This is a genomic window from Paraburkholderia xenovorans (assembly GCF_046030735.1).
GTDB lineage: Bacteria > Pseudomonadota > Gammaproteobacteria > Burkholderiales > Burkholderiaceae > Paraburkholderia > Paraburkholderia xenovorans_A.
In genome coordinates, this window is record NZ_JAQQBV010000023.1 from 1 (window position 1) to 56,462 (window position 56,462).

The window sequence follows — 56,462 nt, forward strand, 5'->3', positions numbered from 1 at the left end:
GTCTTATCAACGCATCGGCGCTGCTTCTCGCTCGCAAGCCCGTCGACTGTAGGTCGGTTCGAGTGACCTGCGTAATTTGCCTTCCAGACATGTTCGCGAGCGAGGTATGCGTCTACCTGGACGAGGACTACTTCAGAGCCCACGTTGCCGAGGGTACAAATATTTTTGGTGAAAGAAAATTCATACGGAACCGGAACCTATCCAGTGAATGGGCGTTGCACGTGCCGACAGGCATGTCCGAGTTGGGTATTGCTGTTAAGGCCCTTGACGACGACGGTCGCCCGTTCAGCTATGAATGTTGGTACTTTGGTGAAGTGGTTTGATGAAGCGCAAGTGCTAACCGGACGCATACTATGCTACCCGATGAGTGCCCCTTGAAAGCAAGACTGATGAGCCGCTTCGGGTCCTCCTAAGCCGACCACCTTCGGGCTCTGGACGGCCATGATGAGACGTTCGACGTCGTCGCTCAGATCGCCGACAATTGATCCTAGCTAACGCCCCGGAACTGTCGGCGGCCATCGAGTTCCAAGTTTCGAGCGAAAAGGAAAGCAGATGCCTCTCGTATGTGGCCCCAAAAATTCGCGCTATACATATACCGGAAACCCGTGTCCACATACCGACCTGGCGCTTAAGGTCGATGCTCTGACGCTCGGCGATGCACTCGCTCAATACGAGTCTCACTTTGGCGTTCGGATCTCGGTTCACGTTGACGCTGAGGATGCTGAAGAGAAGTTCGGTGACAAGTATTTTCGCTACGTCGACGAGGTTAGCGGCGAAAACAAGTTGGTCGACATCCACGTGATCCGGGGGAATGCAGAACTGTGCCCAAAACAAAATCTCGATTTCACCCTTGAAAGCGCAGACATCGTTGAACTAGGTCCGCTCCTCTGCTGAACTTCTGAGCGATGCGCCGGCCGCGGCGGGTCCTGAGGCGCAGTGCGGCCACAAACGGTCGTCCGAGTTCTATCGTCGAACGCCGGATGTTGAGTGACGAACGGCCGTTCAACAATGGTCGCGATTAATGAGTTACTCGTCCAACGTTGCCGTCACTTTTCCAAAGATTGCAGGAGCCGAGTCAGGTTTTGCGGTTGGACATGGATAATTCCGCCGCGAGGGCTATCAATGTCAGCTATGAGCGCAAGCGACAACGCAATCGTCACGGGCAATATGGTCATAAGCAATGCTGTTCGGCGTTTACCTTTCGCGCCGTAGCCCTGCATCGCGCAACCAAAAACAGCAATCAATATCATGAGCACCCAGACCCCGAGCGGCACATGATTTATCCTTGCCGCTTCGGAATAGTCTTGCGAATTCAGCACGTCGTTCATTCCTGTCACGACCAGCGATCCTATTGGGGTCGGCTGGGTCCTGGCAACCAGCGTCGCCTGGTCCCACAGTTTCGATTGAAGCGCCGAAATTTCTTCATCCAGACGTTTCCGCTCGTCGGGGTTGCGAGTCTGAAACTCGCTCTGCCTCAAGCGGGTGTACTGAACCAATGCCAGCTTCATCGGGTCGCGGATCTGAGGGGCCGCCAAGTCAGCTCTCGCATACTGGGTGCCGATCGAATTGGCTTCCGCCTCTTCAAGGTTTTTTCGCTGGTCGTAGCGGTTCACCGCCATTGATATGCTAAAACCGATCAATAAAGCCAACAGCGTCAGCGTCGCGCCTTGAATAGCATTAAAGTCGTCTCGTTCGTCCTCACGCAATGGAGCAACGCGCCGCAGCACGAATACCCCAAACGCGACCGCGGTAATCAACAAGACGAGGAGCACAAAAAAAAGAATCGCCGGGTGGTCTACGAACGCTGCCATTGAGATCTCCCTGTTAGGATCGTCCACAGCCAAAGCTTTTTGATGCGACGTGCTAGCGGCTCTCCCCGGGCGGTTCACACAAGTTCGTTCATCCGGGCCGTTTAGGCATCGGCCCGAAGAAAATCGCGCTCAGCGTTTTTCGGCCGATCACCCGCGCAAGTTCAGCGATGAAGCAATACATAAAGATCAGCGTTGCGAGCACGATCTGGACGGCCCAGAAGCGGGGCCAACTGACATCGGCCCAGAGTTGCGCATTGGCCGCGATTAGACCATGCGCTTCTTTCCAGTAGTCATAGAGCCGCTCAAGGTAATGAACGATGAGGGCGACGGTCGCATACATCAGCGTCTTCCAGCCGACGTTCCATACAAGCGGCTAGTCGGGAAAGCGATTGATGAACGGCAACATGTCTGCAACCAGAACGGATTTGCCCAATATCAACGACGCGATGAGCACCGACGTCGACGTAGGCAACGAGATGCCCGAACCTCGGATCATGAGCGCCCTGACAATCGCAACGATGTGAAGAATGATGAAAAAGAAGATCGTCGGCGGAAGTGCTTTCATGAATTCATGCTTGATCCTGTCCGTCAGCGTACCCATGATGCGCTCCCTGGCTGGCCGCCCTGATCGACCCGCACGCACAAGATACGTCAGCAATCGCCGGTGACGGTCGACTGCACACTCGCGAGCATTTGCAATAGCGACTCGGTCGAACGTGCAGACATGTCGATCATGAACAGCGATTCGCGCAAAGCCAGCTCAATATCGAAGCGTTGGTCCAACCACGCTCGCAGGCCGGCCTCGGACACGATGAGGATATTGCTGCGTTTCGCTTCATCGGTGGCCATCACGTTAGGCATTTCTGGGACAACGTCCGGGTCGAAGCCATTCGTGGTCGCATGAAAGAACCCCCACGTGTCATTCTCGATAAGCAGCACATAAAAGTCCGGGATCGCCAGGAGCGCGTCTTCACTGTGAGTCCCTTCGATACGTGCCTGAAGCAGGTTCAACGCTTCGACGGCGGACATGCGCATTCGTGCCGAAGAGAGCGCGCCTTCCGTGGCATCAATCGGCTCGACAAGTCCGGAATCAATCGCCTTTCGGGTCGCTACCGCGACTGTCAGCGCAAGGGGATGGCCAACGCCGAAATCAATCTTGAAGTTGCAGATGGCACACATGGTTCGACCTCAAGGAGTGACAATGTTGAACCAGAAATCGAAGTTGTCGAGCCAGGACACAAACTCGCCAAGCTTCTGGCTATTGCCGTCGATTTTGGCACTGCCCGCCATCACCAGCTTCTGCATGTTGGTTCGTCCCATCATGATGCTGTTGAGGTCCGCGCGGGTCATGGTGACCGTCGCGTCCGATGACTTTGAGGTTCTGTCCTTCGAATAGTGCAACGCGCTGTTTTCGACGCCCAGCACGCAGCTTTCCTTTGTATCGGTCAGCACGAGATTGAACGACGCCGTTTTTCCGTTCGCGCGGTCAGCGTTAAGCCTGATACCCAGGTAGTCGAGGAACATGTCGAGCGGCATGGCCTGAATGGTATCCGGGCTCTGTGGCGCAGGTGCCTGTCCCTTCCTGACGCCGTTGCGCAGTTCCATGGCTCCCGTGAGATAGAAGTTGCGCCATGGCGCAGACTCCGACTGGTAGCCTAGCTGTTCATAAGCGTCCGCCAGCAGTTGCTTAGCGGCTGTGTTTTGCGGGTCCGCGAATACCACATGGTTTACGACTTCCGCCACCCATCGGTAGTCACCCTGGTTATACGAATCGTGTGCTCTTCGCAGAACGGCAGCCGCCCCACCCATGTACTCGACATACCGTTTGCCGCTGTCGGTTGGCTGCAAGCGGTGCAGATTAGCGGGGACGCCGTCAAAGAACCCAAGGCGCAGGTTGTACTGCGCGACGGCGTCGTGGTAGACCGTGCCATAGTAGCTCCGGCAATACCAGTGCTTCGCAAGGCTGTCCGGCAAACGGATGGCCTCACCGATTTCGAGCGGCGTCTGGCCGAGGTTGGCCATGCGCATGACCTGGTCGTGCAGATAGCGATACATGTCACGCTGGGCTCGCAGGAATGCATTGATTCGGTCGTTGCCCCAGGTGGGCCAGTAATGCGACGCAAAGATGACCTGCATATCGTCGCCATGCAGATCGAGCGCCGTTTGCAGGTACTTGGACCAGAGCAGCGCGTCACGAACCTTTGCGCCTCGTAACGTGTAGAGATTGTGCAGCGTATGCGTGGCGTCTTCCGCCGCGCAGAATGCCTTGAACTTCGGCAGATAAAACATGAACTCTGAAGGCGCCTCCGATTCCGGCGCCATCAGAACCTGAATGTCTACGCCGTCGAGCGTCAGTTTCTGGCCGGTTTTCTCGGCAAAGATGGAGGGGACGGCCAGCGTGATGGTACCGACCGAAGTCGTCTTCCCCAGACCGCCATCGACAATGCCTGTGGGGCTTCGCGGTAGCAGTGAGCCATACATGTAGCTGGCGCGACGTCCCATCGCATTGCCGGCGATGATGTTCTCGCCGACGGCAGCTTCAGTAAAACCGACGGGCGCCACAATCTGCACCTTGCCCGACTTCAGATCGTCGTCACTGACGAGACCTCGCACACCGCCATAGTGGTCGACATGGCTGTGAGTATAGATGACGTGAGTAATCGGCTTGTCGCCAAGGTGAGGGATGACCAGCTGCTTCCACACCGTCGAGGCAACTTCGGTCGTAATGAAAGGATCGACGACGATATAGCCGTGATCTCCACGAATAATGCTCATCACGGAGAGGTCGTAGCCGCGCACCTGCCAGATGCCGTCTACTACGGCGTAAAGACCGTGATTCATGTTCAGTTTGGCGTTACGCCAAAGGCTCGGATTCACTGTCGAGGGAGCGTTGTTTTCCGGGCCGCCGCTTACGAACGCGAACTGCTGAAGGTCCCACGCAGGAAATTCGCCTTGCCCCTTGATGATGACCGGCTCCGGGAGTGTGGCAATCAGGCCGCGCTTCGCGTCTTCGAAATCCTGAGCGTCAGCGAACGAAAGAAAGTCCGCGTATTGCTTGTTAAATGCAATGGTTGAGGGCGACGCGGGCTTTGAGGCCGGACCGGTTGAGTTTGTCGAGCCGGTTTGCGCGAGCGTTTCGCCAACTGAGCCGGAAAATCCGCTCGCTACGCTGACAACTGCGACGTTTTTCAGGAATGCCCGACGTGCTCCAGCCTTTGCCGCATCATCCGATTGGGACATGCACACCTCCGAAATTAGAAGAGCTGACGCTCGATGGCCTGTGAGAGTGGCTCACCGGAATCCCGCGGCTTTAACGCCGTATTGACCGAACGATCATGTTGCCGCGCCTCAAAAAGTAAAAATGACCGGCAAAACAAGGTGTTTAAAACACCTTCCAAACGCTCACAGTTTGTAAACATAGGACAGTTTTTTCGTTGCCTGCATCTTTTTCTAGGAGATTGTCCCGGGTGGCGATTCGCAATGTCAGAAGTCGGAATTGGGGCGCGAACCGGCGCAGCTTGGTTCACGGCGTGCTTTTTTCCGCGACCGGCCGGTGTTGGACCCAACGTTTTGGCTGAAGCGCCATCTCTTCGACACACCCTCCTGCAGCGACCGCTTTTGAGCATGATGTGACGTTGGACGAAAACGCACGAAGGGCAGCGGTGGGTCGACTTCGGTCCTTCACGTTTTCAGAGACCTCCCCAACCATTTCCTCTCCGACGGTGTCTAGCAATCGGGGCGGAATAGAAATCCGGACATGCTCGCTGTCGACCGAGAATATTTCGGCTCTGCCCTCGAATAGATCAAGGCTGCGCTCAACATCGCTCAGGGATATATCACGAGTTATAAGTTGAAGGCTCATGATCGCTTCACCCGAATCCTGGAGATGTCGCCGAGCGCCTGCTCCAGGTGCCTCTCCAGATCGTCCTCAACTTTTTGTCCACGCACGTCGTAGTGCTCCACAAACTCTGGAGTGAACATGATATTTTCGATCCGAGCCGCGCACCACCGATCGACGACAGGCAGTGTTTGATTACAGCGGCACGTCGACCGACCGGTCACAACAAACCGGAAAATCTCAGATGGCGCTATTTAAGGGTTACCCGTAAAATACGTCATCCAAGGATTCTCGGTTAGCTACTCCGTCATGCATCGAATTGGATTCTTTGTTTGCCGTGGCCACGACGCGCTTGATCTTGCCGGCCCGCTTTCGGCTTTTAATCAGGTGGCCACAGCCGCCGGCCACACCCCCTATGATCTTCACGTCATCTCGCAGCCCGGAGGACCGATTCCCGGCAATGCGGGTCTGCCGATCGAGACAAAGGCGAGCGCAAGGCGCGCGTTTGACACTGTCATATTCATAGGCGGTGATATCGAGCCAATGCAGACAGCGGAGAACATCGCCGCTGCCAGGAAAGTGGCCTCCAAAGCCTCACGAGTGGCTAGCGTGTGCACCGGAGCATTTCTGCTCGCGGAAACCGGCTTGCTGGACGGCTTGAGAGCAACCACGCACTGGCGGTACGCAGCTCAATTGCAGTCGGGCTTCCCTCACATCAAGGTCGAGGGCGATAGTATCTATATCGAGGAAGGCTGCATTTGGACGTCGGCTGGCATCGCCGCCGGAATAGACCTGGCACTCGCGATGATTGAAAGAGATATGGGCGCAGAAATTGCGCGCTCCGTCGCAAGATATCTGGTCGTTCCGTATCGCCGGCCTGGAGGTCAGTCCCAATTCTCCGCTATGTCGCAAATGGAGCCGGAGTCGGATCGTATCCGCATCGCGCTGAATTTTGCCAGAGAGCATCTGACTGAAGCGCTGCCTGTCGAGCGACTCGCCGATGCCGCAAGCTTAAGCCTGCGACAATTCGGCCGCGCATTTCGCCGCGAAACGGGTGAAACGCCTGCTAAGGCGGTCGAGCGCTTGCGGGTTGAAGCTGCGCGGCTGCGTCTACAGGATGGGAGCGAACCAATCGAACAAATTGCTCTGGCTGTGGGATTCACCGATCCGGAGCGGATGCGGAGGGCTTTCGTCAAACTGCACGGACATCCTCCGCAATCGATCCGGCGCGAGAGCAGATTGAACGGCGAGCGCTGATTACTGCTTTCAGCCCCGCCGCCCAGGAGACTTTCGCCGGATACCTAACGAGTGTCAGATTTCAGGGGGCGTAACTATTCCAGATGTCGCGATGAAGCTTCCAGGCGCCGCCCTGCTTCAGGAAGATGAGGATCTGTTTGGCGCGAACTTTTAGCTGTCCACTTTGATCACGGATCTCTGCATCCGAAACTTCGGTCACGATCTGATCATTACCGTAGAACTCGTAATTGCTGAAGGATACGGTGTCAGGTTTAGATCCTGAATAAGCTTTGGAGAAGTATTCCACGATCGCGCTGGGTCCGGTGACCCGCTCGCCCCCAGGCGGTAAAAGTGCGCCGTCTTTCGTATAGAGGCGACCTATCGCTTCATAATCACCTCGCGCGAAGGCTTCCGACCATCGAGCGTTTTCGGCTTTGATTGCCGCTTCGGGCGGACGCTGGGGGCCGCTTGCATTGGCAGTTGCAGATGCCGTAAAAGCGAAAATAGAGAGGCAGGCTGCAAGAGCAGCAGCACAAAGACGAGTTTGTCGCATTGAATGAGTTCCGATTTTGATTTGAATTGGAGAGCGCGCGCCGATTGGGTTGGTGGCGCGGAGAATGTCGGTTGCGGCCTTCATCGAGGCTAGCGGTGTGGCCTCGCGCACATCGCCTGCACGTATTTCAGCGAACGCCAGGGATTCGGGCGAGCCCCTTGGATGCGCCGGGCAGTTCCTTGTCGACCATCGCGACGACTTCAGGCCGCGCGTCTCTGGGATGACCTGAATGGAATGGCGGCGCGGGATCATATTCGATCGCGAGTTGCGTGAATTCGGCGGCCTGTTGACCGCGCAGCTTCGCGGCAACGCGCAGTGCGAAATCGATGCCCGCCGTCACGCCACCGCCGCTCATGAACCGGCCGTTGTCGTCTTCTACGAAACGATCTGGAACAGGGATGGCGCCATATTCAGACAGCTTGTTGACGAAGGCCCAATGGCAGGCGCTTCGCTTACCCTTGAGAACGCCCGTTGCGGCGAGCACGAGCGATCCGTTGCAAACCGACGTAACGTGTTTGGCGCTATCGGCTAGACGCCGGATCTGCGCTTGATACTCCGGGCGCATCGGCGCCGACAAATCCGACCCGCCGGGGACCAGAATCAGATCTGTCTTCTCAATATCGGCCAGTCGTTCAGTCTTGCCATACACGACTCCAAATTCGAGGGTCACGCTACCCCCATTGAGGCTCGCATAGCGAACGTTCGTATTCGGCAGCCGGTGAAAAATCTCGCTGGGGCCGGCGAAATCGAGAAGCGTCCCGCCGTCGTAATTGACGATCAAAATATTGAGCGGATCATTCGGAGCCAGTTCCGGCGCGCTGCCTGCCTGCGCAAGAACAGGAGTGGCGCGGCCAAGCAGGCCTGCACCTCCCAGGATGGCGCCGAGCGCAGTGACGCTTCCAAACTTGAGAAGATCGCGGCGGGACTGGCGCGCGCTGATCAGTCGCTCGCCGGAGGCGTTGTTTTCGCTGTTGTCGGTCAAGATAATATTTCCTTGTACTTCGGCGCCCCTCTGCGAGCGCATCCAGGGTAGGCCGGATTGAAGAACCGCCACCACGAAAAGCGTGGCGGGTGAGTGATCAGGATGGGGATGAGCCGGAGACGTGTGGGTCTTCGAAATCGGGAACCGAAGCCTTAAAGTTGCGAGGCGCCGCCATCGACGACCAGTTCGGTGCCGACGACGTAAGAGGATTCGTCGCTAGCGAGATAGAGCGCCGCGTAGGCAATGTCCTCGGCGTGGCCCATGTGACCCACTGGAATAGCCTGGGCGAATTCGGCCTTGCGGTCGCGAACCCACTCGGCGGACATGCCCCACTTGCTGATCAAGGGCGTGTCGATCGCGCCGGGTGCGATCGCGTTAAAGCGGATTTTGCGGTCGAGAAATTCGTAGGACCAACTGCGGGCCAGTGATCGCACCGCTGCCTTTGCTGCCGCGGTCAACGAGATGCCATGCTTGCCGGTCTGCGCAACGAACGATGTATTGAGAATGACTGAAGCGCCCTCTCGCAAGTCAGGCAGCACAGCTTGAAGCGTGAGCACCACGCCCTTGACGTTGATGTCCATGATCTCGTTGTAGAGATCTTCGTCGATGTCGTTGAGTGGGGATGGGAAAGCTCGACCTGCGTTGGCGAACACGATATCCAAACCGCCGAACTTCTCTTTCACTTCGGTGGCAATCGCCTGCATGTCCTTGATTGAACGGACGTCGCCTTTGAGAACAAGCGCGTTCTCTCCTAGCTCCGCCTGCACTCGCTCAAATGCGGTGACGTCGCGGCCGGTGACTGCTACTCGAGCGCCTTCTGCGATGAAGAGCTTCGCGGTTGCGAGACCGATGCCACTCGTGCCGCCTGTGATTAAAGCTGACTTGTTTTTTAGCCTCATCTTCTGTTCCTTTCCTTTGCTTTGTGATTGATCAAGACGGAAGTTCAATGCGCGATTGGGTTTGCGCTTGTGGCTCGGTTTGATTTCGTGGGCAAATTATGGAACTTGGGATGGATGGCGCAAAGGTCGTATAACCCTTAAAAAACGTCATCCTTTTGTAGGCTTGTGGGTCGTGTAGTGAGCCTGAATTTCAGGCGTTGGCGTAAGGCGCAAGTTCATCGTCCTGGGACTGGGCTCCTCGCGTGCCTGGTGACGGTGCCGGCGGTATGTGCTTATTTCGGATGGACGTGAGGAGGCAACCGGCTTCAATCAGATAGGTGCGCCTTCCACCACAGATACACTGCGGCCGTGCCCAGCAGCACGACAGTCGCCGTATAGAAGACCCATGGTTTTCTCAGCACATCAAGCCGATCAGGCGGCACCGTGCTTTCGTTATCCAGGTCGTGAAAATTGATCCCACGGTCTCTCCCCAACAGGCTTACGAGCATCACAGAGCCCGAGGCAATGAAGAGCACGACCAGAACAATCAGCAACGGTGTTGTCATTCCTTCCCCCTATTTCGTCATCCAGCGCATGAACTCATCAAGTTCTTCCTGATAGACATCGCTTACGACGCCTCCGGCCATCCCGCCGAGATTGCTACCGATTAGGACGAGAGCGACGGCACAAAAAGGCTCGACCGGCCCACAGACGAATGACACGCCAAAGCATGCAAAACCTCCTTTCAACATGCCACCCGTTATCGGCTCACCCAGTCACTGCGCTCGCATGGCGAGCTTCGGCATGACGCGTAACGAGAGCGATCCCGTTCTTACATGTTGAGCATTAGGCCGGCATCGGCCATTATCCGTAAGTCGCGCCAGTCGGGTAAATTGTCGACATTTGCGACCCGGGAGCTGAATGCATGGACAACAGGCTAATACCTCTTGAACCGCTGTCGCAGGTCGTATTCATTCACGACTATTTTCAACTTGTTTTCCAGGAAGAGCGACTCACCGTCTATAACCGGGCCGCAGTTGCAAATGGCGAAAGTCTCACTCGGCAGGGGACAACAGAGTTCTGTGACAAGCTAGTCGGATTAATTGGTCAGGGCGTGGTCGCTGTGACACGGACAGATGCGCACGTCCTTTGTCTTCATTTTTCTAATGGCGCAGCATTCTACATAGAGGCAGACCATGAGCCCTCATGGCCAGAAGCGTTTGATTTTATCGGTCGAAATCTCTTTTGGTACCACGAGCTCAACGGCTAGACCGTCAAATTGAACGCCCGCTCGGGGACTAGCCGAAGGTTCGCTTCGGGTCTGGGGCTGGCGAATCCCAGGACGTCACAGTGTAGTAGGTCGATAGCGCGGCACATGAGCGCGGTGGTCGGCCGTTATGGGACATTCGGCCTAAGATCGCAGATCGTCAACAATCGGCGCGTCTTAGGGAAACATGTCCGCAAGATTCGCTGGGGCAGCTATTGCTCGCCTTTGCATTGATCAATGAATTCAGCGATCACGTTTGTCACTTCCTCCGGCCGTTCAAGGCTTGGCAGGTGAGCGGTATCTGACACTTCGTAGAATGTCCCACGCGATAAGTTAGCCGCGAGGTAACGGCTGCGCTCCTGAATACCCGGAAGGTCGAGATTCCCGCACATCACCAACGTCGGGACAGATATTTCTCTCAACCGCCGATATGCGATCGGTGGATCCGTGTTCGCGCCAACTGGCGGCAAACCGAGAGCGGCGGAATTCATTTCATAAAACAGCTTGCGAACTCCTCCGATCACGCGCCCCTCAGATTGAAGCGGTCCATCAAGCCAGAGAGTCGTTCGTATCTCGATGGCCTTTTCAATATCATTGCTCGACTCCGCCTGCGCCAAGCAGGCGACCAGGTCTGCAATCGGCGCGGGGTGAGTTATCTTCGGAGCACCCGTCACATTCGGCGCGATAAGAACGAGACCGCGAACGAATGACGGATATCGAAGAGCTGCATCCAGTGCTATCCCCCCGCCCTGAGAGCAGGCCACGAGTATTGCGGGGCGTTCCTCTGCCACCGACGCCAAAACGGTGATCAGGTCGTCGACTGACGAATGATCCTCCGCTCGCGCGCGAGTTTCCCCAAATCCGCGTCGATCATAGGCTATCGCCTGGTGGGTCGCACCTATCGTGCGGATCGGGTGGTCCCACATGCGGCGGTCCGCGACACGCGCGTGCAAAAAAACTATCGGCTCTCCACGTCCAACGATTTCCCCTGCCAGCGTCGCTCGCCCCGAAGGGACCTGAAAGCTTTTTCTCATGAACCACCTCCGTGCCTGAGAATGGCCATAGTACACGTCGGGTCGGAGGCTCGGTGCGGCCAAATTCGGTCGTTCGAATGTGCGGCCTGCTAGTCATTTGAACGTCGGCTTTAACTACGGACGCGGCCGGTCACCCAGTTCGAAGTGAACGGCCGCGTCCGCAACCTCTGCTTCTCTATTGCGCAATGCGCTTAAGGTCGTCGGGCTTCCAGGTCTTCTTGAAGAACGCCTCCTTGGGACTATACAGACGCAGAATGATGAAATAGCCCTTGCCCGGAACCGTCCTCACCCAGTTGAGCTCCTTACCGGCCGGTGCGCTCGGGCCAAAGTAAAGATCGTACGTGCCATCGGCGTTTTGTACCGGTTTGTCCATCGAATTCAAGGAAGGTAGCGGTTGGCCGTTCTGCAGTCCCGAAGCGGTGATCGAATCATAGACCGTGACCGACCAGAAATTGGCAGCAGGAATATCGCGTGGCAAGTGAAGTTGATAGCTGCTACCGCCCTCCAGAAAGTTACCGTCGGCATCGCGCCAGGTCGACGGATATTTCGCGCCCTTTTCGACGAGGTCTACGACCATTCCGGGACTCGTCGCGTAGGCAGTCGTGAAGTACGCATCTCGCTGAGCCAGATTGGTGAATGATCCGCTTGCCTGAAACAACGGGTTCTGGCCGGCGAAGACGTTGACCCATTGCCGGTCTGGATAGTATTTGGCCTCGGGCTGGTCCACCAGTCCGTTATAGATTTCGACCTTGCTCATTCCGAACGCGGTTTTCGCCGCCTTGTCCAGCAACTCGCGCTGCCGGGGTGTGGGCTGGAACGGCTTGCCTTTCTCGATACCGATCGCCGCCATCATGCCGCGCCAGTCCATATCCGCTGGGTCGACTGTTTCCTGATCGACGAAACGGGCGAGCATATCGAAATAGCTGCCGTCATGCGGGAATAGCATATTGGCCGGCGTGGCCGATCCATCGGGAAACCGCATCGGCTCGGCAGAATCCTTTTTGCCGTAGGGATAAATGCGTGTGCCAGCGATCAGGGCGTTAGCGGGTTTGAGATCTTTGGGGTCGGTAAAAAAACCGCGGTAAAACACGAATACATTGTTGGTTCGGGAACGGTAAAGGTAATAGCCTTTCGGTGCGGCTCCTTTGTAGTTCCACGGGACGATCAGGTACTTGCCGCCCTTGCCGCCGTCAGGCCCGGCAAATCCAAAGTCGCCCGTATAGGTTTTCCCGCCTATCGTCGGGCCCGAGAGCGGCCGCTGATAGAAGTCGTCCAGGATGCCCTGATTCTGAGGAGGCACTTCGACTACGATCGGCCCGTCTTTCGCCAGGTTGACGTACGCCATCGCGTAAAGACAATCGGAGTTCGGTGTGGTGACTTGTGTCTGTGCATTAAGGCGTTCTTTCCAGACCGGCAACACGTTGTATCCGGCCCCGTAGATTTTCTCCGAACCTTCCTTCATTGCGAACATATTGATGGCAGGCAGCGCCCATAAATAGACCTGTACCGCGCGCTGAAAATATAGTTCGTCCCGAAGCAGTTCGGCCGATTCATGGGTGGGAAAGTCTCCGGAAAACGGCGCGTTCGCCAGCGCGTCGTGGCTTGCGGCAAGAGCTTGATTCGGTGTTGGCTGCTGGGATTGAGGGAATGCCTGAGCGCAATAACCCGCAACGGCAAGCGCGACCAGCGCGCCCGCAAAATTCCTGGTAACGACGGATTGCGATGTATTCACGGCTGTACTCCTTTGACTTTGGCAAAATCGTAAAGTGCAGTCTTGCTGTGGCGTGGAAGGGTCCGACCTCCGGCATGACCGGCTATCAGTGTCGACGCTCTTCGCAATACGTTCGCGACGAAGGTCTGGCCCATTCCGGATGCGTCAGACAGGTTGGAAGTCGGGCAGTTTGAACGTTTTGTTGTTCAGCGCTTCGGTTGGACCGTAAAGACGCATGGCAGGTAACGGACGCCTCCCCGCGGTCGGTATCCAGTTGGCCGCGAGTCCCTCGGGGGCCTGTGGGCCGACATAGAGCGTGACGCTGCCGTCCGCATTCTTCTTCATGGAGTCGAGATCATATGAAGAGAGCGTTGTGCGGTTCGAATCGCTATAGATAAATGCGTTGGTGGCCCGATCGTAAACCGTCAACGCCCAGAACTGCTTGACCGGCATCTGCGCCGGCACGTCGAGCTTGTAGAGTTTGCCCGCCTCGAGCAGATTGCCGTTGTTGTCCGCCAGCGCCATCAGATACTGCGTGGCGGGATCGTCGGTCAGAACCCGCGGCATGTAGGTGCACCAGAAATATTCGGCCGCGCGGTTGATCAGATCGATCCTGTCGTCGTAAACGAAGGTGAACCGCTTGTTCGAATCCGCCTGAAGCAGTGACGCATAGTGCCGATCCGACCAGAACAGTTTTTCCCGCGGGAAATGGTCGTACCAGTACTGCAAATAAAACCACGCATCGATCGCCGCCTGGCGCATGGCCTTCTTCGTCTTATCATCCGGCGCGAATGGTTTGCCTTTCTCGATCCCGAGCGACGTGAGCATGCCCATCATGACCTTGTCGTAAGGGTTCACGGGCTCGACGCTCATGATCTCGTACATGTCGTCGAAATGACGTTCGTCGAAAAACGGTAGCGTGGGGTAGCGCTCGTCGATGGGATCGAGAAAACGCTGCTTCGGCGGATTGGTGGCTTCCGACAGGTAATACATCCGCAACCGTCGGGCATAGTGATAAGCATCGGTCGCGGTCTTGCCGGGTGCGCGAACGGAACGGAATGCGAGCGCAATCCGGAAGTTCGGCGACGCGACGTGGAGATAGCCCTTCGGAACGGTGCCCTTATAGCCCGGCGCCGTGAAGAGAAACTTCGCGCCTTTGCCTTTGTCGAGTCCCGAAGGCCCGACATCGGCGATCGTAAATTGCCAGGCGTCGACGACCTGCCCGTATACGCTGCCTTCGGAACTGGCGGCCGGCACTTCCAGTACCACCGGACCTTTGCGAAGATCCGTAAATGCCGTGATGTACGGCGTCGTGCTATTTGCCGTGATTGCTTCGAGCCTGGGCGTGGCCGGCGCTGAATAGGAGATGATGTCGTTGTCCCTGACGCCCAGATTGTCGAAGGCGGCCCGGCGAAAACTGTAGATGGCGATGGCGGGCATGTTCCACAGAACCGCTTCGAACGCCCGCTGATACTTGATCTGATACTCGAAATCTTTAACCGATGGAGCCGAGCCGGCAGGTGGCTGCCCACCGAGCGGTTGCATCCCGCTACCGGCCCTGGTGGCGACAGGCGTTGGCGATTCTTCGGCTACCACCTCGGAGACTTTACCGGTGGCAACGATCCCGGCCACCATGACCATGCTCGTGCGGTGAAAATCTCTACGTGAAAATGTCATCGATATGCCCTCTCAGTAACGTCTAAATCTTCCCTGCATGCTCAGTGGATATTCTCGCGTTGCTAACTTCGTAGAGGATCAAGCTTTTCCGAGAAATTGGCTATCGGGATAAAGGGCAACGGTTTCGACCGCTTAGGCAAGCAGCAAGATAGAACGCGGTTACCTCTTGATAATGTCACAAGGATAGCCGCGCGGCGGCGCCCGCGTCCAGACAGCGCATTCGCGAAGGGCAATGACGGCCCGACTTCGGTCGTCCGGTCCCAAGTTTGCCGAAAGTCCGCTCGGGGTCGACTTCGGTCCTTCACGTTTTCAGAGAGTGACCACTTGCGAAACAGCGATCTAAGTCAACATCAAAGATCACAGCGGCCCATCAGTTGCGATTCAATTTGCGTCTGAGATCGGCAAATGTCGCCCAACCGTCCTCCCGCCAGATTCGCCCCTATCCCTTCAGCTCCCCGAAACATTTATCCCCAAAGACTAAATCCGAGACAGCCCCTCCCTTATAATTACCAAGTCGTCGGGAAACACCCAGCGACCAGGTTTAGCAGCCTGCACGTCGAAACCCGCACGCCTGCCGAGGCAGGTCGTGCGTCTGCCTCTGCACGTCTATATTTCTATGGGCGGGCTGTGGTGGGGGAGCCGCAAGGCTCGCCGGTTTTGGTTTCGACGCCGGTCTGCTAACCCCGTCACGTGCCCGCTCACCCCTCCCCCAAAGGCGCGAGTCCGGGCGATCCAAAGCATCCCCAGGGAGATCGCATCATGCCCAAGTCCGTCAAAATTCAACCGGCATCGCGTCCGCCAGTCGACGCACTCCAGTATGAAAAACTAGCCCTCTCCGCGTTCGATTTATGCGACCGGCAGGTGAGTCAACTGGACACATTGATCACGCTTGCGTCATCGATAGTTAGAAATCCTGCGCTTACGCGTGACGAGAGAAAGCGGCACCAGACGCTACTCGAACTACTGGTGGACACGGCCGATCAGTATCAGCAGGAACTCGAATGCGACCGCGAGTTATTCCAGGTGATTGCACTGGACGCGAAGGGCGTCCCGCGCAGCCGCATCACCGCGCAGCATGCGGCGAATTTGCTGGCTGAGGCATCGCAGAAATCAAAAGCCTCCGCCGAAAAAGCCAATGCTTCGCTCCGCAAAAAGCCGTCCACGAAAAGCACGCTGACATTGACCCAGGCCGCCATGCAGCAACAGCCCACTGCACCGCACTAAGCAATCAAATCAGATAGCAGGCAACAGAAAGCCCAAATAAAAACGGCCGCAGCATCCGCTGCGGCCATCGCCTACCCATTTCAAAACCTAGAACAGTACGCCCAAAACCTCAAACAATATTCATAGCCAACGCGCTTTCCCGATAATGCTGACTAGCCTTATCGCTATCCCCAAGCTGCTCATGCAAGCGCGCCAGCGCGCGATGCGAGCGAATCTTCAGCGTCTCGTTATCGGCCAGCTTCAAAGCACGCTCAAGGAACGACTGCGCCTTCCCCCACAACTGCTGATGCAGGCACAACCGCCCCAACGCAAACATCAAATCCGCATCTTCCGGCCGATCCTTCTGCCAGGCCTCGGCCTTCTGAATCAACGGCAGCGCATCGCCCGCAGTCGTATCCGGATACCGCCGCAACAACCGCGCATCCCAATTCTGCGCCAGCGCTTCCTCGACGATCTTCCGCGCATCCTGCGGCCGATTCAGCGCCACTAACAACTCAGCAGCAAGATCGGCAAGCCGTGGCGAATGCCGCTCGGTCGCCGACAGCGAATTCCACAACTCAAGCAACGCATCGGCGTTATGCCGACGATCGCGCAACAAGTTCTCAGCCGCGAGTTGACGCAACCGCACCGCCACCGCCGGATGAATCGCCTCCCGCTTCTCAAGCGTCTTAACAAGCTTGAGCACTTCACCCCAGTTCTTCAACTGCTGTTGCGCGCGCAACGTGATCTGCTGCGCGTGAATCCGTCTCGCGCCCTGCGACTGCATTTCGGTCAGCGCGGCAAGCGCCCCATCCGCGTCGCGCCCATCGGCACGCATATCCGCAGTAGCCATCAACCGGGCATCCTGCCAGTCGGCCTCATTGATCTGCGCGAGCCATTCATCGCGCCGCGCATACTCATGCATGCGATGCGCAGCCGTCGCCGCAATCAACCCAGCCGCGCCCTTGTTATCCCCATTCGCCAGTGCATCCTTCGCGGCCTTCTCCGCCCGCGAAAACCGCCCCGCGTACAGATTGCCGATCGCATCACGCAAAGCAGCATGCGCCTTCGCCACGCGCGAGCGCGCCCGATAAGCCGCGACACGCTGCGGCATACGCCAGATATTCCGCACGATGCGCAACACCGCATACAGCAGGATAAACAGCACCACCAGCCCAACGACAAACAGATTCAACGAAATATCGACGCGATACGGCGGATAGATCAGCAGCACCTGCCCCATATCGAAGCGCCCGACCACCGCCAGCACCACCGCGATTGCGAACAGCAACGCGAGCCATAGAAGTCCCCGGATCGCCATGATTAGCCTCGGCTCCGGTATTGACTGACGGCTTGCAGGCTGGTGTTCAGATTCGGCACGTCGACCGCGGCCGAGCCGGCGTCCACCTGCTTGACCAGATCGATCACCGTCTGCGTCTTCTTCGACGTATTGTCGAAGTACCGCGTGAGCGCCGCATCCGCTGCATGCAGATCCGACTTCAGCGTGGTCTGATTACGCGACAGCAGCGCAAGCCGCGCCGACAGCAAACGCATCTTCAGGTTCTCGCGCACGAAGTAACCTTGATCCGGCGTGACCAGCATGGCGTCGGCGTTATCGATACGACGCACCTGCACGAGGCTCGTCAACTGCTGTCCGATACCCGTGGACACCTCACGCCACCACACCTTCCAGCGCGGCTCGCCGGTCGCCGCGGCGACCTTCGCCGTGTCTTCCCAGTTCGCGGCCTTCGGCGTCGCGTGAGCAATCGGCGCCTCACCGGAAAGCGGCAAGCTGTCGATCTGATCGATCGCGTTATCGAGCTTGATCGCCATGCCGGTCAGATCCGTCGACGGCGCGGCCTTCAACTTATCGATGTCCTGCGCGATCGCCTTGCGCACCACCATCACTTGCGAACTATCCGACGCGGCAAGACGCGTGTCCGCACTTTGCAGCGCAAACAGCGCGAGCTGCGTATTGCCGGTCAGTTGCAACTGCTGGCTCGCGGCGGACAACATCTGACCGACCTCAGCAAGCGTCCAGTCGTCGCGATTGCGCGCGAGATCCGCATACTGTTGCTGCAACGCCTGCTGCGCGGTTTGCGAATCAGCAAGCTTGCCTTCGAGTTGCGCAACCTGCGAGTCGGATTGATGCACCGTCGCAAGCGCCTGCTCGGTCTTGATCCGCAGTTCGTTGGTTTGCGCGTCGTTGGCTTGCTGGCGTTGCGCGAGCTGCTGCTCGGTGCGCTCCAGCTTGCGGTTGAGCGCATAACCGCCCACACCGGCCGCACAAGCGATCACCACGACGACAAACCACAGCAGCGGTCCGCTCGCGCTGCGGCGCTTTTGCTGCGCTTCGTAGGGCGTGAAGGGTTGATTCGGCGGCAACGCAGAGGTCGCGGCCGGCTGGGGTGAAGCGTTCGTGGATGCGTTCGTTTCAGTCATGCGTGATTTAGCCGGTGAAGGAGCCGGGTTGGACGATACCGGTTGAACTACGGTCGGGACGGCGGCAAGCAGCGCGCGGGCAATGCGTTCGTCGCCCGCGCCGGACACCGTCATGCTATCAAAACCCAATGCCCGCGCGGTCTGCGCGATACGCGGATGCGGCGTGACGAGCGCGGCGTGCTTCAGTTGCGCGATTTCGTCGGCGGTCAGATGGTCGTGCGCGAGTTCGTGCAGATTGCGCACGCCTTCGGAGCTGGTGAGCAACCAGGCGTGCGGCACGCCCGCAAGCAATTCGTGGACGCGCGCCCAGCCGCCGATCGACGGATCCGGCACGAGCCGCCGGTAAGCCGCGACGGTTTCGACTTCGGCGCCCGCTTCGCGCAGGCGCTCGGCGAGCCATTCGCGGCCGCCGTCGCCGCGCACGATCAGCACGCGTTTGCCTTCGAGCGATGTCGCGTCGAGCGCGGTGTCGAGCGCCGCGAACAGGCCTTCGGAATCGAAGCGTGCGGTGTCGTCGTCGGGTATGGAAGGCGGGCTGATCACGTTGTACGCCGGCGCCGTGACGCCGTGGCGCACCAGCGCCTGCACACTGCCCGGCCCGACCACGCCGATCGGCAACGCATGCGGCCAGATCGCGTCGCTCTTGGCAAACGCCTGATCGATCGCATTCGGCGAAACGAACACGACGAGCGCGTAGCGTTCCAGCGCGGCGAGCGCGGCGCGCAACGGCGCGTCGTCGATAACCGGCGCAATGTCGATCAGCGGGAATTCGAGCGTAGCAATGCCGGCCGCGCTGAGTTGCGCGATCAACTCTTTCGACTGACCGGCCGGTCGCGTAATCACGGCGGTGAACGCCGCGCGGCCAGCGGATGACGACGTGCTGCCGGAGATATCGGCCGCCATCAGTCGCCGGACGCCGCGCTGTCCGCGCCGCCGGACGCGTGAGGGGCCGATCCGGCCGCGGGCCCGCTCGCGGTGCTGAGCGCGCGCACGATGTCCATCGCGCCCTGCCGTTCGAGCTCGCTCGCCACCTGCTTGCCGAGCGCGATCGCGCGTTCGACATCCGGCGCGGGCGCCGAGGCCTGCGCGCTCAACACGCGTTGACCATCGGGCGTCGCAACGATGCCGCGCAGATGCAGCGCGCCGTCATGCCACGTCGCATACGCGGCGAGCGGCACTTCGCAACTGCCGCCGAGCGCACGCGACACCATCCGCTCGGCTTCGACGGCCGCTGCCGTATGTTCGTGATGCAACGGCGCGAGCCACGCTGCGAGATCCTCGCGATCGGCGCGAATCTCGATGCCGAGCGCGCCCTGCCCCGCGGCGGGCAAGCTGTCTTCGGGATCGAGCAACGCGCGGATGCGCTCGCCCAAACCCAACCGCTTCAAGCCGGCAGCGGCCAGAATGATCGCCGCATAGTCGCCGCGATCGAGCTTCGACAAGCGCGTGTCCAGATTGCCGCGCAACGGCCGCACCACCAGATGCGGATAGCGCATGCGCACCATCGCTTCGCGGCGCAGACTCGAAGTGCCGACCACCGCGCCTGGCGGCAGGGCAGAAAGCGATTCGTAATCCTGCGAAACGAACGCGTCGCGCGGATCTTCGCGCTCCATGATGGTGGACAGCGCGAAGCCGTCGGGCAATTGCATCGGCACGTCTTTCAGCGAATGCACGGCGAGGTCGGCGCGGCCCTCGGCAAGCGCGGCCTCCAGTTCCTTGACGAAGAGCCCCTTACCACCCACCTTCGACAAAGTGCGATCGAGAATTTGATCGCCACGTGTCGTGATTCCGAGGATTTTTACGTCACAAGATGGATATAATTTGTGCAGCGCACATCGCACATGCTCCGCCTGCCACATCGCCAGGCGGCTTTCTCGCGACGCAATCACAAGCGTGTGGGGTGGCGCAAAAGACTTCTCGGTGTTCATCAGCGGGTTGATTGAAGATGGGAATGTCATAACAAACAATGTTAGCACGCGCCCTCGTGTCCACAGGCACGCCGGAGCGCCGTGCTGGCGCGGTATCGACGGAGGAGACAGGCCTCGCACAGCGCGCGTGCATGCAACGCATGCCGTGATGCATCGCAGCCATTCCCCCTCCGGCGCGTCGAGCGCTTCGGCCATCCGGCCTATCCGCCAACGGCGCATACCGTTTCGAGCAGTTCACGTTGCAGTTCCAGTGCAGTTCCGCAGTAGCAGTTCATCACTCAACAGACCCTGGCTTCCCTGAGGAAACCCATCGTGACGTCTTCCGGATCGGCGCGCCCTGCCCGCCGCAACACTGCATCGCTCAACGCTCAAGCGGCCGACGCCGCTGCGGCGCCCGCCGTCTCAGCCGCTTCCGACACGGCCGCTCCGTCCACGCCGGCCAAACGCGCCGGCAAACCGTCTACCACGGCCCAGGCCGCGAACGTCGCCAAGGCGGGTAAATCGGCCAAGGCCTCCGCGCCGGCCAGGCAGGAAAAAACCGCGAAGGCGGTGAAGACAGCCAAGACCAGCAAGGCGGCGCAGGCCGCGAACGCCGCTCAGGCAGCGAAACCGGTCGGCACGAAAGCGCAGAAGGTGAAGGCGCCCGCCGGCAAGGTCAAGGCAGATGCCAGTGCTGGTGCAAGTGCAGCAGGTGCCGCACACGCGCCGCAAACCGCACAAACGCCGAAGCTGCAAGCCGTGTCGCACAACACCCCGGCGCCGAAAACCAACGGCCGCACGCGCGAAGACAAGGACCATCCGCTGTTCCAGGACATCCGCTATCTGGGACGCCTGCTCGGCGACGTGCTGCGCGAGCAGGAAGGCGACGCGGTATTCGACGTCGTCGAGACGATCCGGCAAACCGCCGTGCGTTTTCGCCGTGAAGACGACAGCGCGGCCGCGCAAACCCTCGACAAGAAACTGCGCTCGCTGAGCCCCGAACAAACCGTCAGCGTGGTGCGCGCGTTCAGCTACTTCTCGCATCTCGCGAATATCGCCGAAGACCGCCACCGCAATCGCCGTCACCGTATCCATGCGCTGGCCGGCTCGACGTCGCAGCCCGGTACGATCGCGCACGCGCTGGAGCGGCTCGTCGAAGCAGGCGCCGCCGCGACGCCGGTGTTGCAGCAGTTCTTCAACGACGCGTTGATCGTGCCCGTGCTGACCGCGCACCCGACCGAAGTGCAGCGCAAGAGCATTCTCGACGCGCAACACGACGTCGCGCGTCTGCTCGCGGAACGCGACCAGCAATTGACCGACCGCGAACGCTCGCATAACGAAGCCATGCTGCGCGCGCGCGTCACGTCGCTGTGGCAAACGCGGATGCTGCGCGATTCGCGCCTTACCGTGGCCGATGAAATCGAAAACGCGCTGTCGTATTACCGCGCCACGTTCCTCGAAGAAATCCCCGCGCTGTACGCCGATATCGAAGACGCGCTCACCGAACACGGCCTCGCCGCGCGCCTGCCGCCGTTCTTCCAGATGGGTAGCTGGATCGGCGGCGACCGCGACGGCAATCCGAACGTCACGGCTGAAACGCTCGAACACGCGATCACGCGCCAGGCCGAGGTGATCTTCGAACACTACATGGAAGAGGTGCACAAGCTCGGCGCCGAACTGTCGGTATCGAACCTGCTGGCAGGCGCGAGCGACGCGTTGAAGGCACTCGCGGAAGCGTCGCCCGACCAGTCGCCGCATCGCACCGACGAGCCGTATCGCCGCGCGTTGATCGGCGTGTACACGCGGCTCGCCGCGAGCGCGCGCGTGCGTCTGGGCGAAGGCAGCGTGCCGGTGCGCAGCGCGGGCCGCGGCGCCGCGCCGATCCGCGCGACCCCGTATGCCGACTCCGCCGAATTCGTGCGCGACCTGCACGTGCTGATCGATTCGCTCGCCGAGCATCACGGTGCGCCGCTGGCAGCGCCGCGTCTGTCGCCGCTCGCGCGCGCGGCCGAAGTGTTCGGCTTCCATCTCGCGAGCATCGACTTGCGTCAGAGTTCGGACATCCACGAAGCGGTGATCGCCGAGTTGCTGAAACGCGCGGGCGTCGAAAGCGACTACGCGGCACTCTCCGAAGAAGACAAACTCAAGGTGCTGCTCGCCGAACTGGCGCAGCCGCGTCCGCTGCGTCTGCCGTACGCGGAATACTCGGACCTCGTGAAGAGCGAGCTCGGCGTACTCGAAGAAGCCCGCGTCACGCGTGAGAAGTTCGGCGCGCGCGCGGTGCGCAACTACATCATTTCGCACACGGAAACCGTCAGTGATCTGGTCGAAGTGATGTTGCTGCAAAAGGAAACCGGCCTGCTGCGCGGGCGTCTCGGCGACGCGAACGATCCGGCTCAGGCGAGCCTGATGGTCATCCCGCTGTTCGAGACGATCCCCGACTTGCGCAACGCGCCGCACATCATGCGCGATCTGATCGCGCTGCCGGGCGTCGACGCGCTGATCGAACATCAGGGCAACGAGCAGGAAGTGATGCTCGGCTATTCGGACAGCAACAAGGACGGCGGTTTCCTCACGTCGAACTGGGAGCTGTATCGTGCGGAGCTCGCGCTGGTGTCGCTGTTCAACCAGCGCGGCGTGACGCTGCGGCTGTTCCACGGCCGCGGAGGCACGGTCGGCCGTGGCGGCGGTCCGACCTATCAGGCGATTCTGTCGCAGCCGCCGGGCACCGTCGACGGACAAATCCGTTTGACCGAGCAAGGCGAAGTGATCGCCAGCAAATTCGGCAATCCGGACATCGGCCGACGCAATCTGGAAACCGTGGTCGCGGCGACGCTCGAAGCGTCGCTGCTGCCGCAACGCATCGCGCCCGCGCAACTGCCCGCGTTCGAGGAAACGATGCAGCAGTTGTCCGATGCGGCGATGGCGTCGTATCGCGCGCTGGTCTACGAAACGCCGGGTTTCAAGGAGTATTTCTTCGAATCGACGCCGATTGCGGAAATCGCCGAACTGAACATCGGCAGCCGTCCGGCTTCGCGCAAACTGCAGGATCCGAAACAACGCAAGATCGAAGACCTGCGCGCGATTCCGTGGGGCTTCTCGTGGGGCCAATGCCGTCTGCTGTTGACCGGCTGGTACGGTTTCGGCAGCGCAGTGGCCGCGCATCTGGACAGCGCGCCGTCCGACGCGGAACGCACGCGCCGTCTCGCGCTGCTCAAGAAGATGCACAAGACGTGGCCGTTCTTCTCGAACCTGCTGTCGAACATGGACATGGTGCTCGCGAAAACCGATCTCGCGGTGGCGTCACGCTATGCGGCGCTGGTGTCGGACAAGAAGCTGCGCAAGCACGTGTTCGAGCGGATCGTCGCGGAATGGGAGCGCACGTCGAAGGTGTTGTCGGAGATCACCGGCAAGAGCGAACGGCTCGCGGAAAATCCGCTGCTCGCGCGTTCGATCAAGAACCGCTTCCCGTATCTCGATCCGTTGAATCACTTGCAGGTGGAATTGCTCAAGCGTCACCGCGCGGGCGACACCAATGCGCGGGTGCGTCGCGGGATTCATTTGAGCATCAACGGGATCGCGGCAGGATTGCGCAATACGGGTTGATGTCGTGAGGTGAATGACGCAAAACGGCGGGATGTCGGAGTCGACATCCCGCCGTTTTTTTTATGCGCGTTTTGCAGCGCGTTTTTTTAGCCCGTTATTGCGCCTCGACCATCAACGCGTCGAGCTTGAACGAGCCGTCGTGCTGCACGTCGTAATACTGGCGCACTTCATCCGGCGCGCTGCTCCACAGCGAACGGATCGCCACCACACGCGGCTCCGGCGTGCGCATGCGCGCGACCCACGACGTGAACTCGATATCGATGCGCCAACGTTCGTATATCGACGCGTTGAAACCCGCCGCTTCGAAAAATGCGACCCATTCGTCGGCGCGGTAATTGCGGATATGCGAACCGTCGCGCAACACTTCGACCGCCTGCAAATGCGTATCGACGAGCGGATGATCGGCGCCCGCAATATCGATGAACAACACTTTGCCGCCCGGCTTCAGCACGCGACGCACTTCGGCCAGCGCGAGCGGCACGTCGTGCCAGTGATGCGCGCTCATCCGGCTGATCACCCAATCGAACGAAGCGTCGGCGAACGGCAGTTTTTCGGCCGCGCCCTGCTGCGTGCGAATGTTCGCAAGGCCGCGCTCCTTCGCCGCGCCCTCCACCGTGGCGAGCATTGGCGGCGCGATGTCGTACGCGACCACTTCTCGCGCATGCGGCGCCACCGCGAAACTCGCGTGGCCCGCGCCGCAGCCCATGTCGAGCACGGTCGCGCCCGGCGTCGCCGCGATCGCTTCGGCCAGCGTGCGCAGATCGGCGCCGGTGGCATGCGTCTGACTGGTCAAATAGGCGGCGGCGGTCGAGCCGAACGCGTCGGCGACTTGATCGTGGTGCTTCATGGAAGGCTCCGGTTAGGTATGTGGGGTCGGGCTGGAACGCCGTGCGCCGTCCCAGCCGTTACAATAGAACCCGCCGGGTACCAGTACAAGTTAAGCAATTATTCTGGTATCGAAACCACCCCCTGACACTACGCTTCACGCAACGGACCTGCATGACCACGCCGTCCCCCGCTGACCACCCGCCGCCGCTCGACGCCACGCCTGCCCACGCGCTGGGCGACTTTATCCGCGCGCATCGCGAACGGCTCTCGCCGCAAGCGGTCGGGCTGCCGCCCGGTCCGCGCCGCCGCACGCCCGGCTTGCGGCGCGAGGAAGTCGCGCAACTGTGCGGGGTGAGCCCGACCTGGTACACGTGGATCGAACAGGGGCGCCCGGTGTCCGCTTCCGCCGACGCGCTCGCGCGCATCGCCGTCGCGTTGCAGTTGTCGCGTGCCGAGCGGGCCTATCTGTTCGAACTGGCCGCGCAGCGCGATCCGGCGGAGCCCGATCCGGCCGCCGCCGATGCGCCCGCCACGCTGCTCGAAACCGTTCAGTTGGTGAATGCGCCGGCCTATGTGCTCGACCGTCAATGGAATGCGCTCGCGTGGAACGGGCGCGCCGCCGACCTGTTCGTCGGCTGGCTCGACGGCACGCACGACCGCAATCTGCTGCGCTACACATTCACCGAGCCCGCCGCGCGCGAGTTGATCGTCGACTGGGAAACGCGTGCGCGGCGGCTCGCCGCCGAATTCCGCGCCGACTCGATCCGCCATCTGAACGACGCGCCCACTCGCGCGCTGATCGATTCGCTCACGGCCGCGAGCGACGAATTCGCGCGCTTCTGGGCGTCGCAGGACGTCGGCGGCCGGGAAGGCGGCCGGCGCGAATTCGAGCATCCGCGCGACGGCCGCCTCGTGTTCGACCAGATCACGTTCAAGCCCGCGCATCGCGAAGATCTGAAGCTGGTGGTGCTGGTGCGGGAATGAGCGCCAGCCGCCGGTGTTAAAATCGCAGTCTTTCTTCGCTTCGGCGGCGCCTGCCCAATCATGCAAACGCCGTCCGCCTCTTCACCGCTTTCACCGCTCAACTGCCCAACACCATGACGTCCCAACTGCACAAAAAAGGCGAAGCCTGGTCGGCTCGCTTCTCGGAGCCGATGTCGGAGCTCGTCAAACGCTACACGTCGTCGGTTTTCTTCGACAAGCGTCTGGCGCTCGTCGATATCGAAGGGTCGCTCGCGCACGCTTCGATGCTGGCCGCGCAGAAGATCATCGCCGCCGACGACCTCGCCGCGATCCAACGCGGAATGGCGCAGATCAAGGGTGAAATCGAGCGTGGCGAATTCGAGTGGCAACTCGATCTGGAAGACGTACACCTGAACATCGAAGCGCGCCTCACCGCGCTGATCGGCGACGCCGGCAAGCGCCTGCACACGGGCCGCTCGCGCAACGACCAGGTCGCGACCGACATCCGCCTGTGGCTGCGCGGCGAGATCGACCGGATCGGCGGTCTGCTGAAGGATCTGCGCAGCGCGCTGATCGACATCGCGGAACAGAACGCGTCGACCATCATGCCGGGCTTCACGCACTTGCAGGTCGCGCAGCCGGTTACGTTCGGCCACCACCTGATGGCCTACGTCGAAATGTTTTCGCGCGACGCCGAGCGCATGGTCGACTGCCGCAAGCGCGTGAATCGTCTGCCGCTGGGCGCGGCCGCGCTCGCGGGCACCAGCTACCCGATCGACCGTCACGCGGTGGCGAAAACACTAGGCTTCGACGGCATCTGCGCGAACTCGCTGGATGCCGTGTCCGATCGCGACTTCGCGATCGAATTCACGGCAGCCTCGGCGCTGGTGATGACGCACGTGTCGCGCTTCTCGGAAGAACTGGTGCTGTGGATGAGCCCGCGCGTCGGCTTCATCGATCTGGCCGACCGTTTCTGCACCGGTTCGTCGATCATGCCGCAGAAGAAGAACCCGGACGTGCCCGAACTGGCGCGCGGCAAGACCGGCCGCGTGAACGGCCATCTGATGGCGTTGCTGACGCTGATGAAAGGCCAGCCGCTCGCGTACAACAAAGACAATCAGGAAGACAAGGAACCGCTGTTCGACACCGTCGATACGGTGGCGGACACGCTGCGCATCTTCGCTGAAATGGTCGCCGGTATTTCGGTGAAGCCGCAAGCGATGCGCGACGCCGCGCTGCAAGGCTTCTCCACCGCAACCGATCTGGCCGACTATCTGGTCAAGCGCGGGCTGCCGTTCCGCGACGCGCACGAAGCGGTCGCGCTGGCGGTGCGTATTTGCGCCGATCGCGGCTGCGACCTGGCGGATCTGACGCTGGAAGAAATGCGTAAGGAACTGCCGAACGTCGCGCATCTGATCGGCGAAGACGTGTTCTCGTATCTGACGCTCGAAGGGTCGGTGGCGAGCCGCAACCACGCGGGCGGTACGGCGCCGGAGCAGGTTCTGGCCGCGGTCGAGGCGGCGCGCGAAGCATTGAAGTAATACGCGCTGGCGATTCGGCGCGCGGTGAGCGCGCGTCGCAAAGACAAGGCGAATTCAGCGATGAATTCGCCTTTTTTGTTTTCGCGCGGCACGGCCGCGTAGGCCAGTTGAAAAGCGCGCAGGCAAAAGAAAGCCCGCGCGAAGCGGGCTAAATGAAAGACTTCCACCGATGCCTCACAGAGGAGGCGAACGAAGTGTAGGCGCGTTTGCGTCGCAAGGAAACACGCGCATATTTCGAGCGATTACAACGTAGTGGCCGAGCGCCTGGCGACGCAGCGGAACCCGCCGACGCGCCTGCAATGAGCGTCCCCATACTCGTCAATACCCGGTAATACACGGGCCAATGCCGATTGCAAGCCGGCGGTTTTTGACTACCATCAAGTCATACCTGTCCCCGTGATCCACGACGATGCTCACCCGCACACGTCACCTTCTTCGCCATCCGGCCGGACGCTTCGTCGCGTATGCGAGCGGCACTTCGTTGCGTGCGTGTGGTGCCAGTGCGGCCGCAGCAATCGCGCTGACATGGGGCCTTGCCATGACCGGCTGCACGATCACGCCGCCGCCGCGGTCGCTCGTCGCCACACCGGCGGCGGCCATCAACAGCGCGTCGCTCGACCAGTACCGCAGCGCGGTGGCCAAACGCATCATCGAGCGCAATCCGTCTTACGTGCTGCACGGCACACCGCAAGCGATGCTGCGTTCGCTGGTGGTGGTGTCGTTCACGGTGGATCGCAACGGCCAGGTGCTGGACTCGTCGGTCTATCGCACCAATGGCGACGACGAAGCCGAAAGCACCGCGCTCGCCACGCTGCGACGCGCGGCGCCGCTGCCGCAACCGCCCGGCAAACTGCTGAACGGCCGCGGCCAGCTCGAACTATTCGAAGACTGGCTGTTCAACGACAACGGCAAGTTCCAGCTAAGAGAGTTCGCTTCGCCGCAAGCGCAGACCATCGACTGAACGCGCTCGATGTCGCCGAAGCCGAAGCAAAGCTCGCAAAAACCGCATCGACCGACGCTGCACGCCCCCCTCCGCCTTGCTGCGCCGCCACGGCCCTCGTTATAATTTTCCGATTCCCTCCGCCGGAAGCTCCCGGCACGGCTCTCGCCGCCCGCTCACCCGTTGGCGCGGTGAAATGCCCGATTGCAGCGTCCGTGCGTCATCCACACGCGCAGCCTGCTTGATGCTCGATGTTTGACGGTTAGCCTACGACGCTGAACCGGCCGGTCGCACGCGTCACGCCTCTTGCTCATTGACCTGCTTATCGACTTGGTTCTTGCCCTGGTTCGGCCGCTTTCGCGTACGACCACCGCCTGCCGCCGTTGTAAGCTGTCGCAGCATTGCCCGCGCCACGCATGGTCTCGAAGGCCTGCGGGGCACCTGAAGCACCTGTACTTAAACGAGAATGCCGCCAGAGCCGCCGCTCATCCACGAAAGCACGGCACGCAATGGCATCACCACACCGGAGAATCTTAATGTCAACTTCGCCGATTTCCGCGGCCCCGCCCAATGCGGCCGGGCAGAACAGCAGTTCGCGGATCATCTTCGCGAGCTTCATCGGCACAGCGATCGAGTTCTACGATTTCTACGTCTATGCGACCGCCGCAGCGCTCGTCATCGGACCCGTGTTTTTCCCGCACGGCTCGGCTACCGCGCAAGCGTTGTCGGCCTTCGTCACATTCGGCATCGCGTTCGTCGCGCGGCCGATCGGCTCGTTCCTGTTCGGCCATTTCGGCGACCGGATCGGCCGCAAGTCGACGCTCGTCGCGTCGCTGCTGGTGATGGGCGTGTCCACCACGCTGATCGGCTTCGTGCCGGGCTATGACTCGATCGGCAGCCTCGCGCCGATCCTGCTGTGCATCTTGCGCTTCGGCCAGGGCATCGGCCTCGGCGGCGAATGGGGCGGCGCAGCGCTGCTCGCCACCGAAAACGCGCCGGCCGGCAAGCGCGGCTGGTTCGGGATGTTCCCGCAGCTCGGGCCGTCGGTCGGCTTCCTCGCGTCGAACGGTCTGTTCTTCGCGCTCGCGTTGTCGCTGTCCGACGAGCAGTTCCGCAGTTGGGGCTGGCGCGTGCCGTTCCTCGTCAGCGCGGTGCTGGTCGCGCTCGGTCTGTACGTGCGCCTGAAAATCGCCGAGACGCCGGCCTTCCGGGCTGCAATCGAACGCAAGGAGCGCGTGCGGGTGCCGATCGCCACGCTGTTCTCGCAGCACTGGCGCGCGACCGTGCTCGGCGCGCTGTCGATGGTGGTCTGCTACACGCTGTTCTACAACGCGACGACGTTCTCGCTGTCGTACGGCGTCTCGGTGCTGCACATTCCGCGTCCGACCTTCCTCGGGATGCTGTGCATCGCGGTGGTGTTCATGGCGCTCGCCACGCCGCTGTCCGCGTGGGCGAGCGACCGCTATGGCCGCAAGCCGGTGCTGATCGTCGGCATCCTTGCGGCGATCCTGTCGGGCTTCACGATGGCGCCGCTGCTCGGCAGCGGGCAGACGCCGCTCGTGCTGCTGTTCCTCGTGGTCGAACTGTTCCTGATGGGCGTGACCTTCGCGCCGATGGGCGCGCTGCTGCCGGAGCTGTTTCCGACCAACGTGCGCTATACCGGCGCGGGCGTCGCGTATAACCTGGGCGGGATTCTCGGCGCTTCGGTCGCGCCGTATATCGCGCAGGTGCTGGCCGCGCACGGCGGCTTGCCGTGGGTGGGCGCTTATGTGTCGATCGCCGCGGCCGTCAGCCTGATCGGCGTGCTGTGCATGCGCGAGACCCGCGATGCGCGTCTGATGTAACGAAGGAATGCTGTTGCCGATAGCCCCGGCCTCGGGATGACTCCCGGTGGCCTCAGATGGCTTGAGTGCTCAAAGGCTCGATGCCGCCCGGCGTGTTGTATGCGCCGCGGCGGTATCGGCCGAAAACCCCGCCTGACTCCCCCGCAGCATCCCCTCTGTTGAGTATTTTTCCTGCCTTGCAGGTCTTTTTGACTTGCCTATACTCGATTCACATAACCCTATGGCGAGCAGGGAGGCTCAGATGAACATTCATCTCCACAATGCGGACATCCTGATGATCATCGCGCTGGCGTTGCTGGGTTCATTGTTGCTTGCATTGCGCTTTCGTCCGGCGACATGGAAAGGCATCGTGGTCGAGGCGCTTGCCGCGAATGCGGCTGCGATCACCGCTGTGCTTGCGTTCGAAATGCTGCTGGCCTGACCGGTTGAGCAATCCCGCGTAAGGCCTGAACGAATGCGCCGATCAAGGCGGCTTCTACTGGCTGGCGGTCGCCGTTCGCATGATGCCGGCGAACGGCGCCGCACAAACCGCCTCGGCGCACCCCGCGCTTAACGGTAGTAGTAACCGTGATGGTAGTAGCCCCCGCCGTAGTAATAGCCCGGCGCCGGCGCGACGATACAGCCGCCGAGTGCGGTGGCGAGCAAGGTGCCGGCGATCAGAGTCAGGATCAAGCGTTTCATGTTGTTCTCCCTTCGAGTCAGATTCATTCGAGCCAAACCCCGAATGGCTAGATTGAACACGACGGCGACCCGCGCGGGCGTTGCTAGATGTAAGTGAAAATCACCAAGGTGTTACACCATTGCAGCGTGTAACCGGCACTCTCTTGTGGCAACCGCCACCCACTCACTTCAGATGAAAACACCGCCTATACTGGTTTGAACGTGTGTCGGCGATAGAAGCCCGGCCGGTGGCGGTTGTGCGTCGCAGCGCGCCATTCGGCAAGTGTCGCGACGGCAATTTCGACCACGTATTCGCGCGGTCGAAGTGAGTAAAAACTGCGCGTCGCCGATCCGGTGCTCAACGAAAAGCGACAGATTTAACAGCCGTGTAATGCGCGCGTTACACGAGTCGATTGCAATGATTCCTCTCCGCCCGCTGTTCCCCGACACGGGCGTTTTTCGGGGGCGTCCCGTGGCAGCGTCCGGTTCATGGATGGCTGCGCGGCGCGCCTCTTTTCTTTTGCTCAAACGTTTGCCGAAACCGCCTCGTGCGATGGCAACGGATCGCGCTCGCCGAGCGAATCGCGGCGCGTAAACGACAAACCGCCGGGTACGGTTCGATGAACCGTACCCGGCGGCACTTGCACAACGTTTGAAAGAGACTACGCTGCCGACAATCTCAGGTCGACATGGCTGCGCGACTCAAGCCCAGTGACCTTCGACCCAACGATAGTGCGGCCCGAACTGATCCCAGTGACCCGGCACCCAGTGGTAGCCGACGCGTTCGGCCTGCCAGTGTCCACGGACCCACACATATTGGCCGTGATCCCAGCGCCAGTGGCCGTGATCCCACACATAGCCGACGCGCGCGGCCGGCACCACTTCATAACGTACCGCCGGCGGCGCGGACGGCGCAACCACGACGATTTCAGCGGCCGAAGCCGACGCCATTGCGGAAGCACCCGCTGCGATCAGCACAGCGTTGGCAAGCAGCAGGCGAAAGGTCTTGTTCATGTTTTCCCTCTTTGGATGGACACCGCGTGCGGCGTTATCCGTTTAATGCGCGAGCGAGCGAATACGCTGACCGCCGTCGTGTAACGGCTTAGCCTGAAATGCTACGGATTATTTCGCGTGCCGCGCGCTTGAACAGAAAGGAGAGAAACGGGAGAGAAACAGAAGAAGCGAGAACGACGGAGAACCAGCAAGAACAACCGGACCCACCCAACCCCCACGCCCCACTTCGTCACGTCGACCCGACGCAACGAAGCAGAACGCGCACGACGTTACGCAGAACCCGCCTGCGGTATTTCGATCTTGACCTCGAGCACTTCGAGGTCGTCCTGACGCTCGAGACTCACGCGAATATCGTCATCGGAAATCTTCACGTACTTCGAGATCACGGCCACCAGTTCGCGTTGCAACGCAGGCAGATAATCGGCGGGAGCATGACCGCCGGCGCGCTCGTGCGCGATGATCAACTGCAAACGTTCCTTCGCTACCGACGCGGACTTCTTCTTCTCGCCCAGCAAAAACGAAAGAATCGACATGACGTGCGCCCCCCTTACTTGGTGCCGAAGAGGCGCTGCAGCAGGCCTGGCTTCTGGTAATCGGTAAAGCGAAGCGATTTTTGCTCGCCGAGGAAACGCGATACGACATCCTTATAGGCTTCGGCGACGTCCGTGCCGTCGAGGTGAACCGCCGGCAAGCCCTGGTTCGACGCATGCAGCACGGCTTCCGATTCCGGAATCACGCCAATCAGATCGATGCGCAGGATTTCCTGGATGTCGGTGAGCGACAGCATTTCACCTTCGCTGACGCGCTTCGGGTTGTAGCGCGTGATCAGCAGGTGCTCCTTGATCGGCTCCTTGCTTTCGATCGCGCGCTTGGTCTTCGACGACAGAATGCCGAGAATGCGATCCGAGTCGCGCACCGACGACACTTCCGGATTCGTCACGATCAACGCTTCGTCCGCGAAGTGCATGGCCAGCAGCGCGCCCGATTCGATACCCGCTGGCGAATCGCAGACGATGTATTCGAAGTCCATCGCGATCAGATCGTTGATGATCTTCTCGACGCCTTCGAGCGTCAGCGCGTCTTTGTCACGCGTTTGCGAGGCCGGCAGGATGAACAGGTTCTCGCACTTCTTGTCTTTGATCAGCGCCTGGTTCAGGTTGGCTTCGCCCTGGATCACGTTGATCAGGTCGTACACCACACGGCGCTCGCAGCCCATGATGAGGTCGAGGTTGCGCAGGCCGACGTCGAAATCGATCACGGCCGTCTTGCTGCCACGCAACGCGAGGGCCGATGCAAAACTCGCGCTCGTGGTCGTCTTGCCCACGCCACCCTTGCCCGAAGTCACCACAATGATTTTTGCCATTACCCTTACCTTGTGTTCGTCAATTTCATCAAATATGTGCGGCCGTTTTTGCCGTTCAAGCGCGCGTGTGCTGTACGTTCAGCGCCGCGCACGCCTCACGCAGATCAAGTGAGCCGCAACGGTTCGATCATCAGCTTTTCTTCTTCGAGCCAGATCTGCACCGGCTTGCCGAGTACGTCGGCAGGCAGCGGGTTCTCGGTCGTTCGATAGATGCCCGCGATCGAGATGAGTTCCGGCTCGAGACACGTGCAGAAAATGCGCGCGTCGTGATTGCCCTGCACGCCGGCCAATGCCCGGCCGCGCAGCGGCGCGTAAATATGGATGTTGCCTTCCGCGATCACTTCCGCGCCGTAGCTCACCAGACCGAGCACGACCAGATCGCCCTTTGCGTAGATGCGTTGGCCGGAGCGCAGCGGTTTGTCGACCACCATCGTTTGCGGCGAGGTGGCAAGACGCACGGGTTCGGCGGCGGGCGCGGGTTCGACCGCGGCTGCGGCCGACGTGCCGTTTTCTGCGGGCGAGTCGGCGTTCGCATCGGCGAACAGATCGGACGGCGGCGTGGCGGTGGCTGCGGTGGCCGCGGCGGCTGTGTTAGCCGACGGCGTCGCGGCCGGCGCATTCGCGGCGTCTTCTTCAGCGGATTTTGCGGCGCCACGGCGATCGCGCGCTTCGAGCAATGGCAGCGCCGATTCGGACGCCCAACCCTGCTGCGCATTGGCGACCACGCCGACCGGGCGCATACGCACGCTCTCGAGCAGTTGCGCGATATCCGCGAGCGGCACGCGCTCGCTGTCGGCGAGCCGGCGCACGTCGATTGCGACGACGTCGTTAGCGAAGAATTCGGGGGTCGCCTCGAAGCGCCGGGTCAGTTCGGCGCGCATGGCTTCGAGGTCGGTTGTCTTGACCACGAACAGGAGCGTGTCGACAGAGCCGCTGCGAAGTTCGAAAAAGGGCGATTTCTTGGGCGACATAGCGTTCGGCAAAAAATTTTGCGTATTTTACAGGCGTCGCAGCGTGCGGCGAGCTTTTTTGCCGGGATAACAAGCCGTCGCGGCCGATTCTTCGGCCGCGCACGCTGAAGCGACGACGAGGGAGGTGGAGCGGCAGGTTGCGGCGCCGCTCGGGAGATCACTGCTGGAACACTTGCGAAGTGGTCGGCACGTGGCGTATCAGCAGGCTTTCCGCCTGCTCGGGCGCACGCGCGACGCGGCGGTGCTCGCCGGTGGGACCGAAGCCGAGCGCCTCGTAGAAGCGCATCGCATTGCGGTTCGCGTCGGCAACCCACGCGTAGATTTCCATCGCGCCTTCGCCGGCGAGCCACGCGCTGGCAGTGTCCACCAGCAGCTCGCCGCCACGCAGATGACGCACGGCCGGCGCCACCCACAGTTCGCAGACGAATGCGCGGCGCGCTTCGCTGTCGTCGAAATGCGCTTCGATCAAGCCGGCCGGATGGCCCTCGGTGTACAGAATGAAGCTGGTGACGGTGACGGAGCCCGCGTGCTCGGCGGCGGTCGCGTCGAACGTGGCCGCCTCTGCGGACAATGCGTCCTCGAGCGTCGCGCCGAAGGCGTATGGCGCCTCCCGCAACGACGCGGTACGGAGTTCGCGAAAAACGGCGCCCTGGTCAGCGGCGATACGGCGAACGGTCAGTGACGGACTCATGCAGACGGAAACCCCTTGAAATCCTAAGGCGTAGCTTTAACCGAACCGGCGCGCGAGTCAAATCCTTATTGCAGGATCTGGTCGATGCATCGGTTCAGCATAGAGAAGCCGCGCGCCCATTGCGCAGCATTTCGCGCGCCCGCAGCCGTGAAAAACGGGCCACGCGCAAACGTGTGTCGCCGGCCTGCACGCGCGCGCATGCCAATGCTCAAGGCGCTTCGTAGTCGCCGGTGCCGTCCGGCCACGGCGTGAGCAGCTCGTAGCCGTCGTCGGTCACGGCGATCATGTGTTCCCATTGCGCCGACAGCGAACGGTCTTTCGTGACCACCGTCCAGCCGTCGCGCATCACCGCGGTGCTGGCGCGTCCTGCATTGATCATCGGCTCGATCGTGAAGACCATGCCCGGTTTCAGGCGCACGCCCTGCCCCGGCTGGCCGTAGTGCAGCACTTGCGGATCTTCGTGATAGACCTTGCCGATGCCGTGCCCGCAGTAGTCGCGCACGATCGAAAAGCCGTCGCGTTGCGCCACTTTCTGGATTGCATGGCCGACGTCGCCTAACGTGGCACCCGGCTTCACTTCGCGGATGCCGGCGAGCATCGCCTCATAGGTCGTGTCGATCAGTTGGCGCGCGACCGTGCTCGGCTGGCCGACCACGTACATGCGGCTCGTGTCGCCGAAATAGCCGTCTTTGATGATCGCGACGTCGATGTTGATGATGTCGCCGTCCTTCAGGATCTCGCTGCGATCCGGAATGCCGTGGCAGACCACCTGGTTGACCGACGTGCAAACCGTCTTCGGAAATCCCAGATAGCCGACATTTGCCGGAATCGACTTTTGCGTATTGACAATGTAGTCGTTGCACAGCTGGTCGAGTTCGCCGGTGGAGACACCCGCCTTGACGTGCTCGCCGATCATCGCCAGCACGTCGGCCGCGAGGCGGCCGGAGATGCGCAGCTTGGCGATGTCGTCGGGAGTCTTGTAGGTAATGGCCATGAATTCGGTCGAGGTGAGTCGAGTGTTATTGGGCCGCACATAGGCACTGCGCATGCGTGCGGCATGCAACGCGACAGCCGATGCACGCGCCGATGTGCGGAACCGGCTTCGTCGCGACGCCGCCTGAATCGAAGCGGTCGAGCGCGCCGTGCCGGCGAGCGATCGGGCAATTGTACAGATGATCGGCGCGGGGCCTCGGCAAACCGGGCCGAACGTGCAGATGGCACTCGCTCGTCATCGCGTGATTCCGGTCGATAAGTGCAGGTTCGTTCGACCGAACCAATGCTGCAAATGCACAACGAAATCTTTTACGCGCGTTGCATCTGGCGACGCGTTCGCACCGTAAAGGCCGTTGAGGACTCGCTTCTTCTCCCTCCAACATTGTGTTCTTCTCGGAAGAACGGGGGCCTCTTTGCGTCCGCGATTTGCGTTAGTGCATGGCGCGATCAACCTGTTATTTGCGTCCGTGCGTCGCGAGTCCGCGGCAATGCTAGCCAACCAGGTGAGGAGCACAGTCATGTCCGAATCGAGCAAGAAATCAGCAGACCTTATCGACGTATTCGATCGCCGGGTCGAACGACGCCTGCAACGCAGACAGTTTTTCCGCAACGCGGGCGGCCTGAGTCTGGGTCTCGTCGGCGGCACGCTGATCAGCGCGTGCGGCGGCGGATCGGGTTCGAGCCTGTCGGCCGCCACCGCGCCGACCGATGCCGAGATTCTCAACTTCGCGTTGAATCTGGAGTACCTCGAATCGCAGTTCTACACGTATGCGACGACCGGCGCGGGCCTCGCGGCGAGCATGACCGCCGGTGTCGGCACGATGGGCACGGTGATCCCCGGCCAGCAGGTGCCGTTTCAGGACCCCGTGGTGCAGGCCTACGCGAACGAGATCGCCAACGACGAACGTGAGCACGTCGCGTTCCTGCGCAGCGCGTTGGGGAGCGCCGCGGTCGCGATGCCGTCCATCGACATCGGCGGCACCAATCCTAATGGCGCGTTCTCGAACGCGGCACGAGCGGCGGGTCTGGTCGGCGCGGGCGTCGCGTTCAATCCGTACGCGAACGACAACAACTTCCTGCTCGGCGCATTCATCTTCGAAGACGTCGGCGTGACGGCTTATAAGGGCGCTTCGCCGTTGATCACCAACAAGACCTTCCTCGAAGCGGCGGCCGGCATTCTCGCGGCCGAGGCGTATCACGCGGGGCTGGTACGCACGGTGCTGTACTCGAAAGGCATCAACACGACGAGCCTCGTCACCGCGGCCAACGCGATCTCCGCCGCGCGCGACAGTCTCGACAACAACGGCCACGACGACCAGGGCATCACCGGCGCGACCGCCGGCACCTCGAACATCGTGCCGCTCGACAGCAACGGCCTCGCGTTCAGCCGCGGTTACGGCAACGTACTGAATATCGTGTACCTGACGAGTTCGGTCGCGACTAAAGGCGGTTTCTTCCCGAACGGCGTGAACGGTACGCTCAACATGAGCGCCTGAAGCACGTAACTTGCTGCACGAGCCGCACCGGCAGCGGGCCATCGCGACGACGATCGCGTCCCACCCGTTGGCCGGCCTTTGGACGGCCTCGAACGCTGGACGACGCACAGGAGCAGTCATGAACGAAGCGATGAGTCCGGCCGACGCACAGGAGCAGTCATGAACGAAGCGATGAGTCCGGCGGCCGTACCGCAGACCCTCACCGAGCAGACCTGTTTCGACGTCCGCGAAACACTCGCGGGACGGCGGCGCGGCTTGCGCGCGATGCTGCCGTTCGCCGGGCCGGCGGTGGTCGCGTCGATCGCGTACATGGACCCCGGCAATTTCGCGACCAACATTCAGGCGGGCGCCGGCTATGGCTATTCGCTGCTGTGGGTGGTGGCGGTCGCGAATGTCGTCGCGATGCTGTTTCAGTCGTTATCCGCCAAGCTCGGACTCGTGACCGGCAGCAATCTCGCCGAGCTGTGCCGCGCGACGCTGCCACGGCGCTGCGTGTACGCGATGTGGGGCATCAGCGAAATCGCAGCGATGGCCACCGATCTCGCGGAATTCGTCGGCGGCGCGATCGGCGTTTCGTTGCTCACGCATCTGCCGATGATGCCGAGCATGCTGATCACCGCGGCCGTCACGTATGGTTTGCTGCAGTTCGAAAAGCGCGGCTTCCGGCCGCTCGAACTGGCGATCGCGGCGCTGGTCGGCGTGATCGGGCTGTCGTATCTCGCCGAGTTGCTGATCGCGCCGGTGCATTGGCCGTCGGTGATCAGGCATACGTTCACGCCGAGCATGCCCGATAGCAATGCGCTGACGATTTCCGTCGGCATCATCGGTGCAACGGTGATGCCGCACGTGCTGTTCCTCCATTCGGGTCTCACGCAGAACCGCGTGAAGCCGCGCAACGAAGGCGAGCGCACGAAGCTGCTGCGGTTTTCGAACATCGAGGTGGTGGTTGCGCTCGGCGTCGCCGGGCTCATCAACATGGCGATGGTGATCATGGCGTCGAGCGCGTTTCATGCGGGCCACGCGGAAATCGCCAGCATCGAAACCGCGTGGCGCACGTTGACGCCGTTGCTCGGCAGCGCGGCAGCCGGGCTTTTTCTTGCGGCGTTGATCGCGTCCGGTGTGTCCAGTTCTGTCGTCGGGACGATGGCTGGGCAGATGATCATGCAAGGCTTCGTCGGTTTTCATATCCCCGTGTGGGCGCGCCGGCTGATTACGATGCTGCCGGCGTTCGTGGTGGTTGCGTGCGGCGTGGATGCCACGCGCGCACTGGTGTTGAGCCAGGTGGTGTTGAGCATCGCGTTGCCGGTGCCGATGATCGCGCTGGTGTGGTTCACGTCGCGCGCGGATTTGATGGGGCGTTATCGTAATCGCCGGTTGACGACGATTGCCGCGGTGGTCGGCACGGTCACGGTGCTGGCGCTCAATCTGGTTTTGCTGCTGCAAATTTCGGGGGTTTCGTTGTAGCAGCCACCGTTCGGCCCAAGCTGATGGGCAAACGATTGCATCCGCTCGTGGCGTCGGCGCGTACATTGTTCGGACGAAGCCTTTCGAACGGACCGAACTTTCATGCCCCGACGCCTGCTCACCCTGACCGCCACTTTGGCGCTCGCCGCTCTCGGCGGTTGCAGCGCCGCGACCGTGCTCAACGCCGCCGTTTCGCACAAGAGCTTTCGCGCTGAAAACGGCCTCGCTTACGGCGATTCGCCGCGTCAGAAGCTCGATGTGTATATGCCTGCGGCCAACGCGCCGACGGTGGGCGCGCACGGTCGACCGATCGTCGTGTTCTTCTATGGCGGCAGTTGGCAGAACGGCTCGCGCGACAGCTATCTGTTCGTCGGCGCGGCGCTCGCATCGCGTGGTTTCGTCGCGCTGGTGCCCGACTATCGCACGTGGCCAGAAACGGCCTTCCCCGGTTTCGTCGACGACGCCGCAGCGGCCGTGCGCTGGGCCCGCGATCACGCGGCCGAGTTCGGCGGCGATCCGTCGCGAATCTTTCTGATGGGGCATTCTGCCGGCGCGCATATCGTGATGCTGCTCGCCACCGACGGCCGTTATCTCGCCGCGCAACAGATGAGCAAGCGCGATATCAGCGGCGTAATCGGCCTCGCCGGTCCTTATGATTTTCTGCCTCTGCAGGATGCAACGCTCGAAGAGATCTTCCCTCTCGCGTTGCGCGCCGCCAGTCAGCCGATCAATTTCGTCGAAGGCGACGAGCCGCCGATGTTTCTCGCGGCCGGCCAGCGCGACACGACGGTCGATCCCGGCAATACCGACCGGCTGGCAGCGAAGCTACGCGCTGCCGGAGATACCGGTGTCGAAGTGAAGCACTATCCGCGCATCGGGCACGCGCTGCTGGTCGGCGCGATTGCCGGGCCGTTGCGGGGCTTTGCGCCGGTGCTCGACGATACCAGCGCGTTTATCGATGCGCAGGTGAGGAAAGAGGCGCAGCATGCGTCTTCTCAATTCGACTCTGAGTCTGGATCTGGATCGCAAAGCAACGTGTATCAGATGCGCCGGCCGCGTGTGAAGACGGGTACGGCGCCCTCCTCCACTGCGCATGACGACGCCCAGAAGCAAAGCCATCTGAGTGGCAGCGAGTAGGCGTTCAAACGTTTTCTATTGCGCGACGCCTAGCAACTGCTTGCGCAACGTCGGCGCGCGCGTCGACGGATCGAGCCAGATGCCGAAGAACGCCCGCGCGAATTCCGGGTCGTCGAACTCGCCGGTCATCCGTTCGCCCGCATAGAAGCGCACGCCCTTGCCGGGCAAATAGACGGCGCTCAACTCATCGCCGGGGCTGACATCCGTGAACGCCTGCAGCATGTCCGTACGCCAGCGTTCGAGCGTGTCTTTCGGAATCGGCGCGCTTGCCTGCCGCTTCATCTCGCCGATACCCGTATCCGCGAGCCGCTCGCGCTTGATGCCGCGCGTGTAGACGATGTGCAGCGCAAAGCGTTCGTCGTAATCCAGCGGCACGCGCTCGCTCCACATCTGCGCGCGATACAGCCTGAAGCCGAGCACGCTGAAATCGCCTTCGCCGACGAGTTTCGCGGACCCGACATCGCCGCGCCAGTCCGCGCAAGCTGTACTCGCCCAGAGCATCAACGCGATGGCCGCGAACGCGCGCATGTCATTCGGCCTTGGCGAGCACGAACTGCATCACGTCGGTGCGCCCTTCGTCGAAGCCGGCTTCGCAATAGGCCAGGTAGAGGCGCCATGTACGCACGAATACATCGTCGAAACCTTGCGTGCGGATCGTCTCGAGTTGCGCTTCGAACGCGCTGCGCCAGCGGCGCAACGTCTCCGCATAATCGCGGCCGAAGCTCAGCGACGTGTGCGCCGCGAGCTTGCCGCGTCGTGCCGATTCGATGAAACGCTGCGGGCTCGGCAACATGCCGCCGGGGAAAATGAACTCGCGGATGAAGTCACTCGTGGCGCGATACGCGGCGAAGTGCGGTTCGTCGATCGTGATGGTTTGCACCAACGCGCGCGCGCCGGGTTGCAAACGCTCACGCAGAATAGTGAAGTACGTCGGCCAGAATTTTTCGCCGACGGCTTCGAACATTTCGATCGAAACGATGCCGTCGTACTGGCCCGTCAACGTGCGGTAGTCGCGCAGTTCGAGCTGGACGCGATCAGTTAGCCGTGCTTCGTGCACACGCGTCACCGCGAATTCGAGCTGCGCCGGCGAGATCGTCACGCCGTGCACATGGATGCCCTGACGCGCCGCATATATCGCGAAACCGCCCCACCCGCAGCCGATTTCCAGAATGCGCATGCCCTCGCGCAAACCGAGCGTATCGATGATCCGTTGATACTTCGCGTGCTGCGCGTCTTCGAGCGTTTGATGGAAATTGCCGTCGAACACCGCGCTCGAATACGTGAAGCTGCGATCGAGCCACTGCGCGTAGAACGCGTTGCCGATGTCGTAGTGCGCGTGAATATTGCGCTGGCTGCCTGTGCGTGTGTTCGGCCTCAGCTTGTGACGCAAGCCGTACCAGAGCTGCGCGAGCCAACCGCCGTAGACCGTGCGTTGCAGCGCCCGTTCGTTGCGGATCGCAACGCGCAGCAGCGCGGCCAGATCCGGCGTGTCGACCCAGAAGGCGCGCCACGCGTCGGCGAAACCGATATCGCCTTTGCGCAGAATCGCACCGCACGCACGCCAGTCACGCAATTCCAGACGCGCGCCCGGCGCCGCGTGCGGGTCGCCGAATACGCGCTGCTGACCGTCGGGCGTGATCAGCACCAGATGCCCGACCTGGATCCGTTCGAGCAAGGATAGAAAGAGTCGGCCCGACGCAGGGGCGGTTCGCTGCCCGCTCAGGGTTCTCGAAAGCGCCATGGATGAATCTCCTCAATCGGACGAAATGTGGCTCGCAGCGGCGGACGGTTGGCCGGCTGCGGCGTGGTCGGTGGTTGCGTGGGCGGTGCGGCCGGGCGCGGGGCTTTTGCCGTAGAACGGCGTCTTTTTGATGGCGAGGCGCACGGCCTGCCAGTGAATTCTGGCGACCACGCCGACCGTCAGCAGCGGTTGACGGATCAGCGCAGCGAATGCGGTCGCGTGCGTCAACGGTTTCAGTCGACCGCCTAGCGCGGTGCGGATCAGCAGACCGTCGGCATCGTTGTAATCGATCGAGACCGAAGTACTCGTTGATGCTTCGTTGACGCGGAACGTATAACTGCCTTCCACGCGACAAAACGGCGATACGTGCAGCACTTTTCTGCAGGTCAACGCGGTGCCCCGGGTGATCGGTGCGTTGTTCGGCGCGCTCAACAGGTAGCTGTGGCGAGCGCCGAAAGTGTTGCGTACTTCGGCGAGCAGCGCGCGCAATTGGCCGGCGCGATCGTGGCAATACCAGAAGCTGACCGGATTGAATGCGTAGCCGAATACGCGCGGAAAAGCTTGCAGCCAGATCTTGCCGTCCGCTTCTTTTATACCCGCGGCCGATAGTTGCACGCGCATCCATGCGGCAAGATCGCTGCCGTCACGTGGACCGTGGTCGCGTCGATGCAGGCTAAGCGGCCGCCAACGGTCGATGCCGAACCAGCCGCTCTGCAACGAGTCGAGCCGGTCCAGATCGCAACGCACGTAGAACACCGGATACGTGAAACGGTGATGCTTCGGGCGAAGACGCTCGTGCATCACGTTGCCGGTCAGCAGCCACGCAGGCGGATCGTCTTGAGCGATGGATGGCGCGCGCGCGGGTTTCATAGCGCGGCCCATGCCGGCGACGAGTCGAAATCCGCGGCGACGCGCAGCGCGGATTTCAGGCCGTCCTCGTGAAAACCGTAGCCCGTCCATGCGCCCGCGAACCACGTGCGACGCTTGCCTTGCAGCGACGGCAAACGGTATTGCGCGTCGATAGCCGCGAGGTCGAACAGCGGATGGTCGTAGACGAAGCGGCGCAGTTCGGTGCCTTGCGCGGGCTGCGTCACCGGATTGAGCGTGACGACGAGCGGCGTTTTGAACGGCAGCGGCTGCAACTGGTTCACGAGGTAGCTCACGCAAACCGGATGCGTACCGTCATGGGCGCGGCTGCCGAGATAATTCCACGCCGACCACACCCGTTCGCGACGCGGCAGCAGATTCGTATCCGTATGCAGCACCGCGACGTTCGGCTGATAGCGCACGGCGCCCAACACGCTGCGCTCGTCCGGGTCGGCGTCGTCGAGCAGTCGCAGTGTGGTCGGCGCGTGGGTGGCGAGGACGAGCGCGTCGAAGCGCTCCGTGCCCGTGTCCGTCATCACGTCGACGCCCTGCCCGTCACGGCGCACGCCGCGCACGGCGGTGCCGATGCGGACATCGTCGAGCGTGCTTGTGATGCGCCTCACATATTCGCGACCGCCACCGACGACGGTTCTCCACTGCGGGCGACGGTTCACCTGAAGCAGCGCGTGGTTCAGGCAGAAGCGCAGGAAGGTCGTCGCCGGGAACGCGAGGATGTCGGCGGTGGCGCTCGACCAGATCGCGGCGGCCATCGGCAGCAGATAGTGACGCTGGAACGCGCCGCCGTAGCCGCCGGCCGTCAGCAGTTCGCCCATCGACGCGCGGGTTTGCGTCGCGATCTCGAGATTGCGTTGCGCGCTGCCGTTGAAGCGCACGATGTCGCGCAGCATGCCGATGAAGGTCGGAGAGAACAGGTTGCGGCGCTGCGCGAATACGGTGTTCAGACTGGTGCCGGCCCATTCGAGGCGGCCTTCGTCGAGCGAGACCGAGAAGGTCATTTCGCTCGGATGCGATTCGACGCCCAGTTCGGCGAACAGCGCGATCAGATTCGGGTAGGTGCGGTCGTTGAAGACGAGGAAGCCGGTGTCGACCGGGTGGGTGTGGCCTTCCAGCGTGACGTCGACGGTGTTGGTGTGGCCGCCCGCATAGGCGGCCGATTCGAACAGCGTGACCTTGTGGTTGCGCGCCAATAGATACGCGCTGGCTAAGCCCGAGATACCGGCGCCGATAACCGCGACCCGCGAGCCGCGCGGTAGTGGGGGTGTCGGTGCGAGGTGGGGCATGGGCGCGTCTCCTGGTCCAGGGCGCGCGGGTGGTTAGTTGGGGGTGGCTCGTGGCAGGGTTGCGCGTCCTTGAGGGGATTTACGCAGCGGGGCGGGGAATGGATGCAAATGTGGCGGTTTCGGGAGGGCTGGGAAAAGTTACCGCTTTGCTTGTGTGGTTGGCCGGGCGAGCGATTTGGTGATTTATACTTTTGGTTGCTGCCTGGACAAAGGCGGCCGGGAATGACAGCCCGAGACATCCATCCGCACATGGCCGCGCAAGCGGCATTTTCATGTGCGTTGCCTTCGCACGTCTATGGGCGGGCCTTGGCAAGGAGACCTCTCGGGGTCTGCCGGTTGATGGATGCCGGTCTGTCACCTTGTCTTGTGCCCGCTCACCCGAATGACAGCGGATGCGGGCGCTTTGGGTCCATCCATCAGGAGCGCTTCTATGTTTTCGAATATCCCCTCTTCTTTTTCCAAACCCCGTTCGCGTGATGAATTCATCAAAGGCCTGCTTGATGCAGCGGCTAGCGCTGGGGATTTTTACGTGCAGCAGTTTGGACGGCTGGCAGCGATCGCGCAGTCGATTCGGGTTGGCGGCTGGTCGGCTGAGGACAATGCGCTGCTGGTCGAGGCGCTGGAAGGAATTGCTGGTCAGTCGGAGCAGCGTGCACAGATCGATGTGGATTTGTATCGCGGAATGCTGGCGGGGGAATGGATGGCTAAGGCAGTGGCGAACTAAAAGCAATCCGGTCGGCTCGCTGAGTCGACCACCGGCCCCCAAAACTCAACATTGGGGCTGACGATGGCGGCTCACGCCGCCATTTTTCCGATAGTCGAACGACCTCTGGCAATCGTCGAGCGCTCATTCAACAAGCTTGATCAGCCGGAGCAGGATGGCGAGTTCCGGCTCCTCCCGGTGCACTCTCAGAAGCGCTGCGACGTCAATTCGCTCGCTGAGTCTATCTCTTCCAAAATTTTTGACGTAGGTTGGCCACACTGCCCGGAGTTGCTCCTCGCTTTCCCTGCTTGTAGGCGGGCGCCTTCGCTCGCAGTCGAGCAGATGTCGGAGTAATACCGCCTCATGACACGGATCTTGCCAGATCAGATGGATGCCCAAGTTTCTGGCGATGCGTAAGCACAATTCATCTCGATGAGCAGATCGTCCTCGGAGGTCCGAATCAAGGATTACAAAGCGCTGAAAAAATGGATCCCGCGCGAGCGCCCGGTCTCGACGTAAGGCTTTTTCCGCGGATTCGAGAAGCGCCAGTGGATCGCCGCCGTTCAATACCTCAGCGACAAGATGGAACTCGGCGTGGCTCCCGAGCAATTGCTGAAGAAGCGCGGTGTAACTTCGCTCGCTTTCACCCTCGCAGCCGATAAAAATGCGTTTTCTTTGCGGGATTCTGTTGCGTCTTGACCCACTCATCCAATAGTCGGCACTGCACCATACGTGCCCCCCATGTACTTGCGATAGAAGTTGTCGACCCGTCGCACCCCCTGAATATCCTTCAAGGCATAGATTGATGTGCCGCCAGTTGAGTCCTTCTCACAGAAGTAAATCTCTTCTTTTGTCAAAGTTTCCAGCAGAGACGCATTTTGGCAAGTCATCCACAACTGCGCGCTTTTGGGGTTGCGCTCCGGTGAATAAAACCAGCGCAGAATTTCGGGCAGAACACGGGGATGAATTGCGAGATCGAGTTCGTCTATGACCGCTACTCCACCGAATTGCAGAACGTGGGCCAAATAGGGATAGATTTGCAGGAATTGACGCGTGCCATGGCTTTCGAGTAGTAACGGGACGTCGCGCGACAGGCCTTCATGCTGGAATGTCGCGGCCGGGCCATTGCTACCTTGAACAATAGACATCGATCGGACACCTAAATCAATGCTCGCCAGATCGATGTTGACTGATGCCAACATAGTCGGGTTTGCCTGATAGTACTGGAGCATTGCGATCTCATTGATCGGCAACTTTTCCATAAAGATGTTCGACGAAAACTTCCCGGCAGCTTGCCTGAGTGCGAGTGAGGGCGGGTGGTCCAGTTGCGCCAATGTTGCGATAACACTGGCGTTATCACGCAGAATTTTCTTGAGTACAGCACGATGACTTGCTAGCTCAAACTCTTGGGCCGCGGCTACATCTCCCGTCGCGTCACGTTCGAAGAGACGAACGCGACGTTTGGCTCGACTGGGCCAAAAATGCAAGCTCTCGCTCAACACGGTCCGGCGACCTTCAACGAGTTGCAGGCTTAGCTCGTAGATGTATCGGCAACGTGCTTCGCTTACGAAACTAATCCCCGGTTGAGATCCTGAGTGGAAAGTTTCCGGTCCGGCGAATTCCAATGCCAGGCGCACCGGTGCGCCCTCCGACGATTTGTCCCAAAACGGTTCAAAGGGAAGAGAGTTTCCCGCGCCGTATTGAAAACTGTCTTTCACAAACCACGACAGATATTGCAGCGTACGAAGCACCGTGGATTTACCGGCCGCGTTCGCTCCGAAGAAGGCGACGACTTTCGGAACTCGTTGCCCAGACCCTGCCCAAGTCTCCGCATATCGTTCGGGACAGTCAGAAACGGCTGAGCCGACCTTCAAGTCGATAACTTGATGGTCACGCACAGACATGAAGTTCTCTATTTCCAACGAATGGATCACAGCCCTCTCCTCAGCTCTCTACTGAAGAATACAACAAAAAATTGTCGAATTATCCGGTTCGTTTAATTTTTTTACCGTATGAGAGAGTAATCACAACGACGATTCGGCGAACGCAGTCTGCGATGCGCGCTCGCATCAGAATGAATCCCACAAAGCAAAACCCCCGCAGAACTTCCGTTCTGCGGGGGTTTTAAATTTGGCGGAAAGGGTGAGATTCGAACTCACGGTACCCCTAAAGGTACACTGGATTTCGAGTCCAGCGCATTCGACCACTCTGCCACCTTTCCGGGTCTTCCAACTCGCAGCGCTTAAAATCTTTCCTACGCTGTTTCGTCAGATCCAAGCGGGTCGTTGCTTGGGAGAGAAAGATTATAGAACAGCTGAATCCGAATTCCAAGCCCTTCGCCAAAAAAATTTGACGAAGGCTCGTCGAGATCGACCGCAACTGACTAATAATCAGGCCGCGCTCACTTCCAGCTTTTCCAACCCGCCAAGATAAGGACGCAACGCCGCCGGCACCGTCACCGAGCCATCGGCATTCTGGAAATTCTCAAGCACAGCCACGAGCGTACGGCCAACCGCCAACCCCGAACCATTCAGCGTATGCACCAGTTCCGGCTTGCCCTGCGCGTTACGGAAACGCGCCTGCATGCGCCGAGCCTGGAACGATTCGGTATTCGAGCAACTGGAAATCTCGCGATACGTGTTCTGCGCCGGCACCCAAACCTCGAGGTCATAAGTCTTCGCGGCAGAGAAACCCATATCACCCGTACACAGCGTGATCACGCGATACGGCAGTTCCAGCTTTTGCAGGATCGCCTCGGCATGACCGACCATCTCTTCCAGCGCGTCGTACGAAGCCTCAGGCGCAACGATCTGCACCATCTCGACCTTGTCGAACTGATGCTGGCGGATCAGACCACGCGTATCGCGGCCATAAGAACCCGCTTCCGAGCGGAAGCACGGCGAATGCGCGGTCAGCTTGATCGGCAGCGTGTCGCCTTCGACGATGCTGTCGCGCACCGTGTTCGTCAGCGAAATCTCGGACGTCGAAATCAGATACTGCGTGACCGTGTTTTCTTCGCCGCCCTTCTCGACGCGGAACATGTCGTCGGCGAATTTGGGCAACTGGCCGGTGCCGTACAGAATCTCCGGATTCACGATGTACGGCGTGTACACCTCGGTATAACCGTGATGCTGCGTATGCGTGTCGATCATGAACTGCGCAAGCGCTCGGTGCAGACGCGCAATCTGGCCGCGCAGCATCGTGAAGCGCGCGCCCGACAGCTTCGCGCCGGTTTCGAAATCGAGCCCGAGCGGCGTGCCGACGTCGACGTGATCCTTCACCTCGAATTCGAACTGACGCGGCGTGCCCCAGCGGCGCACTTCCACGTTCCCGGTTTCGTCCTTGCCTGCCGGCACGCTTTCGTGCGGCAGATTGGGCACGCCGAGCAGCAGGTCGGACAGACGCCTCTGGATCTCGTCGAGCTTCGCCGCCGACGCCTTCATCTCGTCGCCGATACCGCCCACTTCGGCCATCAGCGCCGACGTGTCCTCGCCGCGCCCCTTCATCCCGCCGATCTGCTTCGACAGGCTGTTGCGGCGCGCCTGCATCTCTTCGGTACGAGTCTGGGTGTCGCGGCGTTCCGCTTCGAGCGCGGTGAAAGCCGCCGCGTCGAGGGTATAGCCGCGGTCGGCGAGGCGCTGGGCGACGCCGTCGAGGTCTTTGCGCAGCAGTTGGATGTCGAGCATGGAATTGGGGCGGGTGTTCGTTGTGTGAAGGTGCGATTTTAGCGCACCGGCACGCGCGGCCGGTGCGTTTGATGGTCGGTGCGCGCGGAATAACCACCCGACGGCCACGCGCCGCCGCAAAAGTTTCAGCCCTTTTTAGGCTTGTTCTCGCTACGCCACTGCGCGTCGAGTTCGGCCAGACGCGCGAGCTTGTCGCCGATCTTGCCTTCGAGACCGCGCGGCGTCGGCTCGTACCAATGCGGATCGCGCATGTTGTCGGGCAGATAGGTCTCGCCCGCGGCGTAGGCATCGGGTTCGTCGTGCGCGTAACGGTACTCGTGACCGTAGCCGAGCTCCTTCATCAGCTTGGTCGGCGCGTTACGCAGATGCACCGGCACCCCGCGCGACTGGTCTTTACTGACGAAGCGGCGCGCTTCGTTGTACGCGTTGTACCCGGCATTCGACTTTGGCGCGACCGCCAGATAGATGATCGCCTGCGCCAACGCCAGTTCGCCCTCGGGTGTGCCGAGGCGCTCGTAGGTTTCGGCGGCGTCCAGCGCAATGCGGGCCGCGCGCGGGTCGGCGAGGCCGATGTCTTCCCACGCCATGCGCACGATGCGCCGCGCGAGGTAGCGCGGGTCCGCGCCGCCGTCGAGCATCCGGCAGAACCAGTACAGCGCGCCGTCCGGGCTGCTGCCGCGCACCGATTTATGCAGCGCGCTGATCTGGTCGTAGAACGCGTCGCCGCCTTTGTCGAAGCGGCGCAGGTTTTCTGCCAATGCGCTGCCGAGCAACGCGCCGTCGATTTCCGTCGTCTTCTGCTGCGACGCCGCGCGCGCGACGATTTCGAGGTTGTTCAACAGCTTGCGGCCGTCGCCGTCGGCGGAACCGATCAGCGCGTCGCGGGCTTCGTCGGTGAACGTGAGGCCGCCGAGTTCCTGCTGCGCGCGCTCGAGCAGTTCGTTCTGTTCTTCGTCGGTCAGGCTTTTCAGCACGTAGACAGCGGCTCGCGACAGCAACGCGCTATTCACCTCGAACGACGGATTCTCGGTCGTCGCGCCGACGAACACGAACAGCCCCGACTCGACGTGCGGCAAGAATGCGTCCTGCTGGCTCTTGTTGAAGCGATGCACTTCGTCGACGAACACCAGCGTCTGATGCCCATTCGCGCGATGAATCTGCGCGGTTTCGACGGCCTCGCGAATGTCCTTCACGCCCGACAGCACCGCCGACAACGCGATGAACTCGGCATGAAACGCATCGGCCATGAGCCGTGCGAGCGTGGTCTTGCCGACGCCGGGCGGCCCCCAGAGGATCATCGAATGGGCTTCGCCGGATTCGAACGCGACCCTGAGCGGCTTGTTGGCGCCGAGCAGATGCTTCTGGCCGATCACTTCGTCGATATTGCGGGGCCGCAGGCGTTCGGCGAGCGGAACATTGGCACGGGTTTCTTCGAACATGACGTTTTGGGGATAATCTCGGCTTTTCCGGACGCGGTCCGTGTGAAAGCGGCGTGCTGCCGGTGAGCCACGCCCGCACGCGAACGCACGGGCAACGTCCTGCATTATGACAGCCACGACGTCCGAACACCCCCTGGCCGATCGGCTAACGCGCGCTCGAACCGCGCTCGGGTCCGAAAAAATCACCTAACATCGCAAGCAACTTTCGCTGAGACAAGACTCGATGGCACAAGACCCACTCGCCGGCGACGCCGGTTCCACCTACGCACCGCTCGTACCGGTACCCGACGCGCGCCGCGCGTTCCGCACCGGCGACGCGTTCGCGCTCTGGTTCTCGCTCGGCATCGGCCTGCTGGTCGCGCAGGCGGGCGCGCTGCTGGTGCCGGGGCTGTCGTTGCCGCACGCGTTGCTGGCGATCGCGATCGGCAGCGTGATCGGCGTGGTTCTGCTGGCGCTCGCCGGCGTGGTCGGCACGGATACGGGACTCGCGGCGATGTCGTCGCTGCGGCCGACGCTCGGCGTGCGCGGCGCGTCGGTGCCCGCCGTGCTGAACGCGGTGCAACTGGTCGGCTGGGGCTCGTTCGAGGTGATCGTGATGCGCGATTCCGCCGACGCGCTCGCCAAACAATCGTTCGGCCTCTCGATGCCGCTGATCTGGACCGTCGTCTTCGGTCTGCTCGCCACGTTGCTGGCGATCAGCGGCCCGCTCTCTTTCGTGCGGCGTTTCCTGCGCACATGGGGCATCTGGCTGCTGCTTGCGGGCGCCGCGTGGCTCACGTGGAATCTGCTCGCCGCGCACAATCTGGCCGAACTGATGCGTCGGCCCGGCACGGGCGAGATGTCGTTCGGCGGCGCGATCGACCTGGTGGTCGCCATGCCGCTGTCGTGGTTGCCGCTGATCGCGGATTACACGCGCTTCGGAAGGCGTCCCGGCGAAACTTTTCGCGGCACCTTGCTCGGCTATGGGATCGCGAACCTCTGGTTCTATGCGCTGGGCGCGATCTACGGCCTCGCCGCAGGCGGCGGCGACGCGCTTCTGACCGGCGCGCTGGCGCAAGCGGGCGGCGGTCTTGCGCTGCTGCTGATCCTGATCGATGAAGTCGACAACGCGTTCGCCGACATCCACTCGGCCGCGGTATCGACCGGTACGTTCTGGACGCGCGGCAGCGTGCCGATGCTGTCGGCGGCATTCGGCGCGCTATGCACGTTGATCGCGCTGCTCGTGCCGATGGCGAAGTATCAGAACTTCCTGCTGTTGATCGGCTCGGTGTTCGCGCCGCTGTTCGGCGTGGTGCTGGTCGATCACTTCATCGTGCGCAAACGTCGGATCGAAGCCGCTGCGCTCGCCGACGTGCGCGGCCGTTATGGCTTCTCGGGCGGCTGGCATCTGAGCGCGTTTGTCGCGTGGGCGATCGGCATCGTCGCGTATCAGGCGATCAATCAATGGCTGCCGAATCTCGGCGCGACGCTGCCGGCGCTGGTGATCGGCGCAGTGTGTTATCTGGTGTTCGTGTCGGCGAGAAAGACGGCTTACGCGTAAATCGCGAAAGTCTCGACAGCTTGAAAAAAGGCCCGCATTTTCGTTGCGGGCCTTTTCAACTCATACGACGGGGAAACCTGCGTGGCCTCCCCTGCCGATCTCGCGGCCAACCACCTTGACCAAGCTTAGCCGTTGATCACATCCGCGCCCTTCGGCACCGTGAACTTGAACGCATCGGCCGGCAGCGGCGGATTCTTCTGGATGTTCGAGAACGTCAGCAGCGTCACGTTGCCGAACACGTCGTGCAATTCCATCGCTTCGAGATTGCCGTCCTTGAAGCCGATACCGACGCGCTGAAACTGCGTGTCTTTCGCCTTCGGCGTCAGTTCGAGCCAGTCGATGCCGGCCTTGACGCCCGCGTCGTGAAGCGTGAAGTTCTTGTCCAGATCGTTGCTGCCGAACAGGATCGCGGCAGGACTCGCGCCGAGCGCGCCGCCGAGGCTGCGCACCGTGACCTGATTCAGGTCCTTGTCGTACACATAGAGCTTGTCGCCGTCGGCTTGCAGAAGCTGCGCGTAAGGCTTCTCGTATTGCCAGATGAACTTGCCGGGACGCGCGAACGTGAACGTGCCGCTCGACGTGCCGGTCTTGCCGGCGCCGGTGGTGGACAGCGCGCCGCTCGCGGCCTGCGCCTTGCTCGGCGCGCGCACTTCCTGCTGCACGAAGGTGCCGCGCGCCGAATGCACTTGCGCGACAAACGCCTTCAGTTGCTCGGTGCCGCTCGCGAATGCCTGCGATGCCACCAGCACCGACGCGCCAAGCGCCACGCCGACCGCACCGCGCGTGAGCTTGCGAGCAAGTTGGCCGAAGCGGTTGGATTGAGCGTTCTGCTGCGCGAATAGCTGCATGTAGTTTTCTCCCTTGATTGAATGTGTTGTGCGGTCGTGGCGATCGTTGCGATTACTGCGTAGACCGCGTCCGGCAAGCCCGCGCCGCGAAACCCCGCAAGAGCCTCAAACCCGGCGCCCCGCGCCCGATAACCGGCAGCTTAAGCGCCGAGCCTTAAACGTGGCTTATTGTGGCTTATCGTGGCTTATGGGCTGAATCACACGGAAAACCGCGCGAGGCGGCTGAGCGAACCTCGGCGGCACATTCCACACCGCGAACCCCGCCGCCGAGCGTCACTCCGCCTCGCGCGCCGGCGCAAGAATCTCGCGATTGCCGTTCGACGACATCGCCGATACCACGCCCGAGTTTTCCATCTGCTCGAGCAGACGCGCCGCGCGGTTATAGCCGATGCGCAAATGCCGCTGCACCAGCGAAATCGACGCACGGCGGTTCTTCAACACGACGTCGACCGCCTGGTCGTACAGAGGGTCCGACTCGCCGTCGCCCGAACCGGTTCCCGCGCCTGCGGAGCCTTCGTCGCCCTCGCCCGTCACGCCGCCTTCGAGAATGCCCTCGATATAGTTCGGCTCGCCCTGTTCCTTGAGTTTGTCGACAACGCGGTGCACTTCCTCATCCGACACGAACGCGCCGTGCACGCGCACCGGCATCCCGCTGCCCGGCGGCAGGTACAGCATGTCGCCCATGCCGAGCAGCGATTCCGCGCCCTGCTGGTCGAGAATCGTGCGCGAGTCGATCTTCGACGACACCTGGAACGCCATCCGCGTCGGCACGTTGGCCTTGATCAGGCCGGTAATCACATCCACCGACGGACGCTGCGTCGCGAGAATCAGATGGATGCCGGCCGCGCGCGCTTTCTGCGCGATCCGCGCGATCAGTTCTTCGACCTTCTTGCCGACCACCATCATCAGGTCGGCCAGTTCGTCGATCACGACCACGATGTTCGGCAGGCGAGTCAGCGGTTCCGGCTCGTCCGGCGTGAGGCTGAACGGATTCGGCAGCTTCTCTTCGCGCTTCGCGGCTTCGTCGATCTTGTTGTTGTAGCCGGCAAGGTTACGCACGCCGAGCTTGCTCATCAGCTTGTAGCGGCGCTCCATTTCGGCGACCGCCCAGTTCAGCGCATGGCCGGCCTGGCGCATGTCGGTCACGACCGGACACAGCAGATGCGGAATCCCTTCGTAGACGCTCATTTCGAGCATCTTCGGATCGATCAGGATCATGCGGACCTGCTCGGCGCTGGCCTTGTAGAGCAGCGACAGGATCATCGCGTTGATCCCGACGGACTTGCCCGAGCCCGTCGTACCCGCCACCAGCAAGTGCGGCATTTTCGCGAGGTCGGCGCACACCGGCTTGCCGCCGATGTCTTTGCCGAGCCCCATCGTGAGCGGCGACGCGGCATCCGCATAGACGGCCGAGCCGAGAATCTCCGACAGGCTCACCGTCTGACGCCGCTGGTTCGGCAACTCCAGCGCCATGAAATTCTTGCCCGGAATCGTTTCGACCACGCGAATCGACACGAGCGACAGCGAACGCGCCAGATCCTTCGCAAGACCGACGATCTGACTGCCCTTCACGCCGGTGGCCGGCTCGATCTCGTAACGCGTGACGACCGGGCCCGGATACGCGGCCACCACGCTCACTTCGACGCCGAAGTCCTTCAACTTCTTCTCGATCAGACGCGACGTGAATTCGAGCGTATCGGCGGAAATGGTTTCCTGCGCGACCGGCGCCGCGTCGAGCAGCGAGATCGGCGGCAACGTGGAATCGCCCGGCAGATCGGTGAAGAGCGGCACCTGGCGCTCCTTCTCGACGCGCTCCGATTTCGCCGGCGTCACGACCGGCGGCACGATCATCACCGGCTCGTGCTCCTCGATCCGCACGCGGCCCTTCTCGACCTTGCCTTCGCGCTTGACCGCGGCGGCTTCGCCCAACTTGCGGTCACGGCCCGCCTCACGGCGCAGCTTCGCGAAAGTGACCGCCGAAATGATCGATTCGCCGACCTTCTCCGACACCGACAACCACGAAAAACGGAAATACAGCGACAAACCGATCGCGAGCACGATCAGCAACGCCAGCGTGCCGCCGGTGAAGCCGAGCGCATGCGACATGCCGCGCGCGACCGCCTCGCCGATCACGCCGCCCGGCGCGCGCGGCAATTGCACTTTCAACGACCACATGCGCAACGCCTCGATGCCGTCGCAGGCGAGCAGCACCAGCATGAACGCGAACGCGTCCGCGAGCCAGGTGGTATCGCGCGGCGCGTCTTCGGCCGGTTCCTCGTGACGGGTGATGCGTTTGTAGTTCGCGGAGATATGGCGGCCGAGCAGCACGATCCACCAATATGCGGAGAAGCCGAACAGCAGCAGCAGAATGTCCGATGTCCACGCGCCGACGCGGCCCGCCCAGTTGGCGATGTGGTCGACCTGAGCGGCATGCGTCCAGCTCGGATCGCGGCGGCTGTAGCTGACGAGCGCCATGAGCAGGAACACGCCGAGCGCCACCTGCAGGATCCAGCGGATTTCGGTGAAGAGGCGCGACATGCGGTGCGGCAATGCCTGCGCGCTCGCGGAATAGGGAGCTTTTGCCATTGATCCTGTTGCGTGGGTAACCCATTCCCGCGTGGCGTCGTGGCCGAAGCCTCGCCCCGCGCGGCTTCGGGCCCGATCCGGTATGCCGGGAACTTCGATCCGGCCTATTGTAAACGCAGTGCCACGCGGGAGGCTGTAAATGACGGTAACTTGGCCGATTGGCCACATCCACACGCTCGAGCGCCCGCGGCGGCGCTATCGCGGCCATCGGAAAGCTTCATGGAGCAGGCCCGCGCCCCGCCCTTTATAATGCCGGACTGATACCCATCTACAGTTTCAGCTCAAGTCGCGCGGCCTCGCATGGGCGAGCCGGGCGCCGTAAAAGGATTCGATCATGCCCGCTACTTCCACGAAACACGCCAAAGTTCTGATTCTCGGTTCCGGTCCCGCCGGCTACACGGCCGCCGTCTACGCGGCGCGCGCCAACCTCGCGCCGGTGATGATCACGGGTCTCGCCCAGGGCGGCCAGCTGATGACCACTACCGACGTCGAAAACTGGCCTGCCGACCCGAACGGCGTGCAAGGCCCGGAACTGATGACGCGCTTCCTGGAGCACGCCGAGCGCTTCAACACCGAGATCATTTTCGACCACATCCACACGGCCAAACTCGACGAAAAACCGATCCGTCTGATCGGCGATTCGGGCGAATACACGTGCGATTCGCTGATCATCTCGACCGGCGCGTCCGCGCAATACCTCGGGCTGCCGTCGGAAGAAGCGTTCATGGGCAAGGGCGTGTCGGCTTGCGCCACCTGCGACGGCTTCTTCTACAAGCAACAACACGTGGCCGTGATCGGCGGCGGCAATACCGCGGTCGAGGAAGCGCTCTATCTGTCGGGTATCGCGAAGAAGGTGACGGTGATCCATCGTCGCGACAAGTTCCGCGCCGAGCCGATCCTGATCGACCGTCTGCTGGCGAAAGAAAAGGAAGGCGTCGTCGAAATCAAGTGGAACAGCACGCTCGACGAAGTCACCGGCGACCAGTCCGGCGTCACCGGCCTGCGCATCAAGAACACGCAAACGGGCGCCACGTCGGATATCGCGCTGCAAGGCATCTTCGTCGCGATCGGCCACAAGCCGAACACGGATATTTTCGAAGGCCAACTGGAGATGAAGAACGGCTACATCATCACCAAGGGCGGCCTGAACGGCTTTGCGACCGCCACCAGCGTGGAAGGCGTGTTCGCCGCGGGCGACGTGCAGGACCACGTGTACCGTCAGGCGATCACCAGCGCCGGCACCGGCTGTATGGCCGCACTCGACGCGCAGCGTTATCTGGAAAGCGTCGAGGAAATCGGCGAGCACGTGATGAGCGCCGAAGCCGAGCGTTAATTTCCAACGCGGCGCCACTGTGCACAAGAGCCCCGCTCGGCGCACGCTGACGCAACGGTAAAATGGCGGCTGGGCTTGGCCCGGCCGTCTGTTTCCGAAAAGGCCGCGGCTGCCAAGCCGGCGGCCTTTTTTGCGTTCTGGCGCATGGTGTTGGCGTCGCGCGACCGATCTACTTTTCAGCGTGTATTACCGATATGCCGAAGAATCAGCCCCACCCCAGCGAACCGAAACGCCCGCGCGCGATCGCGAAGGCTCCCGAGCCGGCGGCGCCCGCCGTCAAAGGGAAGCTCGAACCGGCCGCCGGTCTGGCCGGACTCGGCGCGCTTCGCGACGCGCTGAAGGGCGATGCACAGCGGCGCGAGCGCGAA

At 61.5% G+C, this 56,462-nt stretch carries 50 protein-coding genes, 1 tRNA gene and 1 pseudogene (1 of these 52 running past the window's edge); 18 read left to right on the forward strand and 34 right to left on the reverse strand.

The genetic code is table 11. The annotated features are described in order from the left end of the window. A partial coding sequence (locus PQQ51_RS21900) for a DUF3916 domain-containing protein (RefSeq protein WP_408498916.1) occupies positions 1-323 on the forward strand: 323 nt, incomplete at its 5' end. A gap of 229 nt (positions 324-552) precedes the next feature. Next, positions 553-894: a PX domain-containing protein gene (locus PQQ51_RS21905; RefSeq protein ID WP_408498917.1), complete on the forward strand. Its 342-nt coding sequence runs from the start codon at positions 553-555 to the stop codon at positions 892-894. Positions 895-1,046: 152 nt separating this feature from the next. On the opposite strand, the gene PQQ51_RS21910 is transcribed toward PQQ51_RS21905, so the two are convergent. From PQQ51_RS21910 to PQQ51_RS21930, 5 genes and pseudogenes are all read right to left on the reverse strand, one after another. Further along, positions 1,047-1,811, reverse strand: coding sequence for a bestrophin-like domain (locus tag PQQ51_RS21910; RefSeq protein WP_408498918.1), 765 nt, complete (start codon positions 1,809-1,811; stop codon positions 1,047-1,049). A gap of 88 nt (positions 1,812-1,899) precedes the next feature. Next, positions 1,900-2,412 (reverse strand): annotated as a pseudogene (locus tag PQQ51_RS21915) (hypothetical protein). A 50-nt stretch (positions 2,413-2,462) separates the two neighbouring features. Continuing rightward, on the reverse strand, positions 2,463-2,990 hold the full coding sequence (locus tag PQQ51_RS21920; RefSeq protein WP_408498919.1) for a hypothetical protein: 528 nt from the start codon (positions 2,988-2,990) through the stop codon (positions 2,463-2,465). A gap of 9 nt (positions 2,991-2,999) precedes the next feature. Beyond that, positions 3,000-5,051: an alkyl/aryl-sulfatase gene (locus PQQ51_RS21925; RefSeq protein ID WP_408498920.1), complete on the reverse strand. Its 2,052-nt coding sequence runs from the start codon at positions 5,049-5,051 to the stop codon at positions 3,000-3,002. Positions 5,052-5,669: 618 nt separating this feature from the next. Beyond that, a complete protein-coding gene (locus tag PQQ51_RS21930; protein WP_408498921.1) occupies positions 5,670-5,792 on the reverse strand; it encodes a hypothetical protein in 123 nt (40 codons plus the stop codon). 166 nt (positions 5,793-5,958) lie between these two features. Here PQQ51_RS21930 and PQQ51_RS21935 point away from each other — a divergent pair, with 166 nt between their 5' ends. Continuing rightward, complete coding sequence (locus PQQ51_RS21935; RefSeq protein WP_408498922.1) at positions 5,959-6,906, forward strand: GlxA family transcriptional regulator; 948 nt, start codon at positions 5,959-5,961, stop codon at positions 6,904-6,906. A gap of 61 nt (positions 6,907-6,967) precedes the next feature. On the opposite strand, the gene PQQ51_RS21940 is transcribed toward PQQ51_RS21935, so the two are convergent. From PQQ51_RS21940 to PQQ51_RS21955, 4 genes are all read right to left on the reverse strand, one after another. Continuing rightward, positions 6,968-7,438 carry a YybH family protein gene (locus PQQ51_RS21940; protein ID WP_408499019.1) on the reverse strand — a complete coding sequence of 157 codons (471 nt, stop codon included), beginning with the start codon at positions 7,436-7,438 and terminating at the stop codon, positions 6,968-6,970. Between the two features lie 127 nt (positions 7,439-7,565). Continuing rightward, a complete protein-coding gene (locus PQQ51_RS21945; protein ID WP_408498923.1) occupies positions 7,566-8,420 on the reverse strand; it encodes a DJ-1/PfpI family protein in 855 nt (284 codons plus the stop codon). Between the two features lie 152 nt (positions 8,421-8,572). Next, a complete protein-coding gene (locus tag PQQ51_RS21950; RefSeq protein ID WP_408499020.1) occupies positions 8,573-9,319 on the reverse strand; it encodes an SDR family oxidoreductase in 747 nt (248 codons plus the stop codon). A 305-nt stretch (positions 9,320-9,624) separates the two neighbouring features. Further along, complete coding sequence (locus PQQ51_RS21955) at positions 9,625-9,864, reverse strand: hypothetical protein (protein ID WP_408498924.1); 240 nt, start codon at positions 9,862-9,864, stop codon at positions 9,625-9,627. Positions 9,865-10,223: 359 nt separating this feature from the next. Between PQQ51_RS21955 and PQQ51_RS21960 the strand changes: the two genes are divergently transcribed. Next, entirely contained in the window at positions 10,224-10,568 is a 345-nt protein-coding gene (locus PQQ51_RS21960; protein ID WP_408498925.1) for a hypothetical protein, read from the forward strand. Between the two features lie 209 nt (positions 10,569-10,777). Here the strand turns inward: PQQ51_RS21960 and PQQ51_RS21965 are convergent, their stop codons facing one another. The 3 genes from PQQ51_RS21965 to PQQ51_RS21975 all read right to left on the reverse strand — a co-directional run bounded on the left by PQQ51_RS21965 (position 10,778) and on the right by PQQ51_RS21975 (position 14,945). Continuing rightward, on the reverse strand, positions 10,778-11,599 hold the full coding sequence (locus PQQ51_RS21965; protein WP_408498926.1) for an alpha/beta fold hydrolase: 822 nt from the start codon (positions 11,597-11,599) through the stop codon (positions 10,778-10,780). A 175-nt stretch (positions 11,600-11,774) separates the two neighbouring features. Next, a complete protein-coding gene (locus tag PQQ51_RS21970) occupies positions 11,775-13,331 on the reverse strand; it encodes a DUF1254 domain-containing protein (protein WP_408498927.1) in 1,557 nt (518 codons plus the stop codon). Positions 13,332-13,475: 144 nt separating this feature from the next. Then, positions 13,476-14,945 (reverse strand): DUF1254 domain-containing protein, encoded by a 1,470-nt coding sequence (locus tag PQQ51_RS21975; protein WP_408498928.1) that lies wholly within the window; start codon positions 14,943-14,945, stop codon positions 13,476-13,478. Positions 14,946-15,746: 801 nt separating this feature from the next. Here PQQ51_RS21975 and PQQ51_RS21980 point away from each other — a divergent pair. Next, positions 15,747-16,211, forward strand: a complete 465-nt coding sequence (locus PQQ51_RS21980) for a hypothetical protein (RefSeq protein WP_408498929.1) — start codon at positions 15,747-15,749, stop codon at positions 16,209-16,211. 109 nt (positions 16,212-16,320) lie between these two features. Here PQQ51_RS21980 and PQQ51_RS21985 read toward each other — a convergent pair whose 3' ends face one another. Genes PQQ51_RS21985 through hemC form a run of 3 tightly spaced genes read right to left on the reverse strand, consistent with a single transcriptional unit; the run spans position 16,321 to position 20,560 of the window. Further along, on the reverse strand, positions 16,321-17,511 hold the full coding sequence (locus PQQ51_RS21985) for a heme biosynthesis protein HemY (protein ID WP_408498930.1): 1,191 nt from the start codon (positions 17,509-17,511) through the stop codon (positions 16,321-16,323). A gap of 2 nt (positions 17,512-17,513) precedes the next feature. Beyond that, positions 17,514-19,535: a fused uroporphyrinogen-III synthase HemD/membrane protein HemX gene (gene hemDX, locus PQQ51_RS21990; protein WP_408498931.1), complete on the reverse strand. Its 2,022-nt coding sequence runs from the start codon at positions 19,533-19,535 to the stop codon at positions 17,514-17,516. Beyond that, the gene (hemC, locus tag PQQ51_RS21995) at positions 19,535-20,560 is read right to left on the reverse strand and encodes a hydroxymethylbilane synthase (RefSeq protein WP_408498932.1); all 1,026 of its coding nucleotides are present in this window, start codon (positions 20,558-20,560) and stop codon (positions 19,535-19,537) included. The genes hemDX and hemC overlap by 1 nt, the downstream gene beginning before the upstream one ends. 312 nt (positions 20,561-20,872) lie before the next feature. On the opposite strand from hemC, the gene ppc reads away from it, so the two are divergent. Beyond that, positions 20,873-24,145 (forward strand): phosphoenolpyruvate carboxylase, encoded by a 3,273-nt coding sequence (gene ppc / locus PQQ51_RS22000; protein WP_408498933.1) that lies wholly within the window; start codon positions 20,873-20,875, stop codon positions 24,143-24,145. Positions 24,146-24,239: 94 nt separating this feature from the next. On the opposite strand, the gene PQQ51_RS22005 is transcribed toward ppc, so the two are convergent. Then, positions 24,240-24,992 carry a class I SAM-dependent methyltransferase gene (locus PQQ51_RS22005; RefSeq protein WP_408498934.1) on the reverse strand — a complete coding sequence of 251 codons (753 nt, stop codon included), beginning with the start codon at positions 24,990-24,992 and terminating at the stop codon, positions 24,240-24,242. 152 nt (positions 24,993-25,144) lie between these two features. Between PQQ51_RS22005 and PQQ51_RS22010 the strand changes: the two genes are divergently transcribed. The 5 genes from PQQ51_RS22010 (at position 25,145) to PQQ51_RS22030 (ending at position 30,682) form a co-directional block, all read left to right on the forward strand. Continuing rightward, positions 25,145-25,957: a helix-turn-helix transcriptional regulator gene (locus tag PQQ51_RS22010; RefSeq protein WP_408498935.1), complete on the forward strand. Its 813-nt coding sequence runs from the start codon at positions 25,145-25,147 to the stop codon at positions 25,955-25,957. Positions 25,958-26,070: 113 nt separating this feature from the next. Next, the gene (gene argH, locus PQQ51_RS22015; protein ID WP_408498936.1) at positions 26,071-27,477 is read left to right on the forward strand and encodes an argininosuccinate lyase; all 1,407 of its coding nucleotides are present in this window, start codon (positions 26,071-26,073) and stop codon (positions 27,475-27,477) included. 409 nt (positions 27,478-27,886) lie between these two features. Next, positions 27,887-28,438, forward strand: a complete 552-nt coding sequence (locus PQQ51_RS22020) for an energy transducer TonB family protein (RefSeq protein WP_408498937.1) — start codon at positions 27,887-27,889, stop codon at positions 28,436-28,438. A gap of 515 nt (positions 28,439-28,953) precedes the next feature. Next, the gene (locus PQQ51_RS22025; protein WP_408498938.1) at positions 28,954-30,261 is read left to right on the forward strand and encodes an MFS transporter; all 1,308 of its coding nucleotides are present in this window, start codon (positions 28,954-28,956) and stop codon (positions 30,259-30,261) included. Between the two features lie 241 nt (positions 30,262-30,502). Continuing rightward, positions 30,503-30,682 (forward strand): hypothetical protein, encoded by a 180-nt coding sequence (locus tag PQQ51_RS22030; protein ID WP_408498939.1) that lies wholly within the window; start codon positions 30,503-30,505, stop codon positions 30,680-30,682. 128 nt (positions 30,683-30,810) lie between these two features. Here PQQ51_RS22030 and PQQ51_RS22035 read toward each other — a convergent pair whose 3' ends face one another. The 7 genes from PQQ51_RS22035 to map form a co-directional block, all read right to left on the reverse strand. Beyond that, entirely contained in the window at positions 30,811-30,942 is a 132-nt protein-coding gene (locus tag PQQ51_RS22035; RefSeq protein ID WP_255246783.1) for a hypothetical protein, read from the reverse strand. A gap of 681 nt (positions 30,943-31,623) precedes the next feature. Beyond that, entirely contained in the window at positions 31,624-31,935 is a 312-nt protein-coding gene (locus tag PQQ51_RS22040; RefSeq protein ID WP_408498940.1) for a YXWGXW repeat-containing protein, read from the reverse strand. Between the two features lie 269 nt (positions 31,936-32,204). Then, the gene (minE, locus tag PQQ51_RS22045) at positions 32,205-32,468 is read right to left on the reverse strand and encodes a cell division topological specificity factor MinE (RefSeq protein WP_408443294.1); all 264 of its coding nucleotides are present in this window, start codon (positions 32,466-32,468) and stop codon (positions 32,205-32,207) included. Between the two features lie 14 nt (positions 32,469-32,482). Beyond that, positions 32,483-33,298 (reverse strand): septum site-determining protein MinD, encoded by an 816-nt coding sequence (gene minD / locus PQQ51_RS22050; protein WP_054035077.1) that lies wholly within the window; start codon positions 33,296-33,298, stop codon positions 32,483-32,485. Between the two features lie 104 nt (positions 33,299-33,402). Then, a complete protein-coding gene (gene minC, locus PQQ51_RS22055; RefSeq protein ID WP_408498942.1) occupies positions 33,403-34,269 on the reverse strand; it encodes a septum site-determining protein MinC in 867 nt (288 codons plus the stop codon). 157 nt (positions 34,270-34,426) lie between these two features. After that, positions 34,427-34,960 (reverse strand): GNAT family N-acetyltransferase, encoded by a 534-nt coding sequence (locus PQQ51_RS22060; protein WP_408498943.1) that lies wholly within the window; start codon positions 34,958-34,960, stop codon positions 34,427-34,429. A gap of 208 nt (positions 34,961-35,168) precedes the next feature. Next, positions 35,169-35,954: a type I methionyl aminopeptidase gene (map, locus tag PQQ51_RS22065; protein WP_408498944.1), complete on the reverse strand. Its 786-nt coding sequence runs from the start codon at positions 35,952-35,954 to the stop codon at positions 35,169-35,171. 517 nt (positions 35,955-36,471) lie between these two features. Here map and PQQ51_RS22070 point away from each other — a divergent pair. The 3 genes from PQQ51_RS22070 (at position 36,472) to PQQ51_RS22080 (ending at position 40,050) form a co-directional block, all read left to right on the forward strand. Then, the gene (locus tag PQQ51_RS22070) at positions 36,472-37,449 is read left to right on the forward strand and encodes a ferritin-like domain-containing protein (RefSeq protein ID WP_408498945.1); all 978 of its coding nucleotides are present in this window, start codon (positions 36,472-36,474) and stop codon (positions 37,447-37,449) included. A 159-nt stretch (positions 37,450-37,608) separates the two neighbouring features. Beyond that, positions 37,609-38,913, forward strand: coding sequence for an Nramp family divalent metal transporter (locus PQQ51_RS22075; protein ID WP_408498946.1), 1,305 nt, complete (start codon positions 37,609-37,611; stop codon positions 38,911-38,913). Positions 38,914-39,015: 102 nt separating this feature from the next. After that, positions 39,016-40,050: an alpha/beta hydrolase gene (locus PQQ51_RS22080; RefSeq protein WP_408498947.1), complete on the forward strand. Its 1,035-nt coding sequence runs from the start codon at positions 39,016-39,018 to the stop codon at positions 40,048-40,050. A gap of 15 nt (positions 40,051-40,065) precedes the next feature. On the opposite strand, the gene PQQ51_RS22085 is transcribed toward PQQ51_RS22080, so the two are convergent. Genes PQQ51_RS22085 through PQQ51_RS22100 form a run of 4 tightly spaced genes read right to left on the reverse strand, consistent with a single transcriptional unit; the run spans position 40,066 to position 43,959 of the window. Then, complete coding sequence (locus tag PQQ51_RS22085; protein ID WP_408498948.1) at positions 40,066-40,578, reverse strand: chalcone isomerase family protein; 513 nt, start codon at positions 40,576-40,578, stop codon at positions 40,066-40,068. Position 40,579: 1 nt separating this feature from the next. Further along, entirely contained in the window at positions 40,580-41,791 is a 1,212-nt protein-coding gene (locus PQQ51_RS22090; protein WP_408498949.1) for a class I SAM-dependent methyltransferase, read from the reverse strand. Between the two features lie 12 nt (positions 41,792-41,803). Then, positions 41,804-42,661, reverse strand: a complete 858-nt coding sequence (locus tag PQQ51_RS22095; RefSeq protein ID WP_408498950.1) for a DUF1365 domain-containing protein — start codon at positions 42,659-42,661, stop codon at positions 41,804-41,806. Further along, positions 42,658-43,959, reverse strand: coding sequence for an NAD(P)/FAD-dependent oxidoreductase (locus tag PQQ51_RS22100; RefSeq protein ID WP_408498951.1), 1,302 nt, complete (start codon positions 43,957-43,959; stop codon positions 42,658-42,660). The genes PQQ51_RS22095 and PQQ51_RS22100 overlap by 4 nt, the downstream gene beginning before the upstream one ends. Before the next feature lie 430 nt (positions 43,960-44,389). Here PQQ51_RS22100 and PQQ51_RS22105 point away from each other — a divergent pair, with 430 nt between their 5' ends. Continuing rightward, complete coding sequence (locus tag PQQ51_RS22105) at positions 44,390-44,683, forward strand: hypothetical protein (protein ID WP_408498952.1); 294 nt, start codon at positions 44,390-44,392, stop codon at positions 44,681-44,683. Between the two features lie 123 nt (positions 44,684-44,806). Here PQQ51_RS22105 and PQQ51_RS22110 read toward each other — a convergent pair whose 3' ends face one another. The 5 genes from PQQ51_RS22110 to PQQ51_RS22130 all read right to left on the reverse strand — a co-directional run bounded on the left by PQQ51_RS22110 (position 44,807) and on the right by PQQ51_RS22130 (position 49,787). Further along, entirely contained in the window at positions 44,807-45,370 is a 564-nt protein-coding gene (locus PQQ51_RS22110; protein WP_408498953.1) for an RloB domain-containing protein, read from the reverse strand. After that, positions 45,367-46,596, reverse strand: coding sequence for an AAA family ATPase (locus tag PQQ51_RS22115; protein ID WP_408498954.1), 1,230 nt, complete (start codon positions 46,594-46,596; stop codon positions 45,367-45,369). Before PQQ51_RS22115 ends, PQQ51_RS22110 begins: the two co-directional genes overlap by 4 nt. A 197-nt stretch (positions 46,597-46,793) precedes the next feature. Then, positions 46,794-46,883, reverse strand: a tRNA-Ser gene (locus PQQ51_RS22120). Positions 46,884-47,052: 169 nt separating this feature from the next. Beyond that, positions 47,053-48,348 carry a serine--tRNA ligase gene (gene serS, locus PQQ51_RS22125; protein ID WP_408498955.1) on the reverse strand — a complete coding sequence of 432 codons (1,296 nt, stop codon included), beginning with the start codon at positions 48,346-48,348 and terminating at the stop codon, positions 47,053-47,055. A 125-nt stretch (positions 48,349-48,473) separates the two neighbouring features. Beyond that, positions 48,474-49,787 carry a replication-associated recombination protein A gene (locus PQQ51_RS22130; RefSeq protein WP_408498956.1) on the reverse strand — a complete coding sequence of 438 codons (1,314 nt, stop codon included), beginning with the start codon at positions 49,785-49,787 and terminating at the stop codon, positions 48,474-48,476. A gap of 223 nt (positions 49,788-50,010) precedes the next feature. Between PQQ51_RS22130 and cytX the strand changes: the two genes are divergently transcribed. Then, positions 50,011-51,327, forward strand: a complete 1,317-nt coding sequence (cytX, locus tag PQQ51_RS22135; RefSeq protein WP_408498957.1) for a putative hydroxymethylpyrimidine transporter CytX — start codon at positions 50,011-50,013, stop codon at positions 51,325-51,327. Positions 51,328-51,452: 125 nt separating this feature from the next. On the opposite strand, the gene lolA is transcribed toward cytX, so the two are convergent. Together lolA and PQQ51_RS22145 are read right to left on the reverse strand one after the other, a co-directional pair. After that, the gene (gene lolA / locus PQQ51_RS22140) at positions 51,453-52,175 is read right to left on the reverse strand and encodes an outer membrane lipoprotein chaperone LolA (protein WP_408498958.1); all 723 of its coding nucleotides are present in this window, start codon (positions 52,173-52,175) and stop codon (positions 51,453-51,455) included. Positions 52,176-52,448: 273 nt separating this feature from the next. Next, the gene (locus PQQ51_RS22145; protein WP_408498959.1) at positions 52,449-54,761 is read right to left on the reverse strand and encodes a DNA translocase FtsK; all 2,313 of its coding nucleotides are present in this window, start codon (positions 54,759-54,761) and stop codon (positions 52,449-52,451) included. A 334-nt stretch (positions 54,762-55,095) separates the two neighbouring features. Here PQQ51_RS22145 and trxB point away from each other — a divergent pair, with 334 nt between their 5' ends. After that, a complete protein-coding gene (trxB, locus tag PQQ51_RS22150; RefSeq protein WP_408498960.1) occupies positions 55,096-56,094 on the forward strand; it encodes a thioredoxin-disulfide reductase in 999 nt (332 codons plus the stop codon). A 194-nt stretch (positions 56,095-56,288) separates the two neighbouring features. Next, on the forward strand, positions 56,289-56,462 hold the 5' portion of the coding sequence (locus PQQ51_RS22155) for a Smr/MutS family protein (RefSeq protein ID WP_408498961.1). The gene runs 582 nt beyond the window's last position; the window shows 174 of its 756 coding nt (coding positions 1-174); the start codon lies at positions 56,289-56,291; its stop codon lies beyond the right edge, outside the window.

What these genes read in the sequence shown, in the direction of transcription:
- PQQ51_RS22130 (WP_408498956.1), bottom strand. Translation starts at nt 49,787, where the DNA reads ATGTTCGAAGAAACCCGTGCCAATGTTCCGCTCGCCGAACGCCTGCGG.
- PQQ51_RS21960 (WP_408498925.1), top strand. Translation starts at nt 10,224, where the DNA reads ATGGACAACAGGCTAATACCTCTTGAACCGCTGTCGCAGGTCGTATTC.
- hemDX (WP_408498931.1), bottom strand. Translation starts at nt 19,535, where the DNA reads ATGGCGGCCGATATCTCCGGCAGCACGTCGTCATCCGCTGGCCGCGCG.
- PQQ51_RS22040 (WP_408498940.1), bottom strand. Translation starts at nt 31,935, where the DNA reads ATGAACAAGACCTTTCGCCTGCTGCTTGCCAACGCTGTGCTGATCGCA.
- serS (WP_408498955.1), bottom strand. Translation starts at nt 48,348, where the DNA reads ATGCTCGACATCCAACTGCTGCGCAAAGACCTCGACGGCGTCGCCCAG.
- PQQ51_RS21975 (WP_408498928.1), bottom strand. Translation starts at nt 14,945, where the DNA reads ATGGTGGCCGGGATCGTTGCCACCGGTAAAGTCTCCGAGGTGGTAGCC.
- PQQ51_RS21910 (WP_408498918.1), bottom strand. Translation starts at nt 1,811, where the DNA reads ATGGCAGCGTTCGTAGACCACCCGGCGATTCTTTTTTTTGTGCTCCTC.
- minC (WP_408498942.1), bottom strand. Translation starts at nt 34,269, where the DNA reads ATGTCGCCCAAGAAATCGCCCTTTTTCGAACTTCGCAGCGGCTCTGTC.
- PQQ51_RS22005 (WP_408498934.1), bottom strand. Translation starts at nt 24,992, where the DNA reads ATGAAGCACCACGATCAAGTCGCCGACGCGTTCGGCTCGACCGCCGCC.
- PQQ51_RS22030 (WP_408498939.1), top strand. Translation starts at nt 30,503, where the DNA reads ATGAACATTCATCTCCACAATGCGGACATCCTGATGATCATCGCGCTG.
- PQQ51_RS22110 (WP_408498953.1), bottom strand. Translation starts at nt 45,370, where the DNA reads ATGAGTGGGTCAAGACGCAACAGAATCCCGCAAAGAAAACGCATTTTT.
- cytX (WP_408498957.1), top strand. Translation starts at nt 50,011, where the DNA reads ATGGCACAAGACCCACTCGCCGGCGACGCCGGTTCCACCTACGCACCG.
- argH (WP_408498936.1), top strand. Translation starts at nt 26,071, where the DNA reads ATGACGTCCCAACTGCACAAAAAAGGCGAAGCCTGGTCGGCTCGCTTC.
- PQQ51_RS21920 (WP_408498919.1), bottom strand. Translation starts at nt 2,990, where the DNA reads ATGTGTGCCATCTGCAACTTCAAGATTGATTTCGGCGTTGGCCATCCC.
- PQQ51_RS21925 (WP_408498920.1), bottom strand. Translation starts at nt 5,051, where the DNA reads ATGTCCCAATCGGATGATGCGGCAAAGGCTGGAGCACGTCGGGCATTC.
- PQQ51_RS21985 (WP_408498930.1), bottom strand. Translation starts at nt 17,511, where the DNA reads ATGGCGATCCGGGGACTTCTATGGCTCGCGTTGCTGTTCGCAATCGCG.
- trxB (WP_408498960.1), top strand. Translation starts at nt 55,096, where the DNA reads ATGCCCGCTACTTCCACGAAACACGCCAAAGTTCTGATTCTCGGTTCC.
- minD (WP_054035077.1), bottom strand. Translation starts at nt 33,298, where the DNA reads ATGGCAAAAATCATTGTGGTGACTTCGGGCAAGGGTGGCGTGGGCAAG.
- PQQ51_RS22025 (WP_408498938.1), top strand. Translation starts at nt 28,954, where the DNA reads ATGTCAACTTCGCCGATTTCCGCGGCCCCGCCCAATGCGGCCGGGCAG.
- minE (WP_408443294.1), bottom strand. Translation starts at nt 32,468, where the DNA reads ATGTCGATTCTTTCGTTTTTGCTGGGCGAGAAGAAGAAGTCCGCGTCG.
- PQQ51_RS22090 (WP_408498949.1), bottom strand. Translation starts at nt 41,791, where the DNA reads ATGGCGCTTTCGAGAACCCTGAGCGGGCAGCGAACCGCCCCTGCGTCG.
- PQQ51_RS22105 (WP_408498952.1), top strand. Translation starts at nt 44,390, where the DNA reads ATGTTTTCGAATATCCCCTCTTCTTTTTCCAAACCCCGTTCGCGTGAT.
- lolA (WP_408498958.1), bottom strand. Translation starts at nt 52,175, where the DNA reads ATGCAGCTATTCGCGCAGCAGAACGCTCAATCCAACCGCTTCGGCCAA.
- hemC (WP_408498932.1), bottom strand. Translation starts at nt 20,560, where the DNA reads ATGAACACCGAGAAGTCTTTTGCGCCACCCCACACGCTTGTGATTGCG.
- PQQ51_RS22035 (WP_255246783.1), bottom strand. Translation starts at nt 30,942, where the DNA reads ATGAAACGCTTGATCCTGACTCTGATCGCCGGCACCTTGCTCGCCACC.
- PQQ51_RS21980 (WP_408498929.1), top strand. Translation starts at nt 15,747, where the DNA reads ATGCCCAAGTCCGTCAAAATTCAACCGGCATCGCGTCCGCCAGTCGAC.
- PQQ51_RS22070 (WP_408498945.1), top strand. Translation starts at nt 36,472, where the DNA reads ATGTCCGAATCGAGCAAGAAATCAGCAGACCTTATCGACGTATTCGAT.
- PQQ51_RS22020 (WP_408498937.1), top strand. Translation starts at nt 27,887, where the DNA reads ATGCTCACCCGCACACGTCACCTTCTTCGCCATCCGGCCGGACGCTTC.
- PQQ51_RS22145 (WP_408498959.1), bottom strand. Translation starts at nt 54,761, where the DNA reads ATGGCAAAAGCTCCCTATTCCGCGAGCGCGCAGGCATTGCCGCACCGC.
- PQQ51_RS22080 (WP_408498947.1), top strand. Translation starts at nt 39,016, where the DNA reads ATGCCCCGACGCCTGCTCACCCTGACCGCCACTTTGGCGCTCGCCGCT.
- PQQ51_RS21965 (WP_408498926.1), bottom strand. Translation starts at nt 11,599, where the DNA reads ATGAGAAAAAGCTTTCAGGTCCCTTCGGGGCGAGCGACGCTGGCAGGG.
- PQQ51_RS21935 (WP_408498922.1), top strand. Translation starts at nt 5,959, where the DNA reads ATGCATCGAATTGGATTCTTTGTTTGCCGTGGCCACGACGCGCTTGAT.
- PQQ51_RS22010 (WP_408498935.1), top strand. Translation starts at nt 25,145, where the DNA reads ATGACCACGCCGTCCCCCGCTGACCACCCGCCGCCGCTCGACGCCACG.
- PQQ51_RS21905 (WP_408498917.1), top strand. Translation starts at nt 553, where the DNA reads ATGCCTCTCGTATGTGGCCCCAAAAATTCGCGCTATACATATACCGGA.
- PQQ51_RS21940 (WP_408499019.1), bottom strand. Translation starts at nt 7,438, where the DNA reads ATGCGACAAACTCGTCTTTGTGCTGCTGCTCTTGCAGCCTGCCTCTCT.
- PQQ51_RS22095 (WP_408498950.1), bottom strand. Translation starts at nt 42,661, where the DNA reads ATGAAACCCGCGCGCGCGCCATCCATCGCTCAAGACGATCCGCCTGCG.
- map (WP_408498944.1), bottom strand. Translation starts at nt 35,954, where the DNA reads ATGGCCATTACCTACAAGACTCCCGACGACATCGCCAAGCTGCGCATC.
- PQQ51_RS22060 (WP_408498943.1), bottom strand. Translation starts at nt 34,960, where the DNA reads ATGAGTCCGTCACTGACCGTTCGCCGTATCGCCGCTGACCAGGGCGCC.
- PQQ51_RS21955 (WP_408498924.1), bottom strand. Translation starts at nt 9,864, where the DNA reads ATGACAACACCGTTGCTGATTGTTCTGGTCGTGCTCTTCATTGCCTCG.
- PQQ51_RS21930 (WP_408498921.1), bottom strand. Translation starts at nt 5,792, where the DNA reads ATGTTCACTCCAGAGTTTGTGGAGCACTACGACGTGCGTGGACAAAAA.
- PQQ51_RS22100 (WP_408498951.1), bottom strand. Translation starts at nt 43,959, where the DNA reads ATGCCCCACCTCGCACCGACACCCCCACTACCGCGCGGCTCGCGGGTC.
- PQQ51_RS22075 (WP_408498946.1), top strand. Translation starts at nt 37,609, where the DNA reads ATGAACGAAGCGATGAGTCCGGCGGCCGTACCGCAGACCCTCACCGAG.
- PQQ51_RS21950 (WP_408499020.1), bottom strand. Translation starts at nt 9,319, where the DNA reads ATGAGGCTAAAAAACAAGTCAGCTTTAATCACAGGCGGCACGAGTGGC.
- PQQ51_RS22085 (WP_408498948.1), bottom strand. Translation starts at nt 40,578, where the DNA reads ATGCGCGCGTTCGCGGCCATCGCGTTGATGCTCTGGGCGAGTACAGCT.